The organism is Plantactinospora mayteni (genome assembly GCF_016862935.1).
GTDB lineage: Bacteria > Actinomycetota > Actinomycetes > Mycobacteriales > Micromonosporaceae > Plantactinospora > Plantactinospora mayteni.
Genome location: NZ_BONX01000003.1, coordinates 173015 through 230685, shown reverse-complemented (window position 1 = coordinate 230685; position 57671 = coordinate 173015). Strand labels below are relative to the sequence as shown.

The window sequence follows — 57671 nt, the reverse complement described above, 5'->3', positions numbered from 1 at the left end:
CCTTCGACGGCGACGACGGCGGCGGCGACGAGGAGTGACCTCGGCGTACTGACGAGAAAGGGCCGCGGTCCCCGCCGACTTCCGGCGGGGACCGCGACCCCCCGTGGCAAGGTCGCCACTGCTCGGGACTCCGGTACACCTCACGTCCGCAGGGACTGCGCCCTACCGCTCAGGCGTCCGGAGCATCGTTACCGTCGACCGTGTCGCCAGGAGCTACCCAGCTTCGCCAGACCACGGCTACCCAGGTACGCGATGGTCATCAGGGTGATGAAGAACCAGGCGTGCTGCGCCCGGAACGTGTCGACACCGGCGGCATTCTTGCCGACCAGATCCGCAGCCAGCAAGGTGAAGCCGACTGCCGCCAGATAGACGTAGAACTCGGTACTCAGCCAGGCGGGCTTGGTCTCGTTACCAGCATTCCGCCGCAACGGCTCGTCCATCCGGCGCTGCATCTCCGACAGAGTCTGCTGAATCTGCTGGTTGGAGATGTTCTGGGCACCCATCTCCCGGGTCGGTGCCGACTGCATGTCCGTCACCTGCTGGCCCATCGGCTGCCTGGACGGGGTCTGCGTGCTCATCTTTTCCTCCTCGGATTCGATGAGATCTCTTCCGACCGCCCCCGGTCACGGCACCGCCGCACCGGTGGCACCGCTTGGCTACCCGACCGGCCCTGCCACAAACAGCCGCTGACCAGCCAACTACCGGTCCCCGCCCGGTCGTGCGGGCCGGCGGTGCCGCTCGGGTGAGCTGGTGGCGTTTGCCGACCCGGGCACCGGGGACACCCCGGACAACGACAACTCGGTGAGGTGGTGGACGTGCGCGGCGAGGACGAACTGCGGGAGTCGGCACGGCGGACCGAAGACCGGATCGGGCGCGGCAAGTACGGCCCCGGCGCGGTGGAGGAGGTCAGCCTGCCGGTCGACGAGGGACGCGAGGCGCACGAACGCGACATCGAGGACCCGGCGGACCGGGCGCGGGATCCGGACGTACTCCGCAACGGCGGTCCGACCCGGAACCGGGGGGTGAGCACCACCACCGGTACGGACCGGCGGGCCGGCTCGGCGAACGTGCGCCGGCAACCCCGCCGACCGGGCCGAAAGGTGGCACCCACCACCACCGGGGACGCGACCACCGGCGGGATCAACCCGTCGGCGGCCGGGTCCACCAGCGACGCCTCCGGACAGGCGGGGCAGATCGGCAACTTCACTGACAAATAGCCTGAGAGACCTCGTAGGGCAACTGGCCTGCATCACCCGTTGGATCACCCGTCCTTATTGGATACATGGTGGGCACAGCACGTCGGAACACGTCATCGACCGGATGTGGTAGCGCCTACCTGCACAGAGGGCATGTCACCCTGGCTGGGTCGGTTGTCGTTCCCTCCGTCGGCGAGAGTTTGCTGAGCGGCTCGTTGGAGTCCGTCCGGTTTTCCCGGGCCTGACTCGGTGCACCACCACCTGGGTTCTTCCTTCGTCAGTCCATGCCGGTGATCCGGCGTAGTTCTTCGTCCGTGGGGGTCGCCGATCGCATCAGGATTGCCACGACGCCCCGGGCACAAGTCACGGACCGTCGCTCTGTGGGCGGATGGTTGGTGCCGGCCGGGCCGCCCAACTGGGGAGGACCGGCCCGACCGGCCGGAGCGCTGGCCTGGTTGTACACCCGATCAGCGTCCCTGCACGTAGCGTCATCCCTGGTCGTGGCCCGGTCCAGGAGGCGTCCGTCAGCAAACGCGTCTGCTGACGGCGGCTTACAGGCCGAGTCGGCATCTTCGGCGTCTTCGCAGGCCTCGCCGCCGCCCTCGCTGCTGCCGCTCTCTTCATGTTCGAGCGGCGTCGCGCTCAGGTTGCAGAGCAGCAGCTTGCCGATGATCGGGCAGACGCCGAGATGAATACCCCGAGGGCGGTCGTTGTCCCTGAGAGCTGCGTTCGGCGGCAACACAGGACAGCCGGCATACGTTCGTGATGTTGCGGTCGGCGTCCACAACTACAGCTCGCACCCGATCCGTCAAGTCATTGCAGTTGTATCGCTGGCAGAGGGGCCCGAGTTCATCCTTTCGCCCCAAACGATCATTCCCCCGGGGGAGAACTCTGTCTTGCGGCAGAAGTATTCGCAGCCCATTGCGCTGTCGTCGGACGCTGTGTTCAAAGACAGGGCTCCGGCGGTGGCTGGTCATCCTCCACATCGAGCACAACCGAACCACCTGAAACCGACACTACATTGATGGCCCACCACCCGGGCAGGTCGATAGACAGCCACTACAGCAGGGCCGCGAGATCCCAGACCCGTATTGCGCTATCGAGAATGCCGCTGCTCAGGACGACCGGACGGCCCTGAAGCATGGTGGTCGCCACGGAGGTGACCCGGTTGCCGTTGTGGGCGACCAGCGGGCCGCCGACCATGGCACGTTCGGCCAGATCCCAGATCCGCATGGTCGTGTCCCTTGACCCGGTCACCGCCAGGGACCGCTCTCCCACAGTGATCGTGTCCATGGCAACGATCTGATCCTCGTGACCGGGGATCGGACCATACAAGGGCTCCACGGGGTCCTCCCGCTCGTCTAGCGGTCGCCGCAGATCGTCGGCGTCCAACGCCCACACCCACAGTTCGCCGTCGTCGGTCCCGCCAACCACGATGGGCCGATCGTCGAGCCTGGACCACGAGACGGTCCAGGGAACTCCGGTGGATTCAAGCCGCAGGTCCTCGCCGGGTCTGGCCAGATCCCACACCACCACGTCCTGGTCAGCTCCCGCGACCAGCGATCGGCCGTGGACCCATGTCGTCGCCAGGTTCGACGCTAGGGAGTAGTCCGCGAGCAGTACCGGGGGCTCGTCGAACGGCATCTGCCAAACCTGAACCTCATCGGCGTTCTGCGTCGAGGTCACAAACCGCACCGGCCCCGGGCCGTCCACGGCGGCCACTCCCGCAAGATACGCCCCACAGGACGGCACAGCGTGCAGCAGCCGGCCGCTGTCCAAGTCCCAGAAGGCGGGCTCCTGCTCGTCGTCGCCAGCGGCGAGCACGATCCGCCCGCCAGAAACGGCTGCGGCCACCGAGTCAATCTGGTTATCGGCGTCGGGATACTCGGCGAAGACAGGATCCCCGGCATGAGCAAACGCCAACGGCCGCTCCCGCCACTCATCCCGAACCGGATTCCAGGTCCACACAGCGCTGTCGGCCACGCAAACCACTACCGTCGCACCGTCCACATCGACGACGGCGACGTCATCGATATGCCTGCCGGACGGTACGGAGCTGCTCAGCAGCAACGGAACACCAATCACGCGAGGGATCCTCACACAACCATCGCGCCCGGCGGGTGAACCACGCCGGACCTCCCTCGACTCCACCTATTCACTGAACCAAGACTCGCAGGTGCACCCGGCCGGCGCACGAAGTCCCCGCCGACCGCGCAGCGCCGGTCTGACCGGCGCACACGCAACCTCAGCCATGTCCATGGAAAGAACGGCGCACTCGCACTCGAACTCCCCTACATCGGGCACGACCCCAAGACGAAGAGTCAGTCCGCGCTGTTGCCGCAGGGTGCGTAGCAAACTCGGAAAAGCGTGGATCAACCATCCGGAGCATGGCTGCTGGCCTTCCCAGGTCACGGCTGGGGGCGGCGGCCCGGGCCGTAACCCCGGGCCGCCACTTCGGACGGTACTCGCCCAGGGCCGGCCGGTTCTGTCGCACTCGCCACTCGATCGGCCCGAAGTCGTCCGTCAGCAATGCCTGGATTCCCCGGGTCGAATCTCAGCCGGTACGGAGGATGCCGAGCCGCTGGGTTGCCCGGGTGAGCGCGACGTAGAGGTCGCTGCGCCCACGCGGCGACTCGGCCACGATCCGGTCCGGGTCGACCACCAGTACCGAGTCGAACTCCAGCCCCTTGGCCTGGGCGACGGTCAGCAGCACCACCCGGCTGGTCAGCTCGGGATCGTCGCCGAGCGCCACCTCGGGTTCCGCCTCGGTGGCCGCCCGGCCCAACTCGTCGACCAGTCCGGCCGGGACGATCACCCCGACCCGGCCCGCGCCGACGCCGGCCGCCTCGGCCCGGATCGCCTCGACCAGCCGTCCGGCCAGTTCCCCGGTACCGACCTGGGCATCCCAGGGCTGCTCGCCGGTGTCGCGTACCGCCCGGGGTGGGGTGAGCGCCGGGTCGATCTCCGCCAGTACCTTGGCGGCGACCGCCAGGATCTCCGACGGCGTACGGTAGCTCACCGTCAGCTCCTCCAGCCGCCACCGGTCACCGACGTACGGCTCCAGCACCGGCCACCAGGACGACGCGCCGGCCAGCGCCCCGGTCTGGGCCACGTCGCCGACCAGCGTCATCGAGCGGCTCGGGCAGCGGCGCATCAGCACCCGCCAGGCCATCGGGGAGAGTTCCTGCGCCTCGTCCACGATCACGTGCCCGAAGGCCCAGCTCCGATCCGCCGCCGCCCGCTCGGCGGTACTCAACTGCTCCCCGTCGGCCTGCCGCTCGGCCAGCCGGTCGGCGACGAGCAGGTCGGTGACGTCCAGCATCCCGTCCTCGGCGTCGGCCTCGTCCTCGAAGTCGATCGACTTGGAACCGGCGGCGATTTCGAGCACGCCCTCGGCGTACTCGATCTCGGCCCGGCGTTGCCGCGCGGCCCTGGCCTGGGCCGCGCGGTCGTCCTCACCTAGCAGCTCCGCCGCCTCGTCCAGCAGTGGTACGTCGGCCGGGCTCCAGCCACCCCACGGCTCGCGCCGCAGCGCTGCCCGCTCCGCCTCGCCGAGGCTGGCCGCCGCCACGTCGAGCCGCTGCTCCGAGGCGAACAGCCCGGCCACCACCTGCTGCGGGGTGAGTATCGGCCAGAGCCAGTCCAGCACGGCCTGCACCTCGGGCTCGCCGCGCAGCTCGCGCCGGAACTCGGCGAGGTCGGCCTCGTCGAGCAGGTTCTCCCCGCCCAGCGGGTCGGCACCGAGCCGCTCGGCGAGCTGGTCGGCGAGAGCGTGGACGATCTCGACATCGAAGAGCGGCCGGGCCAGGTTGTGCGGCCGGTCGGTGCGGCGGACCCGGTCTCGGGCGGCGGCGACGGTGGCCGGATCCAGCACCAGGCTGTCCCGCTCGATGGTGATCTCGATCGGCTCGTCCGGCACCCGCTGCCGGTCCCGGATCGCCGCCGCCAGCACCTCGACCATGTCGAGCCGGCCCTTGAGTTCGGCGACCTCGGCCGGCTCGGCCCGGGTCGCGGTGATCCCGGGGAAGAGTTCACCGACGGTACGCAGCAGCACGCCGGTCTCGGCCAGCGTCGGCAGCACCTGCGAGATGTAGCGCAGGAAGGTCGCGTTCGGGCCGACCAGCAGCACACCCCGGGTGGAGAGGATCTGCCGGTGCGTGTAGAGCAGGTACGCCGCCCGGTGCAGCGCCACCGCCGTCTTCCCGGTGCCGGGGCCGCCCTGCACCACGAGTACCCCGTCCAGGTCGGCCCGGATCACCCGGTCCTGTTCGGCCTGGATGGTCCGGACGATGTCGGTCATCCGGCCGGTACGGCTGGCGGTCACCGCCGCCAGCAGCGCCGCCTCGCCGGTCAGCCCGCCCCGGTCGCCGGCCTGCCCGGCGCTGTTCAGGTCCAGCACCTCGTCGTCGAGGCCGACCACCTCGCGGTCCCGGGTCCGGATGTGCCGGCGCCGGCGTACCCCGTCCGGGGCGGCGGCGGTGGCGAGATAGAACGGTCGGGCCGCCGGAGCACGCCAGTCCAGCAGCACCGGTTCGTATTCGCCGACGCTGTCGAATATGCCGATCCGGCCGACGTAGCGGCGGGTACCGTCGTCCAGGTCCAACCGGCCGAAACAGAGGCCCTGCTCGACCGCGCCGAGCCGGTCGATCTGCTCGGCGTACATCCGTACCGTGCCGTCGCGTTGCGAGCGCTCCTGCTGGGTGCCGCCGGCGTTGTGCAGCGCGCCGCGCAGTCGCCGGGTGGCCTGGGTACGCAGGTCGTCGAGGCGCCCGTAGAGCATGGCGACGTACCGCTGCTCGCCGGGGATGTCGTCCACGGTCGGGCCGGTGGGCCGGGGTTGCCCGTCCGGCCCGGAGCCGTCGGCGGCGGAGGGTGCGGCACGTCCGATCGGTTCGTCGACCGGCTCGTCGAAACGCTGGTCGGGCGAAGCACCGGATTGCTTTGACAAACCGTCTCCCCATGGTTAGACTTTGCGCAGAACGGCATTCTGCCGTTCTTTTTTATTTCCGAACTGAGAAACGATAGCGCGTTTCTTTGCCGGCATCCATCGGCCACCCGACTCGGTGGCGACACCGGTCTGCGACGCCTCAGGCGGTCAGGCGGTCAGGTGCCCGGCGTCGGCGTCAGTTGCTCACGTCCCGGCCGCCGAACCTGGCCCAGGCGGCGGTGAGGAACACCACCCCGTAGGCGAGCGCCGAGAGCAGGCCGGGGCGGAGCGCGTCGAGCGCGACCGGATCCCGGAGCAGCTCGACAAAGGCCGACCAGTAGTGGGTCAGCAGGTACGGGTGCAGCCAGTCGAGCTGCGGGATGCTGTCCAGCACGAAACTGGTCACCGAGAGCATGGTGGTGGCGATCGTCGCACCCATCGGCTGCTCGGTCAGGGTGGAGACGAAGAGCCCGACCGCGCCCAGCGCGCAGAGCCCGACCGTCAGATAGGCGCAGACGCCGAGCAGTCGCAGCAGCCCCTCCGCCAGGCTCACCTGCGCGCCGGAGAGCAGCGTCACCGGCCCGCCACCGAACAGCAGCAGCCCGGCCGCCAGCCCGACCGCCGCGACCAGCAGGGTCACGGTGGCCGAGAAGACGACGACGGCGCCGTACTTGACCGCGAGCAGCCGGGTACGCCCGACCGGCACGGTCAGCAGATAGCGCAGGGTGCCGAGGTTGGCCTCGCCGGCCACGCTGTCCCCGGAGATCGCCGCCACCGCGATCGGCAGGAAGAGTCCGAGTTCCGCGCCGAGGGCGGCCAGTGCCACGAAGAACCCGTTTCCGCTGATCGCCGAGAAGAACCCCGGGTCCTGTCCGGTTTCCGTCGGCCCCTCGGTGACCCGCACCGCGATGGCGATGATCACCGGTACGGCGGCCAGCGCCGCCATCCCGGCCTGGTTGCGCCGACGCCCGAAGACCAGCTTCAGTTCGGAGCGGAAGAACCGCAGTTCGGAGCGGAAGAACCTGGCCCGGCCCGGCCGGCCGGAACGCACCGACGCCTCGGGCAGCCTCGGCGCGTCAACCGCTGACATCGAAGCCCTCCCCGGTCAGCGAGACGAAGAGTTCCTCCAGGTCCGGGGCGTCCACCGCGAAGCCGCGTACCGGTACGGCGGCGTGCACCAGGGCGGCCACCACCTTCTCCGGCGGCACCGGCCCGAGTACGGCGCTGACCTCCCGGGGCGCCTCGGTGATCTCGGTGAGGCCCAGTTCGCGCAGCACCTGGGCGGCGGCGACCGGACGGTCGGTCGTCACCCGGGCCCGGGGCGTGGCCGCCGCCCGCAGCTCGGCCAGCGGCGCCTGGGCGACCAGCCGCCCCTGGTGCATCACCCCGACGTCGGTGCAGACCTGCTCCACCTCGGCGAGCAGGTGGGTGGAGAGCAGCACCGTCGCGCCCTCGGCGGCGAGCGTGCCGACCAGCGCCCGGACCTCCCTGGTGCCCTGCGGGTCGAGCCCGTTGGTCGGCTCGTCCAGGACCAACAGGTCCCGGGGGACCAGCAGGGTCGCGGCCAGCGCCAACCGCTGCCGCATGCCCAGCGAGTACGCCCGGTAGCGCTTGCCGGCCGCCGCGGTCAGCCCGACCCGGTCCAGTGCGCCGCCGATCCGCGCCGTGCAGGTGCCCGGATCGGCGGTCCGGTCCGCCGCGTCCAGCCGGCGCAGGTTCTCCGCCCCCGACAGGTACGGGTGGAAGGCCGGTCCCTCCACCAGCGCCCCGATCCGGGGCAGTACCTCCGCCGCCCGGTCCGGCATCCGCCTGCCGAGCAGCGTGTGGCCGCCCGAGGTGGGCCGGACCAGACCGAGCAGCATCCGGATGGTGGTGGTCTTGCCGGAGCCGTTCGGGCCGAGGAAGCCGTAGACGGCCCCACGCGGAACCGCCAGGTCGACGGCGTCCACCGCGACCTGGCGGCCGAACCGCTTGGACAGTCCCTGGCTCTGGACGGCTAACTCCGGCACCGCCCGGCCCCTCCGCTCCGGGTCAGCACGGCGCCGCACGAGCGCCCCGCCACCGCCGTCACGGCGCCGGGCGAGCGCCCCGCCAGCGTCGCCACTGCGAGCGTGCCGGGCGAGCGCCCTGCCACCACCGTGGTGCTGCTGGACGAGGGCGCCACCCGGAAGCCGCTCACCTGTTGCTCTGCGCGACTTCGTAGAGCCGTTCCGGCTTGACCGCGCCGACGAACACCTTGCCGTCGTCGGTGAGCAGGGCGGTGAAGAGCTTGCCGGTGACGAGTCGACCGCTGCCCCACTCGCCGTTCACCTCGGGCAGCCCGCCCAGCAGGCCCCGGAGCAGGTTGGCCTCCGCGCCGTCGGTCTCCGCGTTCGTGGTTCCGGCGAGCTGCGGCACCTTCGCCGCCAGTACGCTGGTCCACCCGCTGCCGACCACCGTCGGCTGCTCCACCCCGGTCGGCAGCGCGGGCCGGCCCTCCGGTCGGGTCCCCTCGGTCACCACCGCGCCGGGCGGCGGGTTGAAGGCGAACTGGGCCGGGTCCGGGCGCTCGAAGTCGACCCGGGTGAACGCCACCTCGAAGGCCGGCTTGCTGGTGCCCTGCGGCACGACCTGGAAGCGCAGCGGTACGTGCTCGACGGCGTCGATCGCGATCGTGATCTGGCCCACCAGCGAGGTGGCGTCGCGGGGTTCGAGCACCAGTTCGTACACGTCCCGCCCGGCGACCGAGGCCGACCGTCCGACCCTGACCTCGGTACTCGGGTCCACCGCCGCCAACGCCTGCTCGGCGGCCTCCTGCGGAGTGGTCGGCAGGTGGTCGGGCCGGCCGGTCGGGCCGGACTCGTCCAGGGTGGTGTGCTGGGCCTTGTTGGCCTGGCTGTCCCAGATCCAGACGTCCTTGCCGTTGCGGATGACGTCGGTCTCGCCGAGCGTGCCGAGCAGCGCGACCCGGGTCTGGTCCGGGCCGGCGTGCCAGACCCGCAGGGTGTGCGTACCGGAGACCAGCGAGGTGAGTTCGGCACTGCCTCGTCCGCCGATGCCGGGCAGGCTCGGCAGTCCGAGGTCGGCGCGCTTGATCACCGTGCCGGAGAGGCCGTCCAGATGGGCTGTCTGCAAGTCGACGAGGAGTTGTGCGGCACTGCGCTCGGGCAGGTTCGGCTCGGCGGCCGAGGCGAAGGTGCCGACCGCCGCACCTCCGCCGATAATCGCCAGGGCCGCCCCGGTCGGGACCAGCCACCGCAGCGCGGGCCGGGATTGCAAAACCGACATGTTCGTACCTCCTGGTGCCCATCTTGCGCCTGCTGCCCTGTGAAACCACTGAGAACCGCTGTCGGCTCACTCAGCCGGGTGTGGCTGCCCGGGGTCGGGGATGGCACGCTTGTCCGGTGCGGTTGCTGGTGGTAGAGGACGAGGCCCGACTGGCCACGGCGTTGCAGCGCGGCCTCCAGGCCGAGGGCTTCGTCGTCGACGTGGCCGGTAGCGGGCCGGAGGGGCTCGACCTGGCCCGGCACGGCGGATACGACGCGATGATCCTGGACGTGATGCTGCCGGGGCTCTCCGGCTATCGGGTGGTGCGGCAGTTGCGGGCCGAGAAGCACTGGCTGCCGGTGCTGATGCTCTCCGCCAAGGACGGCGAGTACGACCAGGCCGACGGGCTGGACTGCGGTGCCGACGACTACCTGACCAAACCCTTCTCGTACGTGGTACTGCTGGCCCGGCTGCGCGCCCTGCTGCGCCGGGGTGCGCCGCGCCGCCCGGTGGTGCTGGTCGCCGGTGACCTGAGCCTGGATCCGGCCCGTCGCCGGGTCACTCGGGACGGGGCCGAGGTGGACCTCACCGCCCGGGAGTACGCCCTGCTGGAATACCTGCTTCGCCGGGCCGGTGAGGTGGTCTCCAAGACCGAGCTGCTGGACCACGTCTGGGACGCGAGCCTGCGTACCGCGCCGAACGCCGTCGAGGTCTACGTCGGCTACCTGCGCCGCAAGATCGGCCGGGACCGGCTGGAGACGATCCGGGGGGCCGGCTACCGGCTCGTGACATGAGCCGGGCGGAGCGAGGTCACCGGACGGCCGGGACAGCGGCGGCCGAGGCGGTGGCGGTGGCGGTGCGGCAGCCCGCAGCGGTCGGGTCGTCATACCGGCCGGCGTGGGGAGCGGCCGGTACCGGGGAGCGACGATGATCCACCTCCCGGGCCGGTTCGGCCCGCGCGGCTGGCGACGGCCGTGGCTGAGGCTGAGCCTGCGGGCCCGACTCACCGTCATCAGCGCGGCGGGTCTCGCCGTGGGCCTCGCCGTCGGCGGCCTGGTACTGCTCGGCGCGCTCGGCTACGCGCTCCAGCGCACCGTCGACACCGAGGCGCTGAAGACCGCCGAGGCGGTGGCCCGGCTCGCCGGCCAGAACGCGCTGCCGGACCCGCTCCCGGTCGCCGGCGGTCAGGTACGGGTACAGGTGCTCGACGGGCAGGGCCGGATCCGGGCCGCGTCGATCGACGCCGACCGGCTGGTCCCGATGCTCTACCCGGACGAACTGCGGCGGTTCCAGTCCGGGGACCGGGACCGGTTCTACCTGCCCGGTCGGCGGCTCGGCCTGGACGGCCCGATCCGGGTCGTGGCGGTACCCGCCGGACCGGCCGCCGATCCGCAGACGGTGCTGGTGGCCAAGTCCACGGCGGACGTACGGCACAGCGTGACCGTGGTCCGTACCATCCTGCTGGTCAGCTTTCCGCTGCTCCTGCTGGGGCTGGCGGCGGTGGCCTGGCGGGTGATCGGTGCCACCCTGCGGCCGGTCGAGACGTTGCGGGCCGGCGCCGAGGAGATCACCGGTGGGGCCCGGCCGGGCAGGTTGCCGCTGCCCGCCTCGCACGACGAGATCCACCGGTTGGCGGTGACCCTGAACGGGATGCTGGGCCGGCTGGAGTCGGCCCGGGCCCGGCAGCGCGCCTTCGTGGCCGACGCCGCGCACGAGCTGCGCAGCCCGCTGGCCAACATGCGGACCCAGCTCGAGGTCGCGCAGCGGCTCGGTCCGGCGACGGAGTGGCCGGCGGTCGCCGACGACCTGCTCGCCGACACCCAGCGGCTCAGCCGGCTCGTCGACGACCTGCTGCTGCTCGCCCGCTTCGACGAGGGAACCGCCCGGCCGCCCCGGGCCGCCGAGCCGGTCGAGCTGGGGGAGTTGCTGACCGAGGTCGCCGAGCGGTATCCGGCGGCGCCACTGCGGGTGGTGGCACCGAGGTTTCCGCTCTGGGTGCTGGCCGAGCCGGACGCGCTGGCCCGGATCCTGGGCAACCTGCTGGACAACGCGGTCCGGCACACCACCAGTGAGGTGGCGCTGGAGGCCGGGCCCGGCGGCTGGACCGGTCCGGCGTACCACCTGGTGACGGTGACCGACGACGGGCCCGGCATCCCGGCCGGGGACCGGGACCGGGTCTTCGACCGGTTCACCCGGCTGGACGACGCCCGGGCCCGGGACGCGGGCGGCGCCGGCCTCGGCCTGGCCATCGTCCGGGAACTGGTACGCCGCCAGGGCGGCACGGTGACCCTCGGCGACGCCGGACCCGGACTACGGGTCGAGGTACGCCTGCCGGCCGAGCGGCCCGCCCCGGACGGCCCCGACGAGCGGGTGCCGACCCAGCCGGTGAGCGGAGTTCAGCCTGCGGAGGGCGACCTGCCGGGCCGGTCGGTGCAGACCGGATCGGCCTCGCCGACGAGGCTCTCCGAATAGACGACGGCGACGGAGAAGCAGTAGTTGCCCTGCGTCTCCAGGCCGTAGACCACATAGCCGGTGGAGCCGGCCGGCAGTTCCTCGAACGGCCGGAGTTCCTGGCCGTCCCGCCCGCCGGCCAGCACCACCGGGCCCCTGGCGCCGTTCGGATAGCTCCAGCCGAGCGTCACGCTGCTTCGGTTGTCGGCCAGGGTCACCGAGCCGGGCGGGATACCGGGGGAGGCCGGCGGCGGCGTGCTCGGCGGTGCGGCCGGGGCGCTGGTCGCCGACCCGGGAGCCGATGTCCCGGGCTCCGACGGCTCCGGCTCGTCGTCCCCGGTCAGCCCGAACCCCAGCACCACGGCGACCGTACCGAGCAGGACCAGTACCACCAGGCCGGCGACGACCACCGTCGGCAGCCGGCGGCCCGCGGGTTGCGGCCGGTGGATCCGTACCGGCAACCGGGACGAGCGCCGCGCAGGCAGGTGCCGGACCTCGGGTACGCCTCCGGTGCCTGCGGCGTCGCCGAGGTCGACGGCGTGACCGCCCGGGAGTTCCCGGTGCGCCCGCTCGGCGACCGGGAGGGACCCGGAACGGCTCGGCGGCCGCCACGGCTCGGCGGAGGTCGCCGGCACGTGCCGCCCGGCCTCCGGATCGTCCTCGCCGTCCCGGGTGCGGCGGGCCACGTCCGGTGGCCACCAGCCGTGCTCCGGATCGTCGTCCGCGTCGTCGGCCAGCCCCGCACCGACGGCGGATCCCGGCCCGGACCGGTTCGCCGCGTTCCGGGGTGGCGGGACCGGTGGCCCGGCCGGCGGCGGGGTGGCCCACCGGGGCGGTGGTTCGACGGGCGGTGCGGCTGGCAGCCGGGGCGGCGGCACCTGCGGGGCGTCGGTGCCGGTTCCGGCGGACCGGGGCGGCATTGGTGGCGGAAAGCGCAGCAGTGGCAACTCGTCGCGGGGCGGCAGTTCGGCGTCCGGCGGATGCTCCCCGCCGTCCGGAAACCCGGCCGACGCCCCGTCCTGGTACGGCCGGTCGTGCTCTCCGGGCCGCTGCCCAGGCGCGGCCGGGTACGACGACGCCGGTGGTGCGAAGTGCGCCGATCCCGGCTCGGCCTGCTGCGACGGCGCCGCCGAGTACGAGGGTGCGGTCGGGTATGAGGGTGCTGCCGGATACGACGATGCCGTGTGCGGCGGCGTGCTGCCGTGCTGCGGCGGGTCACCGTGCTGCGGGTGGTACGCGTGCTGCGGGTACCCGGCGTGCTCCGCGCGCTCCGCGTACGGTGCCGGCTCCGCGTACGGTGCCGGCTCGGCGTGCCGGGGTTCGGGGCGCCACGGCTCGGCGTACTCCGGGGCGCCGGTCGGACCGGTCGGCGCGTGTGGGGCGTGCGGGTCGTGTGGCGGCTCCGGCCCGGGGTCGGTGCAGACGTGCTCGGGATTGGCCGCCGCCCGGGCAACGGCCGCGACCTGGGCCGCCAGCGGATGGTCGGCCGGCAGGTGCTCCCGGCACAACTCCCGGGCCAGGGCCAGGTGCTCGTGCGCCTGGGTGAAGAGTCCACAGTCGCGCTGCATCGCACCGAGCCGGGCGAGCATCCGGATCCCGCCCGGGTGCCCGTCGCCGTAGACCTCCCGGTGCAGCTCCCAGGCGTCCTCCAGCCGGTTGCGGGCCAGCGTGCACTCACCCTGGGCGTACTCGACGGTGGCCAGGTCGGCGTGCGCGGCGAGTACCCGCAGCGACTCCGGGCCGTCGTTCGCGGTGAGTTCGATGATCACGTCCCGGTACAGCCGGGCGGCCCGGGCGTGACTGCCGACCCGGTGCAGTACAGCGGCGAGGGTGGCCGCGGTCGCCACGGTTCGCTGGTCGGCGGCGCCGCAGAGCCGGGTGGTCGCGGAGTAGGCGAACGCGGCCCAGCCCCGGGCGGCGTGCGGGTCGCCGAGCGCCACCAGTACCCGGGCCTGAAGGCCGGCCGCCTCGGCCAACTCGGCGGAGGCGTGTCCGGGGCTCGGGTCGGCGGCGTCCAGCGGCGGGCCGAGCAGATTCCGGGCCCCGGCCAGGTCACCGGCCGCCACGAGCGCGTTCGCCTGCTGGGTGAGTTCACCGAAGCCGGAAGCCACGCCCCATCGTGCTCGCCCGGCGACGTTCAGTACAAGAGGGCAGGTGGAGGCAGTTTCGTCGTCATGTCGGGCAGCCACGGCGGCGACTACCGTGGAGCCATGGCGATCCACCGGCTCAACCACGCCGTACTCTTCGTTCGCGACCTCACCCGCAGCGTCGCCTTCTACCGGGACGTCCTCGGCTTCCGTCAGGTGCCGATGACGCCCGAGGGGTTCGACGGCGCCGCCTTCCTCCAGGCGCCCGGCTCCACCAACGACCACGACCTCGGCCTCTTCGAGGTCGGTTCCGCCGCCGGCCCGTCCGGCGCCGGGCGGACCACGGTCGGGCTCTACCACCTGGCCTGGGAGGTGGACACCCTCGACGAACTGTCGGTGATCGCCGGCCGGCTCTCCGAGGCGGGCGCGCTGGCCGGCAGCTCCGACCACGGCAGCACCAAGAGTCTCTACGGCAAGGACCCGGACGGGCTGGAGTTCGAGGTGGTCTGGCTGGTGCCGGCCGACCGGCTCGACGAGCAGGCCCTCGCCGCGCGCCGACGGATCTCGCGACTCGATCTCGACCGGGAGAAGCAGCGGTACGGCGGGCAGACCCGGGGCGGCGTCGGCGTCTCCGTCCCGTCCTGACCCGGAGCCGGCGGTGGCCGGGGTGGCGACCGCCGAGATGACAGGGACGGGCCGGACACGGTAGAACCGCAGCATGTCCACGGATCCGATCGGCGTCGTCAAACGGGAACTGCTGGTACGCCAGCTCGACTCCTGGACGCCGGCCGCGCTGCACCGGTCCCGGCGGGCCACCTTCGCCCAGGCGTACGCCGGAGGGGACGGCGGGGCCGCGGACGCCGCGCTGCGGGTCTTCGTCGAGTTCGCCGACCTGCTGCGCGGGCGGCGGACGACGGCGCTGACCCTCGGCCGGGGCGACGACCAGGATCTGGCGGCGCGCCACGCGGCGGTGCAGTCGGAGCTGCCCGCCGGGCTGACCGCGCACCTGATGCCGGGCGGGGTCGACCGGTTGCCGGTGGCGCTCAAGGCCGCCGCCGCGAACGGCGCTCCGGTCTTCGCCTACCTGGACGGCACCGGCGGTCCGGAGCCGGCCGCCGAGGTCCTCGCGGCGGTGGCCGGTGGCCGGCCCGCCGAGCTGTTGCTGGTGCTCGATCCGCCGGTCTGGTCCGGGGCGGAGCCGGGCACACACGGTGGTCCTGAGCCCGCAACAGGGGCGCCGACGGTCTCGTCGGGCTACCGGCGCAGGCTGACCGAGGCCGGGCTGCCGCTGGTGACCGAGGTGGAGTTGGTCGCGGAGGACCGGGCCGAGGTGCTGGTCTTCGCCACCGCCGCCGGCAAGCGGCTGGACGCCTTCAAGAACGCGCTGTGGGCGGTCGACGAGTACGCCGGGGTGCGCTACCGGGACCCCGGCGATCCGGAGGGGCACCTGCTGGACATCTCGCTGAACCCGCATCCGGGGCCGCTGCGGCGGGAACTCCTGGCCCGGCTGGCGACGGTCGGCGCCGCCTCCGTCACCGAGCTGCGCCAGTTCACCGCCGAGCGGACCGTCTACCGTCCGGCGGACACCAACCGGGTGCTGACCGCCTTGCTGGCCGCCGGGCTGGTGAGCCGGGAACCCGAGGCGGGCCGGCTGGCCGGCGACGTGACCATCACCGGCACGCCGGCATCCTGAACGGCACCCGCCGTCATCCTCGTTCTGTTCCTCAGGACCGTGACTTGTTCTGTTCCTCAGGACCGTGACTTGTTCTGTTCCTCAGGACCGTGACTTGTTCTGCTTCCAGGAGAGCGGGCCGGGCAGGTCGACCCGGTGCGCGCGGGCCCGGGAGTTCCACGACCAGCGTCCTATCTTGATACTCCAGGACGAGAAACCGTTCTCGGTGAAGTGGAGGATCAACGGGCCGAACCTCTTGCGCTTACGGAACATCAGACCCACGGCCATGCTCCCTTCGGGACAACTGCTCTCTTCCGGGGGTGACCAGGAAGTGCCCCGTAGCGGTGGTCGGCAAACGTGCGCCGGACCGGGCGGCAGCCGCCGACGTTCCGCAAGGGACGGTCCGGGGTCAGCCGGTTGGTGCTCGCCGTTCAGCGCGGCTGCCAGGCGTCCGGCCGGGTGGTCAACTTGCGTACGTGCGCCGGCATCCGGCCGCTGATCAGCTCGGCGAGGCTCACCTCGTCGACCACGTCCCGTACCGCCGCGCGGACGGCCACCCAGAGCCGGGGCAGGTTCTCGGCCGCGCCGTCGTACCGGGTCTGCTCGGGACGCAGTCCGCGGATCCCGGCGAGCGGGCCGTCCACGGCGCGCAGGATCATGCCGACGGAGACCTCCCGGGGTGCCCGGGCCAGGGTGTAGCCGCCCTCGGCGCCCCGCTGGGCCTTGACGATTCCGGCCCGGCGCAGGTCGGCGAGGACCGCCTCCAGGAACTTCCGGGGCAGGTCCTGCTCGGCGGCGAGCGCCTGGGCGGACATCAGCGCCGGGTAGGCCGCCGCGAGACTGAGGCCGGCCCGTACCGCGTAGTCACCGCGCGCCGAGATCTGCACGACTTCATCATCCATGATCGGGGTGGCCGGCCGGCGGCGGCGGGCCGATGCCGGGTGGGTGCAGACTGGTCAACCCCGCACGGCGGTGGTCCGGCCGGGCAGTCCGGCCCGGAAGGCGCCGGGACTGTGCCCGACCTCCCGCTGGAAGAACCGGCCGAAGTTGGTCGGCTCCGAAAAGCCGAGCCGGCGGCCGACCTCGGCCACCGACAGGTCGGTCGCGGCGAGCAGTCGGCGGGCCTCCAGCGCCACCCGCTCGTCGATCACCTGCTTGGCGCTGCGGCCGGTGGCGGCCAGACAGGCCCGGGTCAGGGTACGCACCGAGCAGTCCAGCCGGCCGGCGTAGTCCTCGACCCGCCGGGTCTGCCCGTACGAGCGCTCGACCTCGTGCCGCAGCCGCCAGAAGGTGCCGGTCGGGTCCGTACCGTCCGGGGCGCCGCCGTTCGCCGGGTCCCGGGCGGGCGGGGCCGTACCGAGGGGCAGGGCGCCGGGGTCGGCCGGGTCGCGCGGCAACAGGGCCAGCCGGAGCAGCAGTACGGCGAGCTGGTGCCGCAGCAGGTCGGTGCCGAGGTTGCCGCCACCGTGCCGCTGGCAGTCCACCACCAGTTGGCTGACCTCGTTGATCACCGCGTCCTCGTCCTCACCGGCGAGCTGCCAGTAGCCGGCGGCGAACGGTGGGCCGATCGGCGAGACGTCCAGCTCGCGCATGGTCTCCGGGGTCCAGCAGACCAGCACCGCGTCGAGCCCGCTCTGCCCGCCGTGCCGGAAGACCTGGCCGGGCCGCACCCAGAGCAGCGACCCCGGCCGACACGGGTACACCCGGAAGTCGATCTCCTGCGTGCCGTGTCCGACGGTGACCAGGATGAGCAGATGGCGATCGACCAGCAGCGGTCCCCGGCGGGCCGGGTCGAGGAAGTAGTCGCGCAGGGTGAAGGTGCGGATGCCGGCCCAGCCGGGCGGGGCCGGCACCTCGCCCGGATCATCGGCAAGCTGACCGAATCGGACCATCACCTGCGACGTTAGCCGTCGGTGGCAAGCCGCGCACCCCTCGGGCAGTCGGCGTCCGCCGCCGACCGCGCGGCCGACGGCGCAGGTGGCGGCGGTGGCCGGGCCGACGGGCCGGGCCGGGTCGGTCGGTCAGACATCGACGTACGCCGTTGACCCTGGGGTCGGTCGATCGGTAACCTGACCCCGGTCCGGGCTACGACCACCGCGCGCGGGACAGCGACGGGTGCACGCGAGACACACCGAACCCGCCCGTCCGCCCTTCGGGCCGGACATCCGAGAGTTCCGGAGATCCCGCATGCGTCGTAGATCCATCCTGTCCATCGCCGCCAGCACGCTGCTCGTCGCCACCGGTACGGCGGTCGTCGTCGCCCCGCCACCAGCGCTCGCCGAGCCCGGGCCGGCCCTCGAAGTCGACGTCACCGCCGACCGGCATCCGATCAGCCCGCACATCTACGGGATGAACTTCACCGACGAGGCCCTGGCCGAGGAGTTGGCCCTGCCGGTACGCCGCTGGGGCGGCAACGCCACCACCCGCTACCACTACCGCTACGACACCACCAACCGCGCCTCGGACTGGTTCTTCGAGAACATCGCCGAGGAGAACGCCGACCCCGGGGCGCTGCCGGACGGTTCGTCCACCGACCGCTTCGTCGAGCAGGACCGGCGTACCGGCACCGACAGTGTGCTGACGGTGCCGCTGATCGGGTGGGCGCCGAAGGCCCGGGACGGCTCGTGCGGCTTCTCGGTCGCCAAGTACGGCCCGCAGCAGCGTACCGACGAGTGGCGCCCGGACTGCGGCAACGGCGTACGGCCGGACGGCACGCTGGTGACCGGCAACGACCCGCGCGACACCAGTGTGCAGGCCGGCCCGGAGTACGTCCGGGAGTGGCTCGGCCACCTCACCGCCAAGTACGGCACCGCGGCCGAGGGCGGGGTGAAGTTCTACAACCTGGACAACGAGCCGGACATCTGGCACTCCACCCATCGGGACGTGCACCCGACCGGGGCGAACTCGGCGGAGCTGCGCGACCAGGCGTACGCGATCGGTGCGGCGATCAAGGAGGTCGACCCGTCGGCGGCGACGCTCGGCCCGGTCGGCTGGGGTTGGACCTCCTGGGACTACTCCGGGCTCGACCAGGAGGAGTGCGGGCGTACCGGCTGCTGGGCGAACCCGCCGGACCGGCCGGCCCGGGACGGGCTGCCCTTCACCACCTGGTATCTCCAGCAGATGCGTGACTACGAGGAGCAGCACGGGCAGCGGGTGCTCGACTACTTCGACATGCACTTCTATCCGCAGGCTTCCGGGGTGGCGTTCGGCAACGGCACCGACCCGGCCACCAACGCGCTGCGGCTGCGCTCCACCCGGGCGCTCTGGGACCCGACCTACACCGACGAGAGCTGGATCAACACCCAGGTCCGGCTGGTGCCCCGGATGAAGGAGCTGGTGGCGGCGAACTATCCGGGGACGAAGACGGCGGTCACCGAGTACAACTGGGGGGCGCTGGACCACGTCAACGGGGCGCTGACCCAGGCCGACGTACTCGGGATCTTCGGTCGGGAGGGGTTGGACCTGGCCACCCTCTGGGCGCCGCCGGCCGCGACCCAGCCGGGCGCGTACGCCTTCCGGATGTACCGCAACTACGACGGCGCCGGCGGCCGGTTCGGCGACGTCGGGGTCCGGGCGACCTCCGCCGACCAGGACCAGCTCTCGGTGTACGCGGCCGAGCGCGGCTCGGACGGCGCGCTCACCGTGATGGTGGTGAACAAGAGCGGGGTGGAGCGGAGCAGTTCGCTGGCGCTGCGCGGCCGGACCGCGCCGAGCACCCAGGTCTACCGGTATGGCGCCGGCAACCTCGGCGCGATCGTCCGGGAGGCGGACCAGCGGATCCTGGTGCCGCCGCCGGTGGTCGGGGCGCCGAACGGCATCCTCCCGCACACCTTCCCGGCCGACTCGGTGACCCTCTTCGTGATCGGCCCGCCGAGCGCCCCGCCGCCGCTGACGGTGCTGCACCGCAACCTGGACCGGTTGCCGACCGACGGCCAGATCCGCCCGGCGATCGACCTGGACAACCCCGGCCGGGTGCCGGTCGACCTGTCCCGGGTGACCGTGCGGTACTGGTTCACCCGGGACGGCGGTCGCGGCGCGGTGCAGGCGACCTGCGTGCAGGCCACGATCGGGTGCGCGAACGTCAGACAGTCGGTGCTGGCGCTGCCGAGACCCCGGCGCGGCGCGGACGGCTATCTGGAGGTCGGTTTCACCCCCGGCGCGGGGACGTTGCCGGCGGCCGGGAAGACCGGCCCGGTCGAGTTGCGGTTGACCAAGGCGGACCGGTCCCGGTTCGTCGAGACCGACGACCACAGTTGGCGTCCGGCGGCCCCGGGCTACGCGGCGAGCACCCGGATCACCGTCTACCTGGACGGAGTACGCATCGCCGGCACCGAACCGTGACCGCCGGGACCGAACCGTGGTCACCGGGACCGGACCGTAGCGGCGTCGTACCGGCCGGAGTTGTCCGGTCGGGACGGTAAGGATTAAGTTACCGAATAGTACGCGAACCGGGTCGGTCGGCATCCCGGTGCCGACCGACCCCACGACCTTCAGGGGTGTGCATGCCAGGGCTGTTCTCGGTCGAGGACAAGGCGGTGCTGGTCACCGGTGGCACCCGGGGGATCGGTCTGATGATCGCTCGCGGATTTGTCGAGGCGGGCGCCCAGGTGATCATCTCGTCCCGCAAGGCGGACGTCTGTGCCGAGGTCGCCGAGCGACTCGCCGGGTCCGGCCGCTGCGAGGCGATCCCGGCGGACCTCTCCAGTCCGGCCGGGGCGGCCCGGCTCGCCGAGCAGGTCCTCCAGCGGGTGCCGGCCCTGGACGTACTGGTCAACAACGCCGGTGCGACCTGGGGAGCGCCACTGGAGGCGTACCCGGAGAGCGCCTTCGACAAGCTCTGGGCGGTCAACGTCAAGGCGGTCTTCCAGTTGACCACCGCCCTGCTGCCCGCGCTGCGCGCCTCGGCCAGCGCCGACGAACCGGCCCGGGTGATCAACATCGGCTCGATCGACGGCATCCGGGTCCCCTGGATGGAGGTGTACGCCTACTCGGCCACCAAGGCGGCGGTGCACATGCTGACCCGCAGCCTGGCGCATCAGCTCGCCCCGGAGCACATCACGGTGAACGCGATCGCGCCCGGCCCGTTCGAGAGCAAGATGATGGCGTTCGCACTGGACGACCCGGCGACCCGGGCGACGATCGAGCACCAGGTACCGCTCGGCCGGATCGGTCGACCCGACGACATGGCCGGGGCCGCGATCTATCTCGCCTCGCGGGCCGGGGCCTACCTCACCGGAGCGGTCATTCCGGTCGACGGCGGCATCACCACGCACGGCTGACCGGACCGGCATTACCTGACCAGACCGGGATCACTACGCATGGTGGCCAGGCCGACGCCGGGACGCAGGGGTGGCCAGGCCGGCGTCCGGGACGCAGGGCTGACCAAGAGCGGTGTCGGGCCGAACCGTGCAGACCGCCGCGCGGACCTCGGCAGGGTCCGCGCGGCGTGGCGTTCCAGCGGCGTGACGTCCCCCGCGAGGCAGTCGCGGGGGACCGGTCAGCGACCGGCCAGCAGTCGGTTGACCGCCGTGTCGACGTCGAGGTGGTCTCCTTCCCGGCCCCGGGGGACCACCACGTACGTCCGGCGCAGGAACCTGACCAGGACGCTACGTGGCACCTCGAACAGTGCGTTACCGTCCGGTGACGAGAGCGCGAGCGCGACGAAGTCCCCCCGGGGTGTGGCCCAGGGCCAGACCCGGACATCGCCGATCCCGGCCGGCTCGTCGAGGCCGGTGACGAGCAGTTCCCGCGCGAAGGACCAGCTGACCGCTTCGCCTCCGGCGGATTCCGCGTGGAACAGGACATGGACCGCATACGGGTCGGCTGGGTCGTAGCGCAGACTGGCACGCACGGGCAGAGCCGTGGCGTCAGGTGCAACGAGCCTTAACGACGTCTCGACCTCGACCGTGGTCGGTCGGATGACACTCATGGACGTTCTCCCCCCGGCACCGCTGCGGGACGTATGTGTCCCGCCTTTCCCATCCTCAGGTGCTACTCACGGTTACGCTCCGCCATACGCTGATATCACCCAGTAGTGGGAAGAGGCTTCCTAGTCGCCGATCGAAATCGAATCTTTATGTAGGATGTCCAGTTCTGCCCAGGTACTCGATCCCACCCGACGCCGGATGGTTCAGCCGTCGACTCACTCCGGTAACGTCCAGTCGTCCTGTTGAGTGACGGGCCGGGCCACACTGGGGGTTGAAATGGCTACGAATCCATCCTCAATGGAGAAAGCCGCTCCGTCGGATGCGTCGAGGGTGAACGGGGCCGGCGCCGGGGTCCGCTCCGGCGTCGCGGGGGCGGTCGAAGAGCGGAGGTACGACGTGCCGGAGGACGAGCGCGTCCCACGGGGGGACCGGTCCGGACCTGCGACGGAGTCACCGGCGGGGGCCGGCGCCGAGGTGCCGCTCGAACCGTTCGTGACGCAGACCCGGCGGCAACGGGTACGCCGGACGCTGGAGATCATCCGAGCCAATCCGACCGGTCGGATCGCGTTGAAGGTCTTCGTGGCGGTCGCCGGTGCGATCGTCGTCACAATCGGTCTCGCGTTGATTCCGCTGCCCGGGCCCGGCTGGCTGATCGTCATCGGCGGGCTGGGCATCTGGGCGGTGGAGTTCCTGTGGGCCAAACGGCTGCTCAACTTCACCCGTCGGCACGTACAGAGCTGGGCGCGTTGGGTACGTGAACAATCCCTCTTGGTCCGGATCGTCCTCGGTTCGGTCGGGCTGGTCTTCGTGGCGGTAGTGGTCTGGCTGTCGGTACGGGCGAGCCTCGGCATCGACCTGATCGCCAGGTTCATGCACTACATCGCGACGCACTGACCCCGAAGTCGCGCGGACTCCGGCCGATCAGGTACAGTCGTCCGCGCTGAGGGCGATTAGCTCAGCGGGAGAGCGCTTCGTTCACACCGAAGAGGTCACTGGTTCGATCCCAGTATCGCCCACCGCCTATATGGCCAGTTCGCACGGCTCGTTACCGAATGTTTGGTAACGAGCCGTTCTGATTCTGCTCCTTACGGTGGGAGCGGATTGGGAGCAGGGCGATCCCCGCCGGGGTTTCCGGCCGGGTGCTGCCTTCGGGTTGTGGGCTCGGCCCCCGGGGGCTGGCGGCAGCTGTTGACGGGCTCCGACCGTCGGACCGTGGCCGGCTCCACTCGGGAGGGACGCCGTGGTGGGCGGGTAGGTTCCCCGACACGGAGCGTAGGACGCTGGCCCGGCTTGGCGGAGTGGGGGGACTGGGTACGTGTTGCTGGCCGTGGCGGGCCAACCGGGCCGGGGACGAGATGGTCGGAGTCGGAAGCGGCAGCCCGGTGTACTCCCACGATCGGCTGGCCGCCTGAGGCGGGAACCGTGGCGTCTGGCGAGGTGCCTCATCTACCGCAACGCGGGTCCCGGCCGAACGGCCGGGACCCGCGTGGGGACACGGGGTCGTCACGTGTGGATGCGTGAGGCCCGTGGGGTTCGGAGGTCAACGCCTCTGAGTGTTGCCTAACGCGCGATGAGTTTGGCGTGCTCATCAGTGGCTCGCCACGACTCTGCTGCGCTGATGGATTGTCGCACCGAACGAACTCGTGTACGCCCTGGTCGGCCTGGGCCAGCACCTTGCCGCCCCAGCCGGCCCCGGCGGCCAGTGACCGGTGAAGGGAGCGCGCGAGAGGACGCTGTCAGCGCCGCGCGGCGCCGATGGCCGTCAGACCTCGAACCGCAGCGATGACGTTGACGACTGTGCCGGTGTAGCCGTCGTCGCCGAGTTCGACGCAGACCATGGCCGGGGCTTCGTACCGTACCCACCTGCGCATGAGGGTCCCTTGTGTCGTCCTCGACGGTTGTCGACCCTGGGTCACGACGTCGATCAGCCGCGCAACCTGGCCGAGTCGGTCACGGTGGAGTGAGCCGACCGGGCGCCGACCGGTCGGTGCGGCTCACCTCACCGCGGCGGAGGCGGTGGCCAACAGTTCGGGCAGCGAACCCGGGAACTCCGGGAGCAACCGGATGGCCAGCACCCACGCGTCCGGGGCGTCGTCCAGATGCCGGCTCACCAGGGTCTGGATGTCGATCCGGACGTCGGCGGGGTAGCCATCCAGCCCCGACAGCGCACTCCGGGCCGGGGTGATCGTCGACCACGCCGTGCGGGCGCCCACGTCTCCCGCCGCCGCCCTGGGCGCGGGCGGCTTGGGTGCGGCTCCGGCCGGACTCGGCGCCCAGTGCGGCCCGAGGGCGCCGAGGATCTCCCGTTTCGACGTGGGCCTGGCGGCTCGGGCCGCTCCCGGCCGGCCCGGCGTCCTGGCAGCGGTCCGAGGCTCCGGCTTCGGCGCCGGATACAGCTCGGCCAGCCGTTGGCTCGCGCGCGCAGCGGTTGGGGGAAGGGTGCGGCGCAGGTCGTCGGGGCAGTCCGGCAGCGTGCACAACTCCGCCAGCACCTCCGCCGGGAGCGCCTTGCGCCGGTGCTCGTCGACCATGACCTGCCAGTCCCAGCGGTAGCCCTCGGCCAGCAGCCAGTCCAGGTCCCGGCCGCTGGTGCGGAGCCGGCGGACGAGATTGCCCGGTGACACCTCGGTGTAGACGGCTTCCCGCAACCGGCTGAGCGCATGGTCGGGATCGTCGGCGGCCAGCAGGTCGCCGACGAAGGTACGCACGCTCTCCTGGAACCAGCGCGGCATCAGCTTTCCGGCCGCGTCCCGCCCGCTGTGCTCCCAGACACCGAGCAGCAGGCGCAGTTGCAGGCTCCGCGACCTGAGCGGGATGTTGTCGAAGAAGTGGGCGACGAGTTCCGGGTCACCACAGCCCACCAGCGGGGCGAGGCGGTTCTTCTTCAGTGTCGTCCTGGCTCCGGCCCGCCCCCACACCCCCGCCGTGCCGGTGACGTCGAGCAGGCTCGCCCGGAACGCCGGGTCGAGCGGCAACCGTCCGGTGGCGGACCCGAGCGGCGTCCCGGCTAGGAGTGCGTACCGCTGGTCCCAGGTCGCGAGTCGTTGGTAGAACAGGCCGGCGTTGACGGCGGGGTCGTCCAGTTCGGCCAGGGCCTGGATGCGGTCCGCCGGCAGGCTCGGCCGTCGGGCGAGCAGCCTCCGCTCCCGCTCCGGCCCGTCCGGCGCCGCGAACGCCGCCCACTCCGGGCGCCACTCGCCGTACGCCAGCAGGTCGTACGCGGTCCGCTCGTCCAGGTATGGCAGCAGCGCCCGCTGGACGTCGTACGGGGCCGCGTCCAAGACGGCGACGAAGGCCATCCGGGTCGCCTCCCGCTTGGGTACAACCCCGGGTGGCGGGCAGTCGGCGGCACCCGGCCACGGACCACCATCGGCCGCGGGGTCCGTGGGCTCTGCGGCGCCGGCCGCCGCCTCGGCCAGAACCTCGGCCACCGTCCCCCTCGCCCTGGGAAGGCGCCTGCGGAGTTCTCGCCAGGCGTGCGGATCGGCGCCGATCGTCGCCGCCACCAGGTCGGCGAGCCGGTGACGGAATGCCGACCAGCCGGCCAGCGTCGGGGGATCCTCGACCGCCGATCCGGGACGGCCGCCGGCGTGTGCCAGGTCGAGGACCTGCCCGGCCGGCCGAATGCGGTACAGCATCTCCTCGGCGAAGCGGTCCGGCCCGGGCTGCCCGGCGGGTCGGGGCGGGGAGTCGCCCGGCAGGCCCCGGACGGCACGGCGCTTCGTCGGACGGGCGTTCGGCGCAGGGGCGGCGCGTTGGCTCAGCGCGTTCAGCATCTCTTCTGGACAGTCGGGACGGTCGGCCAGCGCGTCGGCCGCCGCGGCCGGGAACGGATCCGCCTCGTGGGCCGATCGCAACGCCGTCCAGTCCAGCTCGGTACGCAGGGAGAGGATCTCCGCCGCCCGACCCGGGTCGCGGTACAACTCGTCGACCGCACCGGCGGTGGACTCCGCCGCGGCGACGGCGGACCGCAGCCGCGCCAGGCCGCCCCGGCGGGTGGTCGCCTCGGCGGCCACCTCGCCGACGTCGGGCCGGAGCCGACGCCGCACCGCGGCCTTTCGCAACGCCTTGGCCAGTTCGTCCGAAACGCCGTACGAGTGCAGCGAGAGCAGGGCCCGGAGCTGTTCGGCTCGGGTCAGTTCCGGGGCCGCCTCCAGCGCGCGGAGCACCAGGGGCGGGAATGGACTCACCACCAGTGACCGCAGCAGCCCACTGTCGGTCGAGCGGCGCAGGCTCCCGGCCACGTCACCGCCCGGCCCGTCGACCCAGCCGCCGTCGGTCAGGGGATCGGCGGCGGCCAGCAGGGCGCGGCGGTCCGGCAGGGTCCACCGGGCCGTCGCGGACTTGGCCGGTACGAGCACGATCGGCGCCAGCACCGCCCGACCGGTGGCAGCCACCCGGCGCCGCAGTACGGGGTCCTCCTCCAGTGCGGTCACGTTGCCGGCCAGCGTGGCCAGCCACTGGTCCCCGGCCGCGAACATGGCGTCGACGAGGTACCCGGGCAGCGTCGTCGCGGTGGCGACCACAGGCCGGAACAGGACGCTCGCGCGGTCGAGCACGTGGGCCAGGTCTGCCGTCCGCGCGAATTCGCAGAGCGCGAGCTCTTGTGCCTTCGTCAGGGCTGATGTCACGAGCTTTCCTTAACTGGATCAGTCGTCGATCATGGCAGGAGCCGGCGCATCGCGGCGGGCCAACGCACTAGACGAGTAAGTCCGAAGTCGTTGCGGGCTGCGGCATGGAGGAAGGGTGTTGAAGATCGGTTTGTGAAGACTGACCTCAACACCCTTCTGACCGCACTGTACGTGAACATCGACGACTGGCTCGGCCGCCCTCGTAGGATCGGCCGGCCGCCGAGGCTCTCCGACGCCGAGTTGCTGACGCTAGTCTTAGCTACTGCTGTGTGGCGATCTCAACGACGAGGTCCAGGTCGCGACCACACAGATACTGCTGGGCCCGCCAGGTTCCGAGTTCGGCACCGTGGGCGCGGACCGGCCGGACAAGGGCGACAACCACTCAGATCTGAAGCTCTCCTGACCGACGCCGGGCCGGCGCGTCGGGCGGCCTCGCCCGCAGGAGGTGTACGCCGCCGCTGTTCGGGTCGCCCGGGCGCAAGTCGGGGGCGGGGATCGGGGTCGGCCGGCGGTTCGGCAGGTTCCGCCCGCGAGCAGAAATATGTCGGGGGAGGTCGAAGTGCGCCCGGCCGTACCTCAGGGGCGTCGGCTCAGCCCTGGGCAGCGGCCTGCTGGCGCAAGGTGTCGATCTTGCGCCAGGACTCGGCGGCCCGCCGGTAGTTGCCGTCCGCCTCGTAGCGCTCTGCCGCTTTGCGCTGCCACTCGATGGCTTCGTCGATGCGGCCGACCCGCTGCAGCGCGTCGCTCAGCCCGGCGAGTGCCATCACCGTCTCGCTGCCGTTGACCGGCTGGGGCCGGTCGAGCAACTCGGTGTAGATCCTGGCCGCCTCGGCCGGGTTGCCGACGGTGAGTTCGTAGTGCGCCCGCTCGCGCTGCGCCGCCAGCCGGTCCGACTCGAGCCCGGCCAGCCGCGCGTTCAGCTCGGCCGAGTCGATCCAGTCGCGGGCCTTTTCGAGGTCGTGCCCACCCTCCAGCAGGACCGACGCGGTGAACCGGGAGAACCGGAGCCAGTCGTGCAGGGTCATGGTGCCGAAGACCAGGGTCCGATGTGCCGCCAGGAGGTGCTCGTACGCCGGGGCCGGGCGGCCCATCCGGGAGTAGGCCATGCTGGCGATCCAGTGCGTCCGGCCGAGGACGCCGGCGTACCCGCCGTCGTTCGCCAGCCGGATCATTTCCTCGATCGTGCGCTCGGCGGCATCGAAGGCGTTGGTCTCGACCTCGATCGAGGCGAGGATGCCGAGCAGTTGGACGTGCTCGCTGCTGCCGCTCAGCTCGCCCTTGCTGACCAGCTCCACCGCCTCCTGGGCGGCCTTCTGTGCGCTGGCCAACCGGCCCATCTCGCGCAGGATCGACGCGTTGTGTGCGGCCAGCACGACCTGGATGGCGGGGGAGCGGTCCACGCTGGGGATCCGGCGCAGCTCGTCGACCAGGGCGAGTCGTTCCTCCTGGTCGCCGGCATCGGTCAGCACCTTGAGCAGTTCGATGCCGTACGCCAGACCTGCCTCGTCGTTGCCGGTGAGGCGCGCGCCGGCGAGCTTCTCCTCGATCAGCTTGCGGGCACCGGCGAGGTCACCCATCTCGGCGAGACGGCGCATCTCGACCTGGGCGACGAGTTCGGACGGTTCCCGGCCACGGCCGCCGCCGAGTCCTTCCACCTCGTAACCGAGCAGCTCCTGTGGGGTGATGTCGAGCAGCCGGGCCAGCCGGATCACGACCTCGAGGCTGGGTACCCGGCTGCCGTTCTCCAGCAGCGAGATGTAGCTCGGCGTCATGTTGTCGCCGGCCAGGGCCTTCTGTGACAGGCCCATCTCGATGCGGCGGTTACGCAGACGGTTACCAAACTCCGGTTGACCCACCACGAGCTCTTTCATCGGTGTTGTCGACTCCAGTCACTAAGTCCGATGTTTACCACTGTATCGCTATACCGCTCTGTTGAGGTACTCGAACCACCCGTCCTCGACGAAATCTAGGTGTTGACGGCAGTAGATTACTGGAGTCATCATAGCTTGACTGGAGTTGAGGAGGTGATGGGGATGTCCGGACGCACCGGGGACGGTCCATCGGTGGTGGCGCTGTGGAGCGCGCCGCGGTCACGATCGACCGCCTTCCTGCGCATGATCGCCGAGCGCGGCGACCACGTGGTGTTGCACGAGCCGTTCTCGCAGCTCACCGATTTCGGGGTGTACGACGTGGCCGGGCAGACCGTGCGCTGCGAGGCCGAGCTGATCGCGCGGATCGAACGGCTGGCAGCGGACGGGCCTGTCTTCTTCAAGGACACCACCGACTTCCGCTACCCGGGCCTGCTGGCCGACCGCGGTTTCCTGCGCCGGGTCAGTCACATCTTCCTGATCCGTGACCCGGCGGCCGCCATCGCCTCGCATTTCGCCCTCAACCCGCGGCTGACCAGCCCGGAGGTCGGGTTCGAGCGACTGGCCGAGATCCACGACGCGGTCACGACGGCGGGCGGCGCGGCCGTGGTGGTCGACTCCGACGATCTCGTCACCGATCCGCCGGCCACCGTCGCGGCGGTCTGCGCCGCCGTCGGCTGGGACTTCCGCCCGAACACGCTGTCCTGGTCACCGGGTCTGCTGCCGCAGTGGCAGCGCACCAGCCGGTGGCACGTACGCACCGGCGCCACCGACGGCTTCCGCCCGGTACCGGCCGAATATCCGGACACCGTGGCCAACCATTCCGTGCTCGCCGCCTTCGACGCCCATCACCGGCCGTTCTACCAGCGGCTGCGGGACCGGCGGATCGCCATCGAGAGGAACAGCAGTGTCCGTTGAGATCGAAGCCCCGCCCGGCCGTATCGGCCTGTGGCACGGGATCACTCCGCTCGCCGTGTCTGCCGAACTGCTCGACGAGGACGCCCAGCAGGTCAGCGGCGCCGGCGTCTGGGTGACCGACCGGGCCGGCCGCACGTTCCTGGACGCGCGGGCCGGGATGTGGAACGTGGCTCTCGGCTACCGTCACCCCACGGTGATCGACGCCGTCACCGCGCAACTGCGGACCCTCCCGGCCGGCGTCACCATCCGCTTCGAACGGCCGCCGCAGATCACCATGGACTACGCGGAGCGGCTGCTGGACCGGGTCGGCGGTGACTACGCCACGGTGAAGCTGTACCAGTCCGGCGCCCAGGCGGTCGAGGGCGCGGTGCTGCTCAGCCGGTACCTGAGCCGGATCGAGGGGACGCCCGGTCGGGACCGGATCATCGCGCTGAAGAGCAGCTGGCACGGCGCTGGCGTGGCGGCCGGCGCGGTCACCGGCGAGCCGCACGTGCACGGCGCCTGCGGACCGCTGATGGCCGGGGTCAGTCACGTCGACCCGCCCGGCCCGGACGACACCGGCGCCGGATGCGCCGCCGTCGCCGCGGAGTTCGACCGGCTCGGCCCGCACCGCGTCGCCGCGGTGATCGTCGAGCCGGTTCTCGGCACCAACGTGCGGCCGCTACCGGACGGCTACCTGGCCGACCTGGCCGCACTCTGCCGTCGCCGGGGCGCGCTGCTCGTCGTGGACGAGATCACCACCGGCTTCGGTCGCACCGGGGCGCTGTCCCGCTCGCTGGCCGACGGGGTGCACGCCGACCTGCTGCTGCTCGGCAAGGGCATCACCGGCGGCTACCTGCCGATGTCGGCAATGCTGGTCGGCTCCGCACTGGCCGCCCGGCTGCTCGGCAGCCCCACCCGGGAGGGCTTCCCGCACGGCTCGACCAGCGACGGGTACCCGCTCGGCGCCGCAGCCGGCATGGCGGTGCTCGACGTCTTCGACGCCGGCCTGCTGGACCACGTCGCGGTCGTCGGCGCGTACCTGCGGGATCGGCTGGAGACGCTGCGCGAGCGGCATTCGTCGATTGTGGACATCCGCGGTCGCGGCCTGATGCTCGGCATCGAACTGGCCACCGGCGGGGTGCCGTGGCCGGCCGCCCGGTGCGAGTCGCTCCGCTTCGCCTGCGAGGAGCACGGCCTGCTGATCCACACCGGCAACAACGTCGTCGACCTGATGCCGCCGCTGATCGTGACAGCGGCCGAGTGCGACGAGATCTGCGCGCGGTTCAGCCGCGCCCTGAGCGGGGCGGAGGCGGGCTGGTGACTGGCGCGGGGAAGGCCTTCCGGCACTTCGACGTGGCGGTCGTGGGCGGCGGTAGCGCCGGCGCGGTCGTCGCCGCCCGGATGGTGGCGGCGGGCGCCTCGGTGTGCCTGATCGAGGCGGGGCCGGACTACGGCCCGTTCGACGCCGGTCGGTGGCCCGCCGACCTGCTCGACCCGCGGATCCTGCCCACCTCGCACGACTGGGACGCGCACGGGGAGATCACCACCTCCCGGGCCCGGGTGCTGGGCGGCTGTTCGGCGCACAACGGCTGCTGGTGCGTCCGGCCCACCCCGCTCGACGTCGTCGCCTGGGTTGCCGGCAGCGGTGGGGCCTGGACCCCGGCCGAGGTCGGAGCGGCCGTTGCCCGCGCCGAGGCGGTGTTGGCCCCGCAGCAGGTGCGGGCGGACGCCCTCGCCCCGGTGGCCCGCGCCGCACTGGCCGGCGCGGAACGGCTCGGCGTGGCGATGCTGGGCGACGTCAACGACGCCGCCGCGATCGACGGGGCCGGGCTGCCGCCGGTCAACATCCACGAGTCGGTGCGCTGGAACACGGCCTTCGGGTATCTGGACCGCCTGCGCGGGCTGCCCGGTCTCACCATCGAGGCCGAGCTACCGGTCGACCGGCTGCTCTTCACCGGCACCCGGGCGACCGGCGTGCTCGGCCATCGCCACGGTGCGCCGGTCACGGTGCCGGCCGACCGGGTCGTGCTGACCGCGGGCGCGTACGGCACCCCGGCGGCCCTGCTGCGCAGCGGCGTCGGACCCGCCGACGAGCTGGCCCGACACGGGATCCCGCCGGTCCAGATCCTGCCCGGCGTCGGCGCGAACCTGGCCGACCACGTCGGTTCCGGGCTCACCTTCGCCGCCTCCGACGACCTGATCGCGGCCACCGGCGCGTTCGCGGCCGACCACGACTTCTTCCCCAGCCAGGTGCTGTGGAAGGCTCGCAGCCCGCACTGCGACCCGGGTGGCTGGGACGAGTTCATCCTGCCGATCCCGCAGTACGACCCCGCACGTCCCGGCCGCGCCGCGTACCACGTCCAGCTTCAGGCCTTCTGCATGACCCCGCGCTCGCGTGGCCGGGTCCGGCTGCGCAGCCGCGACCCGCAGACGCCGCCCGAGATCGACCTGCGGTTCCTGACCGACCCGGAGGGTCACGACCTCGCGGTGATCCTGGACGGGCTGGAGCGGGCCCGCGAGCTGGCCGCGACCCCGGAGCTGGCCGGGCTGCTGGCCGCCGAGCTGCTGCCCGGCGCGGACGCGACCGACCGGGACGAGCTGGTCGAGCACGTCGAGGACACGGTCCGCGGCTACTGGCACCCCACCGGGACCGCCGCGATGCTGCCCGACGCCGACCCGATGTCGGTGACCGGCCCGGACGGGCTGGTCCGGGGCCTGGACAACGTGCACGTCGCGGACGCCTCGGTCATCCCGGTGTCGCCACGCGGCAACACCAACCTGCCGGTCGTCGCGGTGGCCGAGGTGATCGCGGCCCGGCTGGCCGGCGCGACCACCGCCGCCCGGGAACCCTCACTGGGCCTGGTCGCCTGACTGTCCCGGACGCCACGACGCCGAAAGGAGCATCACCGATGCGGGAGCAGGTCCCGATCGAGCTGGCCGCACACCTCAACAACGCGGGCATCACCCCGGCCAGCGACACCGGCCGCGGCCGATTCAACGTCTGGCGCAACTCGCTGCCCGGCGAGGAGCTGCCACTGGGCCGCCCGTTCACCGCCGGCGGCGTCCGCTTCGCGTTCCCCGCCGCCGGGCCCGGCCGGCCCGACAACGTGCGCTGCGAGGGGCAGCTCGTGACGGTACCGCCCGGCCGGTACGACTGGTGCTGCCTGCTCGCCGCAGGGGAGCGGCGGGTCGAGGACGAGGTGGCCCTGCACTTCGCCGACGGCAGCGTGGACTTCGAGCCGGTGCGCGTCTCCGACTTCTGGGCCGCCTCGGCCGTGTTCGGCGAGGAGGAGGCCGTCGCCACGTCGGTCATGCACTACCCGCAGCATGTCCAGCCCGGGGTCACCGCGCACATCTGGTGCCAGCGCGTGCCGGTGACCCGCCGGGCCGAGCTGCGCCGGCTGCGCCTGCCACACAACGTCGCGCTGCACGTCTTCGCGGCCACGCTGTGCCCGTCCCGGGAGGAGGTGAACGCGGGATGACCTGCGTCCGGAGCGTCACCCAGTGGTACCGCGACCCAATCAGCTGCCTCCAGTCCACCCTGGCCACCCTGCTGCTGGAAGCCGGCCACGATCCGCTTGAGGTGCTCGGGCTGAGCTGGGAGTTCCGGTACCACCCCGGCGACGTGCGGCCGGAGGAGTACTACTGGCCCTGCCGCCGCCCCGGCGACCTGGCCGGGAGCCTGCTGCCGCTGCACGACGTCACCTCGCGCTGGCGGGCGATCGACCGGGCCGACCCGCTCGGCGAGTGGCGCGACGCGCTCGCCGGTGGGCGGCTGCCGGTGGTCGCGGTCGACAACTACCACCTGCCGTTCCGGCCCGCGTACCACGACGTGCACGCCGCCCACCTCCTGGTGGTGTACGACGTGGACGAGACGGCCGGCACCGTTTCGGTGTCCGACGCCATGCCCCCGGACTTCGCCGGCCCGTTACCCGCCGAGGTGCTGCTGCGCAGTTGCGCCGCCGCCGGGGTGGACGACGAGCAGGACGTCTTCTTCAGCGGCCCGGTCACCAGCGGTGGCCGCTGGCTCGACGTCCGCCTGCCGGCCACGATCCCGGCCCTCGACCCGGGTCGCCTGGGACTCGTCCTGGACGCCAACGCCGCCGCGTTCGCCGCGCCGTCCGAGCAGGCCTGGACCGGCGCCGACGGGCTCCGCCGGTACTGCGCGCAGACGGACACGGCGGCCACGCCGGAGCTGCTCGCCGAGGCGTACACGTTTGGCTGGGGCATGCAGGCCCAGGCGTCCCTGCACGGCGAGCTGCTGCGCGCCCTCGGCGCCCGCTGGGACCGGCCCGCCCTGGCCGAGGCCGGTCGTCGGGTCGAGCAGGTGGCGCACCGCTGGACCGCGGTCCGCGTGACGGCCGCGCACGGCCGCGACGACCCGGCCGCCTGCGCCGGCCCGCTGCGGGACCACCTCGGCCGCCTGCAGCGGGCGTACCAGGAGGCGCACACCGCCCTCGGCCGGGCCGCCGCCGACCTCCGATGACCACGACCGCGAAGGAGACCACCGTGACCGCCCTGTCCGTTCCGGTCCGCCAGCGTGCCGCGGACGTGCTCGCCGCCTTCGGGGGCGCCCCGGCCGTGCCCCGGGCGTTGCGCAACCTGCCCTGGCCGGTCATCAGCGACGCCGACCGGGCCGCCGTCACCGCCGTGCTGGACGACCATCTGGTGTCCAACGCGGATGGCGAGACCGCGGTCAGCCGGCTGGAGAACCGCTGGGCCGAGCTCTGCGGCACGCCCGCCTGTGTCGCCGTGTCGAACGGCACCACGGCGCTGTCCCTCGCCCTGGCCGCGCTTGGCATCGGGCCGGGCGACGAGGTGGTGGTGCCGGCGCTCAGCTTCGTCGCGTCCGCCCTCGCACCGCTGCACCAGCTCGCGGTGCCGGTCTTCGCCGACATCGACCCGGCCAGCTTCACCCTGGACCCGGACTCCGTCTCGGCGGCGATCACCCCGCGGACCGCCGCGATTCTGCCGGTCCACCTGCACGGCCAGCCGGCCGACATGGACCGGCTGGGCGCGCTGGCCGCCCGGCACGGCCTCGCCGTGGTGGAGGACGCCGCGCAGGCCCACGCCGCCACCTGGCGCGGCCGGCCGGTCGGGCAGCTGGGCGACGCGGGCTCGTTCAGCCTGCAGGCGACAAAGAACCTGCCCACCTGCGGCGAGGGTGGCCTGGTCACCTTTACCGACGCCGCGGTGGGCGCGCGGGCCCGCACCGTTCGGCAGTTCGGCGAGGTGATCGAGCCCGGCCGCGACCGGGACTACCTGTCCCACCGGCTCGGCTGGAACCACAAGATGAGCTCCGTCCAGGCCGCGTTCACGCTGTCCCAGCTCGATCGGTTCCCGGCGTACGAGGCGGCCCGGCAGCGCCACGTGGCAGCCTTCCTCGACCGGTTGCGGTCGCTGCCCGGGCTGATACCGCCGAGCGTCGTGCCCGGCAGCACCCACGCCTGGCACATCCTGCGGTTCCGGCTCGACCCGGACGCCGCCGGCCTGCCCGGCGTCACACCCGGTGCCCTGCGCCGGACCGTACACCGCCTGCTGCACGCCGAGGGAGTCCCCATGTCGCGATACCAGATCCGGCCGCTCCCCGAGCAGCCCGTCTTCACCGACCGCGTCGGCTTCGGCGGTGGCGTGCCCTGGTCGTACGCCGTGCCTGCGCCGGCACTGCCCACCCCGGTCACCAGCGCGGTGATCGACGACTCGCTGACCCTGCAGAAGCGGCACCTGCACCCGGACGCCGGACCGGCGCTGGAGCGGTACGCGGACGCGTTCGAGAAGGTCTGGGCGAACCTGTCGACCGTGGCGAGCATGGCGAGGGCACGATGACCGTCCTCGCCGTACCAGCCACCGGCCGCACCACCGCGACCGAGGCCGAGGCAGCCGCCGCCCGGATCCGGCACCACGTCGTCGACATGTGCGCCGGTGGCGAGGGCGGCCATCTCGGCGGCTCGATGTCCTGTGTGGACATCTTGAGCGTGCTGTACTTCGACGTCCTGCGGGTCGACCCGGATCAGCCGCACGACCCCGGGCGCGACATCTTCATGTTGAGCAAGGGGCACGCGGCCATCGCCCTGTACGCCACCCTGGCCGAGCGCGGTTTCCTGGACCCCGCGGAGCTGGCCGGGTACGGCCGGCGGGGCAGTCGCCTGCTCGGCCATCCGACCCGGGCGGTCCCCGGCGTGGAGCTGCCGACCGGATCCCTGGGCCATGGGCTCGCCCTCGGCCTGGGCCTGGCCCTGTCCGCGCGGCTGCGCGAGGCGGGCCGCCGGTTCGGGCCGCGGCGGCGCACCTACGTCCTGCTCGGCGACGGCGAGCTGCAGGAGGGCTCGTGCTGGGAGTCGGTGATGGCGGCTGCCTCGACCCGGGCGGACCACCTGGTCGCGGTGGTCGACCGCAATGGCCTGCAACTCGGGTCGCCGACCGAGCGGATCTGCCCGATGGAGCCGCTGGGCGAGCGCTTCCGCAGCTTCGGCTGGGACGTCCGGGAGGTGGACGGGCACGACCACGACGAGCTGCGCGCGGTGCTGGGCACCGCGCCGTGGACCGCGGGCCAGCCCGGCGTGGTTATCGCCCGGACGGTGAAGGGCAACGGCGTACCGGCCGCGGAGAACCGGATCGGCGCTCACTACACCACCCTGTCGGCCCGGGTCGCCGCCCGCGCCCATCGGGACCTCAGCCTCCGGAAGGCGTCGTGACCGCCCCGGTCGCGGCGCCGGTCGCCACCCGGCACGCGTACCGCGACTGGCTGATCGCCCGGATGCGGAACGACCCCCGGGTGATCTGCCTGGACTCCGACACCGGCCTGTTCACCGGCGCCGACTTCGGTACCGCCGCAGACCGTTACCTGGACCTGGGCATCGCCGAGCAGAACCTGTTCGGGGTGGCGGCCGGACTGGCCCATGACGGGTGGCTGCCGTACGTGAACACGATGGCCGCGTTCGCCGCGAGCCGCGCCGCCGAGGCGGTGAAGATCGACATCGCGTACAACCGCCTCCCGGTCCGGATCGCCGCGACCCACGGCGGCCTGGCTGCCGGGCATCTCGGACCGACCCACCACGCGCTGGAGGACCTGGCCGTCATGCGCGCGATGCCGTCGATGACGGTTCTGGTCCCCGGCGACGCGGCCGACGCCGTCGCCCTGCTCGACCAGGCGCACGATTACGACGGTCCGGTCTACCTACGGCTCGGCCGCAAGCCGACTCCGGACCTCCCGCCGGCGCCACCACCCCGGATCGGCGTACCGCAGGTGCGGCGCGACGGGACCGAGGTGTGCCTGCTGGCCTGCGGCCCGCTGCCGACGCTGCGGGTGCTGGCCGCGGCCGAGGCACTGGCGGCGACCGAAGGGGTGAACGCGCGCGTGGTCCAGGTGCACACGCTGAAACCGCTGGACGACGCGGCGATCGCGGGCGTCGTCCGGGGATGCACGGCGGTCGTGACCGTCGAGGAGCACTGGCGCGAGGGCGGCCTCGGCTCGGCGGTGGCTGAGCTCCTGGCCTCCCAGCCGGGCCCTCGGCTGGTCCGGATGGGCGTCGGCGACATGTACGTGTCGGCGGTCGGCAGCCAGGAGGAGCTGCTCGACGCGCTCGGCATCACGGCGGCCGGGATCGCCCGCGCCGCCCGCTCGGCGCTGCGGCCCGGGCTCGACTCCCCACTGTTCGCGACGTTCTGACCACTGACTCCCCACTGTTCGCGAAGTTCTGACCGTTGAGGAGGACCGAAGTGACGACCACCTGCCCCGAATGCTTCGAGACCGTGACCGCGCCGGCCGAGCCGGTGCTGCATGAGATCCTCGAGTGCGCCGAGTGTCGCGGCGAGCTCGAGGTGGTCAGCACCGCACCGCTGCTGGTGGCCCTCGCGCCCGAGGTCGCCGAGGACTGGGGAGAGTGAGCGCCCGCGCTGGCCGCGACCCGGTGCTGGTGCTGGCCTCCCGGGTCGGGCCGGACGAGAAGTGCCTGCTGACCGCCCTGCGGCGGGGCGGGCACGCGGCGGAGGTGCTGGACATCAACGCGCTGCACCGCGCGGCGTCCGACCCGGCCGGCCCGGGCGGGCTCGTGCTCAACCGGGAGATCGGCCAGGTCCGGGCCCGCTACGCGGCCACCATGCTGGAGGCGGCCGGGATGACCGTGGTCAACTCGGCCGCCGCCGTGCAGACCTGTGGCGACAAGTGGCTGACCAGCCTGGCGCTGGCCCGGGCGGGTCTGCCGGCGCCGCGCACCGTGCTGGCCGCCTCGCCGGCCGCGGCCGGCGAGGCAGCCGCGGAGCTGGGCTTCCCGGTGGTCCTCAAGCCGCTCATCGGATCCTGGGGACGGCTCGTCACCCGGGTCCGCGACGCCGAGGAGGCGGCCACCGTACTGGAGCACGTCGCGGCCCAGCCATCGCCACAGGCCCAGGTCGTCTATCTCCAGGAGTACGTCGACAAGCCCGGTCACGACCTGCGCGCGCTGGTGGTCCGGGGCGAGGTGGTCGCGGCGATGCGCCGGTACGCCGACGACTGGCGTACCAACGTCTCCCGTGGCGGTCGTACCGAGCCGTGCGTGCTCGACCCGGACACCGAGAAGCTGGCCGTTCGGGCCGCCGAGGCCACCGGCGCCGACATCGCCGGGGTCGATCTGGCCGAGAACCGGGCCGGCGCGGTGCTGGTGCTCGAGGTCAACCACCGGGTCGAGTTCGCCGGGCTGCAGCGGGCGCACGACGGGCTCGACATCGCCGCGACCATCGTGGACCGGATCGTCGGGGGTGCGTCGTGACCACGACCGCGGCGGTGATCGGCGGCTCCGGGTACATCGGTGGCGAACTGGTCCGGCTGCTGCTCGGCCACCCGGAGATCGACCTCACCACCGTGACGTCGGCGCGGCTGGCCGGGCGGCCGGTTGACACGGCCCATCCCAATCTGCGCGGCCGCACCCGGCTGACGTTCACCGATCCGGCGGCGCTGAGCGGTGCGGACGTACTCTTCGTGGCCGCGCCGCACACCGAGACGATGGCTCTGGTGCCCCGCCTGCTGGACCGGGGCAAGGTACTGCTCGACCTCTCCGGCGACTTCCGGCTGCGCGACCCGCTGGTGTACCGGGAGCACTACGGCGTCGAGCACGCCGCGCCGGACCTGCTGGAGTCGTTCACGCCCGGGATCCCCGAGTTGTATCGCGACCGGCTCACCGGCGCTGACCGGATCAGCGTGCCCGGCTGCATGGCCACCGCGGCGATCCTCGCCGTGCATCCGCTGGCCGCCGACGGGCTGATCGACGGCGAGGTCGCGGTGGACGCCCGGACCGGCTCCAGCGGGTCCGGCGCCCGCGGCGGGCCGGGCGACGCGCACGCCGAGCGCAGTGGCGCGATGCGCGTGTTCGCGCCGCTGCGGCACCGGCACCAGGCCGAGATCACGCAGGCCACTGGACATCCGTGCCGGATGACCGCGACCGGCGTCGAGGCGGTACGCGGGGTCCAGGTACTGTGCCGGGCCCGGCTGCGCGACGGTGCCGGGCCACGGGAGGTGCGTGACGCGTACCGGCGGGCGTACGCGGCCGAGCCGTTCGTCCGGATCGTGGCGCAGCGCCGAGGCACGTTCCGGCTGCCCGACCCGAAGATCCTGGCCGGTTCGAACTTCTGCGACGTCGGCCCGGTGGTGGACCGCGGCGACGGGTGGGTCACCGCCGTCGGCGCCCTGGACAACCTGGTCAAGGGCGGTGCCGGCAATGCGGTGCAGTGCCTGAACATCCGGATGGGCTGGCCGGAGGAGTTCGGCCTCGGCTTCACCGGGCTGCATCCGGTCTAGGAGGCGGGTATGGACGTCGTGGTGGTCAAGTGCGGCGGCAACGCCGCGGTGGACGCGGCCGCGGTGTGCGCCGACGTCGCCGCCCTGCACCTCGCGGGCACCCCGGTGGTGCTGGTGCACGGCGGGTCGGCGGAGATCGACCGGCTCGCCGGCCGGTTGGGCGTGCCGCGCCGGGAACTGGTCTCGCCGGACGGCGTGACCACCCGCTACACCGACGCGGCGACGCTGGAGGTCGTCCAGCTCGCCCTGGCCGGAATCGTGAAGCCGCGGCTGGTCGCCGGCCTGGCCCGGCACGGGGTGCCGGCGGCCGGGCTGACCGGCCTGGACGCCGGTCTGCTGCGGGCCCGGCGCAAACGTGCGGTCCGGGCGGTGTCCGGCGGGCGCCGGGTGGTGGTCCACGATCAGCACGCCGGTCGCCTCGACCGCGCCGATCCGGCCGTCCTGCTCGCGATGCTGGGTGCCGGTGTGGTGCCGGTGGTGTCCCCGCCGGCCGCGGACGAGGACGGCGCGCCGGTCAATGTGGACGCCGACCGCGCGGCGGCGGCGATCGCGGCGACTCTCCGGGCCTGCGCGCTGGTGCTGCTCACCGGCGCGCCCGGCGTGCAGACCGACCCGGACGACCCGGGCTCGGTGCTCCCCGCGGTGACCGTCGGAGACACCCTGCCGGCGTACGCGGCCGGCGGCATGGCCCTGAAGCTGGTCGCCGCGCGCGAGGCGCTGGCCGGCGGAGTGCCGCGGGTGGTGGTCGCGGCCGGATCCGGTCCCGAGCCGGTACGCGCGGCGCTGGCCGGCGGCGGCACCCTGGTCGGTGCCCGGTGATCTCCCCCGTCGACCTGCTGACCGACCTGGTGGCGATTCCCTCACCGTCGTACGCCGAGCACGAGGTCGCTGCCTGTCTGGTCGGCCACCTGCACCGGCTGGGGTTCGCCGCGCACCTGGACGCGGCCGGCAACGCGGTCGGCGTCCTGGACCGGGGTCCCGGGCCGTCCGTGCTGCTGCTCGGGCACATCGACACGGTGCCCGGCGGGCCGCCCCTGCGGGTCACCGCCGACGCGGTGCACGGCCGGGGCGCGGTGGACGCCAAGGGGCCGATGGCGGCGCTCACCTGCGGGGCGGCGCGGGCCACCGGCTTCCGGGGGCGGCTGATCGTGGTCGGTGCGGTGGAGGAGGAGACGCCGGGCTCCCGTGGCGCGATGGCGGTCCGGGACAACCTGCCCCGCCCGGACGCCGTGATCGTGGGCGAGCCGAGCGGGTGGTCCGATGTGGTGCTGGGGTACAAGGGCAAGCTCGACCTGCGGGTCCGCGCCGACTGCCCGGGGGCACACCCGAGCGCCCCGTACCCGCGGGCGGTGGAACTGGCCGCCCGGGCCTGGGCGGTGTTGCTGGAGGAGATCGGCGCCGACCCGGCCGACCCGGCGTCGGCGCACCGGAACTTCGCCGACCCGGCGGCGACGCTGACCCTGCTGCGCGGCGACCCGGAGCACGCCGAGGCCGAGATGAGCGTCCGGACCCCGCCGGGATTCGACGTGGGCGCCTGCGTCGCCGCCGTGCGTGCCCGGGTCCCGGCGGCCACCGTGACGGTGCTGAACTCGGTACGCGCCTGCCGGGTGCGGCGTGGAGACCCGGTGGTGCGCGCGCTCAGCGGTGCCATCCGGGCCGAGGGCGGGGAGCCGGGCGCCAAGGTGAAGACCGCCACCTCGGACATGAACACCCTGAGCGAGGTCTGGTCGGTGCCGATGGCCACGTACGGCCCGGGGGACAGCCGGCTCGACCACTCCGACGACGAGCACATCCGCATCGACGACTTCCTGCGCGGCGTCGCCGTCGTCGAGCGCGCCCTCACCTCGCTCTCGCTCTGAGACGTCCCGGCATGACGGGCGGCGGACCCCGATCCGGGATCCGCCGCGCGTCGCCGTCCGGCGCTCACTCGGCGAGCATCGCCTCGACCTCGTCGTCGGAGAGGCCCGCCAGTCCGGCGAGGATGGCATCCAGGTCGCTGCCCGGTCCGGCGGTCGCGGCCGTTTCGACCGTACCGGTGAGCCAGGCCAGCGTCGGCGCGCGGAGGAAGTCGCTCAGCGGGATCTCGGTGCCGAACTCCTCGCGTACCCGGGACAGCAGCCGGATCGCCTGGATGCTGTCCCCGCCCAGCTCGAAGAAGTCGTCGTCCGGGCCGGCGGCGACGGGCCCGAGCACCGGCAGCAGGCAGGTGTCGCGCAACCGCCGCTGGGTCGGGGTCAGCTCGGCCACACCGTCGTCGCCACTGGCCGGCCGGATCCGGCGCAACGCGGCCAGGTCGGTCTTGCCGTTCACCGTCAGCGGGATCGCGTCCACCTCGATGAGCAGGGCCGGAACCATGTGCCGGGGGACCAGCTCGGCCGCCCGGGCGCGGATCGCGGCCAGGTCGGCCGGCGCGGTGATCGGCACGATGTAGGCGACGAGTTGGCCGCCGTCCCCGGTGGTGGCCACGGCCTGCCGTACCCCGTCGGCGCGGACCAGGGCCGACTCGACGTCGCCCAGCTCCACCCGGTGCCCGTGGACCTGCACCTGCCGGTCGTTGCGGCCGAGGAAGACCAGGTCGCCGTCGGCGGTCCACCGGCACAGGTCACCGGTGCGGTACAGCCGGTCGCCCGGGTGGCGGGCCCAGGGGTCCGGGACGAACCGGTCGGCAGTAAGGCCGGGTCGGTTGGCGTACCCGCGGGCCAGGCCGGGACCGCCGATGCAGAGTTCGCCCGGTTCACCCACCGGCACCGGGCGCAGCCGTTCGTCGAGGGCGTACGCGACGTGGTTGTCCATCGCCCGCCCGATCGGCGGCGACGTGGTCCACTCGCCGGTGCACTCCTTGGCCACCACGGTCACCGTGCACTCGGTCGGGCCGTACCCGTTGAGGAATCGGCAGTGCCGCGCCCACCGGGTGGTCAGCTCGCCGGTGAACGCCTCGCCGCCGACGAAGGCCACCCGCAGGTCCGGGAACCCGGCCGGGTCGAGCAGGTTCAGGATGGCCGGTGGCAGGTCCACGACGGTGATCCGTTCCCGGCGCAGCGCGGCAGACAGGGCGGTCACCGACAGCCGCTCGTCGTCGCCGGGGAGGTACAGCGCGGCGCCGGTCAGCAGGGCGGCGAAGATCTCGAACACCGACACGTCGAAGCCCAGCGACGCGTACTGGATGATCCGGTCCTCGGGCGTGAGCCCGAACATCCGCTGGACGGTCTCGATGAAGTGCACCGCGCCGGCGTGCTCGAGCTGCACCGCCTTGGGCACGCCGGTGCTGCCGGAGGTGTAGATGGCGTATGCCAGCCGGTGCGGGTGCCCGGGCGAGGCGGCGAGCGGGGGCGCGGCGGGCCACGGCCGGTCCAGCCGGAACACGGGCGGACCGTCGGGTGGCAGCACCGGTTCGGTGCCGGCGTCGGTCAGGACAAGAACCGGATCGGCGTCGCGCAGCACCGCGGCGATGCGCTCGGCCGGATTGCCCGGGTCGATCGGCACCCAGTACCCGCCGGCCCGCAGCACGGCCAGGATTCCGATGACCGCCCGTGCGTCGCCGCGTCCGGTGAGGACCGCGACCGGGCGCTCCGCGTCCACGCCGCGGGCACGCAGGGCGGCGGCCAGCTGCTCGACCTCGGTGGCCAGCTCGGCGTACGTCCGGCGGCCGGCGCCGTCGACGACCGCGACCCGGCCGGGTTGGCGGACGGCCGTCTCGGCGAACACCTCGCTGATGGTGCGGGGCGTGCGCGGGATCTCCTCGGGCGCCCACTCGCGCATCAGGGTCTCGATGTCGTCCGGTGGCGGCGCCGGCGGCCCGGTGGCCGCCCGCAGTCCGGTGAGGAAGCTCGTCCGCCGGTCGGCCGGGATGCGGCTGAGCCGGCGGAGCAGCTCGCTGTCAACAGTCACCGCTCCTCCTCAGGAAATTGGGTTTACGGGAGTGACAGGGCGAACTTTACTGGAGTAATCTCCGATTCACTAGAGAAAGGAGGCGGCCGTGGACTTCGGATTCGACCCGCACCAGAGCCGGCTGCGCGCCCGGATTCGCGCCGTACTGGCGACGCCCGGTGTCCGCCGCGCCATCGACGACCTCGCGGCGGGCACCGGCGAACCCGACGAACGCCCGCTCTACCGGGCGATCGGCGCCGCCGGCGTCCTCGCCCCCGACTGGCCGGCCGAGTTCGGCGGCCTCGGCGGCGGTCCGATGAGCCTTGCGGTGGTCGCCGAGGAGCTGTCCCGTGCCGGTGTTCCGGACACCCTGCACATCAACACCGTCCAGATCGTCGGGTCGGTGCTGCGCGCCATCGGTGCGGCGGACCAGCAACGACGTTGGCTGCCCCGGTTCGCGGCCGGGGAGCGGTTCGCCTGCGTGCTCTACACCGAGCCGGAGGCCGGGTCCGACCTGGCCGCGCTGACCACCCGGGCCGAGCCGGCGCCGGGCGGGTACCTGGTGAGCGGCACGAAGATCTACAGCCTCAAGGCCGCCCTCTGCGACGTGGCGCTCGCCGCGGTGCGCACCGGCGACCCCGGATCCCGCTATGACGGCATCACCCTCGTCCTGATCGACCTGCACGCGCCCGGCGTCCGCGTGGCGCGGATGCCCAGCCTCGCCGATGAGCATTTCCACCGGGTCGAACTGGACGCGGTGTTCGTCCCGGAGTCCGATGTGCTCGGTGAACCCGGCGCCGGCTGGGCCGCGCTCACCACGGCGCTGGCGATGGAACGCACCGGGCTCGACTACGCGCTCAAGGCGGCCCGCTGGTACGACACCGCCCGCGCCGCACTAACCCCCGGCGACGCCGCCGACAGCCTGGCCGACCTGGGCCGGCACGGCGCCCGCGCCGACGCCGCCCGGCTGCTCGCCTGGGCCGCGCTGGCCCGCCTGGAGGAGGACCGCTTCGACCCGGTGTTCGCGGCAATGGCCAAGCTGCACACCAGCGAGTCCGCCGCTGCGGTGGCCGAGTGGGGCGCCGCACTGCACGGCGCGGCCGCCGCCCCGGCCACCGGCCGCGCCCGCTGCCTCGAATCGGCCTGGCGGGAGGCGCCCGGCCTGACCATCTCGGCCGGCGTCTCCGAGGTGATGCTCGAACTGATCGCCGGGTCCCTGTCCGGGAGCGCGCGATGAGGCCACTGCCCGACGCCCTGCACGACGAGCTGCGTGCGGCGCTGCGCCGGGCGCTGCACGACGTACCGCCGCGCGGCGACGTGCACGACCTGCTCGGCCGGCTCGGTCTGCACGGCCTGGAGATCGCGCCGGCCGCCGGTGGGCTCGGACTCGGGCTGAGCTACGGCGTCGTGGTGGCCGAGGAACTCGGACGGGCAGCGGCGTGCGACACGTACCGGTCCGGGTGCCTGGCCGCGGAGACCGGCCCGACCGCCGCGGCCGATGTCGCCGCGGGCGCGCGCCCACCGGCCGTGGCGCCGCCCCCGGCCGGCGACGCGCTGGTCCGCGCGCGGATCCGTCAGGCCGGCTACCTCGTCGGTCTGGCAGCCGGCGCGCACGAACTGGCGGTCCGGCGCAGCGGTGAGCGACGCCAGTTCGGCCGACCGATCGCCGCCTTCCAGGCCACCGGCTTCACCCTCGCCGCCGACCTGGTCCAAATCGAGGAGGCCCGGTTGCTCACCGCGTACGCCGCCTGGCTGGCCGACCGGGACACCGCCGGCATCCCGGAAGCCGCGGCCGACGAGCCGCGCGGCTGGCCGCCGGCCGACGGCGAACCGGAACTGGCCGCGATCCAGGCCCTCGCCGCCGCCGCCGAGGCAGCCACCGGCGTCACCCGGCGGGCGCTGCACCTGCACGGCACGTACGGGCTCACCGGCGATGCCGCGATCCAGCACTACTACCGGCTGGCCGGGACGGAGGCGACCAGCCTGGGCCGACCGGCCGCGCTGTGGCGGGCCGCCGGACACCGGCGCCTGACGGCGGGCCCCGACACCGAACACACGACCGCGGTCCTTGCCGCCGCGGGGAAGGACGAGCGATGAACCCCTGGTTCCGGATCCACCAGCGAGACCCCGAGGCGCCGATGCGGCTGTACTGCCTGCCGTACGCCGGTGGCAGCGCCTCCCTCTACCGTGGCTGGGGTGCCGGCCTGACCGGTGTCGCCGAGGTTGTCGCGGTGCAGTTGCCGGGACGGGAGAACCGGATCGGCGAACCGTCGGTGGCCGCCATGCCCGTCCTGGTCGATCGGCTCACCCGCGCCATGCTGGCCGAGCCGGCTCGGCCGTACGCGCTGTTCGGCTACAGCATGGGCGCGCGGGTGGCCCACCACGCCGCGCATGTCCTCTCCGCAGCGGGCCGGCCGCCGGAACGGCTGTTCGTCGCCGCCTCGCCCGGCCCGGCCGCGCCACCCGGCCCGGCCGCGCACCACCTGAGCGAACCCGATCTGGTCGCGCACCTGCGCCGGCTCGGCGGTACCCCGGACGAGGTGCTGGACAGCGCCGAACTGCGCCGGCTGGTGCTGCCTGCGGTCCGTGCCGACCTGGCCGTGGTGGAAACCGCGGCCCAGCCGGCCGGCCCGCCGCTGTCCTGCCCGGTGCACGCCTTCGCCGGGCGCACCGACCCGGAGGCGTCACCGGACCGGATGGCCGCCTGGGGCGTGGAGACGTGTGGCGACTTCGTCCTCGACACCTTCGACGCCGGTCACTTCTTCATCCACGCCGACCCGGCCGGGCTGCTCGCGCGGGTCCGGGCCAATCTCGTCCCGGTCGCGGCGCGCCCGGTGGCCGCGCCGGCAGCCGTCGCCGCCTAGGAGGCCGTCATGGGCACCGACGATCCCATCGTCATTCCGCACCCGCCGCGCTGGCCGGTCTACGACCGCGCGGCGGCCGACCGGGCCGCCGAGCTGATCCGGCGCGGCCGCTCCTTCGACTACGACCACGGGCCGGAGATCGCCGGCCTGGAGGCGGCGTTCTCCCGACGGCACGACGGGCGGCACGCGCTCACCCTGAACTCCGGTACCAGTGCCCTGCTGGCCGCGTACTTCGCGCTCGCGCTCGGGCCCGGCGACGAGGTGATCGTGCCGACGTTCACCTTCCTCGCCACCGCCTCGCCGCTGTTCCTGCTCGGCACCGTGCCGGTACTCGCGGACAGCGAGGGCCCGGACGGCACGGTGAGCGCGGCGAGCATCGAGCGGGCGGTAACGCCGCGGACCCGGGCGGTGGCGGTGACCCACCTGTTCGGGCACCCGGCGCCGATGGACGAGATCACCGCCCTGTGCCGGCGGCGCGGGCTCGCCCTCGTCGAGGACTGCTCGCACGCGCACGGGTCCACGTACCGGGGCCGGCCCGTCGGCACCTTCGGCGACCTCGCCGTCTTCAGCATCGGCGGGCTCAAACTCGTCTCCGGCGGGATGGGCGGGGTGCTGCTCGCCCGCGACTCCCGGCACTACGACCTGGCCTGCCTGCTGACCGCCTTCAAGCAGCGCAGCGAACGCACCGTGCACGATCCGCGGCTGCGCCGGCTGGCCGACGTCGGGCTCGGCGGCAACCTGCGGATCAGCCCGCCCGCGGCGGTGCTGGCGCAGAGCCACCTGGACCGGATCGAGGAACTGGTCGCCGCGAAACGCGCCAACGTGTACCGCTTGCTGGAGCCGCTGGTCGCGCACCCCGGGCTGACCGGTCCGGTGATCGCCCCGCACGTGACGATGGGCGGCTGGTACGACGTCGTCGTCACCGTCGACCCCGAGCGGGCCGGGTTCAGCCGGGACGACCTCGTGGCGGCGCTGCGCCAGCAGGGTGTCAAGGCCGACGTGCCGGCCACCCGGCCGCTGCACCTGAGCAGCATCTTCACCGGCGCCGAGCCCGGGCACCGGCGCCCGTACCCGCCCGACGTGCTGGCCCGGCACTTCCGGCACCGTCGCGGTGACCTGCCGGTCGCCGAGGCGCTGCACGACGGCTGGGTCAGCCTGCCCGGGCCGTACTTCAACGACACCGCCGGAGCGCTGGTCGAGCCGTACCGGGCCGCGTTCCGGGCTGCCCTCGACCGGCTGGGGTCGGCCGGCCCGCCGGTCTCGGCCGCTGCCACAGCGGTCGTACCGGGGACCCGTGCGGCCGTGGGAGGAGTCCGATGATCCGTTCCACCGAACCGGCCGCGCACCTGGTCATGCCGGCGAGCGTCGGCATCTGGTTTCCGCATTTCCTCGGCTCCAACGGCACGGACCGCACCCTGGTGCTCGGCGAGGCGCCCGCCGTCGACGTCGGCGTGGTCCGCGACGCCCTGTCCCGGATCGGCTCCCGCCGGGTGGTGCTGCACTCCGGCCACGACACCCTCTACCGGGACCGGACCCTGGCGCAGGCACTCGCCGGATCCGGGTTCCGGCCGATCGCGCAGTCCGGCCGGGCCACCCGGATCGGGCTGGACAAGCGGCTGATGAAGGAGTTCTTCGACGCCCGCGGCTGCCCGGGCCTGCCCTGGACGACCGGCGACCGGCTGCCCGGAGTCGCCGGGGACCCGCTCGTCGTCATCAAGGACCGGCATGGCACGCAGAGCCGCGGGACCGTGCTGGCCCGGCTCAGCGACCGCGCTCCGGCCCCGGACGAGATCGCCGAGCTGTACGCCGACGGCGTCGAGTACTCGATGGTCGTCTTCCGGGACGGCGAGCGGGTGGTGACCCTGCCGCCGATCTGGAAGGGGCCGACCTCGACCGAGCTGGTGCCGCCCTGGCGCCGGTTGCGGCTGTGCCCGTACGAGCCGATCGATCCGGCCCTGGAACGCCGGCTGCGCGACGATGCGCGGGCGCTCGCCGTCTCCGCCGATGCGGTCGGCCTGATCGAGATCGAGTACCTGGTCACCGCCGACGGTGTGGCCCGGGTCCTGGAGATCAACCCGCGCGTCTCCGGCACCATGCGGCTGGCCGCGATGGCCACCGGGCTACCGATCTTCGCGCTCTACGACGACCACACGGTCAGCGGTGACGTCGCCGCCACCGGCCATGCCGCCGAGCTGCCGTACCGGGGCGCCCCGGTCTGCGACCCGGCGGGCGGCGTCTTCGCCACCTCACGGCTCACCGTCGTCGCCGACGACCCCGGCCGTGCCCTCGACAAGCTGCGCCGCTGTGCCGGCGCGCCTGCCGTTGCCGCCGCGGCAGCGGCCTGATCAGTTCGCCAGGAGGTTCACCGATGATCACCGAACTCGCACCCGCGACCACCCCGCCTCCCGAGCCGGCCCCGCCGCGCGACCACTCCAAGCGTGACTTCCGGCTACTCTGGTTCGGGCAGGGCGTGTCCACGATCGGCAGTGAGATCACCGAGATCGCGCTGCCGTTCACCGCCCTGGTCTTCCTGGGGGCGTCGGCCACCGAGATCGGCATCCTCAGCGGCCTGAAGGATCTGGCCGGGCTGGTGCTGACCCTGTTCGCCGGCGTCCTGGTCGACCGGATGCGCCGCCGCCGCCTGATGATCGCGGCCGACCTGGGCCGCTTCCTCGCGCTCGGCATCATTCCGCTACTGGCGCTCGGCGGCATCCTCTCGATGCCGATCCTGTACGTCGCCGCCTTCGTGGTCGGCTGCCTGACCGTCGTGTTCAACCTGGCGTACCCGGCGTTCGTGGGGTCCCTGCTGGAGAACGACCGGCTGATCAACGCGAACAGCAAGCTGGAGGGCACCCAGCAGATCGCCGGTGTCGTCGGCCCCGGTCTCGGCGGCATTCTGGTGCAGGCGCTGCGCGCCCCGTTCGCGATCGCGGTGGACGCGCTCAGCTTCCTGCTGTCCGCGCTGAGCCTCAGCGCGATGCGGCACCGCGAGTCCGAGGACGACCTGATCCGCGGCGAGACCGGCGGGGTCCGCGGTGTCTTCCGGGACATCAAGGAGGGCCTGGTCGCCACCTTCGGGAACCCGCACCTGCGCGCCCTGGCCGCCGAGGCCGCGACGTTCAACCTCTTCTCCCAGATCGTCATGGTGCTGTTCCTGGTGTACGCCAGCCGCGACGTCGGCCTCAGCGCCGGTGTCATCGGGGTGGTCTTCGCCGTCGGCAGCGTCGGCGGCACCCTCGGCGCCCTGGTCACCGGCAAGCTGGTGGACCGGATCGGGGTCGGCCCGGCGCTGGTCTGGTCGACCGCGCTGACCGTCGCCCCGATGGTGGCCCTGCCGTTCATCAGCGGGCCGAAGCCGGTGCAGGCCGTGCTCTTCGGCGTGGTCTACCTGATCGTCGGACTCGGCATCGTGATCTCCGCGATCACCAGCATCACGATGCGCCAGACCATCACGCCGAGCCGGATGCGCGGCCGGGTCAACGCCAGCTTCCGGTTCGTCACCATCGGCGTGATCCCGATCGGCGCGGTCGGCGCCGGCCTGCTCGGCGACTGGATCGGCCTGCACAACGCCCTGTACATCTCGGCCGTCGGCACGCCGCTGGCGCTGCTGTGGCTGATCTTCTCGCCCGTGCCCAAGGTCCGCACCCTGGACGAGATCACTCCGGAGGAGAACCGATGACCGCCGCGATCAGCGACCCGGCCGCCAACGTCGGAGGCTGCGACCACGGGTACGCCCTGACGCCGTGCCTGTGGGGCGTCGAGCCGGAGCCGTACGTCGAAGCGCTGGACCGTCACGTCACGCTGGACGGCGCCCGCGCGCTCGACGCCGGCTGCGGCGAGGGCCGCAACACCGTCTTTCTGGCCCGGGCCGGCGCGACCGTGGACGCGGTCGACATCTCCGAGCTGGCCCTGGAGCACGCCCGCCGGCTCTGGCCGGACGAGCCGCGGATCACCTGGGGGACGGCGGACGTCTCGCTGGCCGTCCCGGGCGGCGGGTACGACGTCGTGGTCTGCGACAGCGTGCTGCACTGGAACTCCAGCCTGGACCAGGCCCGGCGCACCGTCCGGAATCTCCAGGTGGCGACCCGGCCGGGCGGGGTGCACGTGCTCTGCTCGTTCAACGACCGCGCGCAGCAGTTGGACCGGCACGTCAATCCGCCCCGGCTGCTGCCCGCGCACCAGGAGTACCTGCGCATGTACGCCGGCTGGGAACTGCTGCGGGTCGAGGACATCACGATCATCTCGTCGCACGCGGACGTGCCGGAGCCGCACACGCATTCGGTCACCAAGATCCTGGCCGCCCGGCCCCGGTGAGGACGAGGAGGACGTCATGCTCGACTCCCCGACGGTCGCCGCCGGGCCGGTGCCCCTCTCGTACGCCCAGGAGCAGCTCTGGTTCATCGAGAACCTGTCCCCGGCGGCGCGGCTGTACAACGAGCTGTGGCAGCTTCGGCTGGACGGCGACCTCGACGTCGGCCTGCTCGGCCGGGCGCTGGACGCGGTGGCGGAGCGGCACGAGTCGCTGCGTGCCACGTTCCCGACCGAGAACGGCGCGCCGGTGTGCCGGTACCTGACATTCCTGTCGCTGGCCACCGGCCCGGCGCACGACCTGGGCCACCTGCCGGAGGACGAGCGCCGGCCGGCGGCCGAGCGGATCGCCCGCGAGTTCGCCGACCGCCCGTACGACATCGCCGCCGGGCCGCTGACCCGCAGCATGCTGCTACGCCTCGGCGCGCGCGAGCACCTGCTCCTCATCGGGTGCCACCACCTGGTCGCCGACGGGCAGTCGTTGACGCTCATCCGCACCGAGCTGGACGAGCTGATGACGGCCGAGCTGACCGGCCGACCGCCGGCGCTGCCACCACCGGCCGCCCGGTTCGCCGACCACGTGGCGCGGCAGCGGGCGGCGCAGGCCGGCGGGGAGCGCAGCGAGGGGCAGGCGTACTGGCGGGATCGGCTGTTCGGCGCCCCCGCACTGCTCGACCTGCACAAGGGACGGCTCCGGCCCGCGGTGAAGTCCGAGCACGGCGAACGTGCGCGGTTCGACCTGGCTCCGGCCTCCGCCCGCGGTCTGCTCGACTTCGCGATGCGGGAGAGCAGCACCCCGGCCTGCGTGCTGATCGCGGCGTTCGCGGCGGTGGCGCACCGGCACACCGGGGACGACGACCTGATCATCGGCACCGCCGGCGCGGGAAGGAGCCCGGGCGGCTTCGACGACGTGGTCGGGTTCTTCGCCAACACCCTGCCGCTGCGACTGCGTCCGCACCCGGCCTCGTCGTTCCGCAGCCTGCTCGCCGAGACCACGGACGCGGTGCTGGACGCGCTGGAGTTCGAGGAGGTGCCGTTCACCAGCATGGTCGAGGGCCTCACCGGCCGGGACCCGAGCATCCCGCCGCTGGTGCAGGTGATGGTCACCCAGTCGCCGAAGGTGGCCGACGGCGTGCCGTTCGGCCCGGTGCGGGCCACCGAGGAGCAGATTCCGCGCGGCCGTGCCCGCTTCGACCTGCTGATCGAGGCCGAGGTCGGCCCGGGCGACGTGACCCTGTGGGTGGAGTACGACGACGCGCTGTTCGAGGCGGCGTACGTGCGTACCCTGATCCGGCACCTGGAAGCGGTGCTGCGTGCCGGGTGCGCGGACCCGGCGCTCGAACTGGGCCGGTTGCCGATGCTGGGTGCGGGGGAGCGGTCCTGCTCGGAGCGGGAGGTGCTGATCGGCGACTGCGTGGCCCCCGACTTCGCGCTGGGTCGGCTGCACCGCGTCGGACAGGGCGGGCGCATCGACGACGTGCTCGTCCCGCCGGGCCCGGACACCGGCCGGGTCGGGTACCGGCGGCCGGGTGGTGTCGTGGTCGACCTGGGCCCGGCGGACCGGTTCCCGGTCATCGGCGGTATCACCGTGCCGCTGGACGAGGCGGCCGCGCTGCCGCCGGACGCCGTCCCGCGGTACGCCTCCGCCGCCGTCCGGCGGCCGGGTGCCGAGCCGGACGGCGGCGACCCGCCCGGCCTCGACATGGTCCGGCCGGCGCTGCTCACACTGTGGCGCCGGGAGCTCGGCAACCCCGGGTACGGCCCGCACGACGACGTGTTCGAGCACGGCGGCCACTCGATGATGGTGGCCCGGCTGGCCCTGTTGGCCCGGGACGAACTGGGCCTCGAAGCACCGATCCGGGCGATCTTCGAACACCCCACCGTGGACGGTCTGGCCCGGTTGATCTGCCGGGGGCAGCCGGACGCCGTGCAGGCGCTGCAACTGCTGGCCGGGCTCAGCGGCGACGAGCTGGACGCCCTGCTGCCGGCCGCCGCCGAACCGGCCGCCGCCGATCCCGGCCCCGCCCCGCTGACCGGGGCGCAACGGCAGATCTGGGTGATGGAGCAGCTCGCCCCCGGCGGGTCGACGTACAACGTCCCGCTGGAGTTCGACCTGACCGGCACGCTCGATCCGGAGGCGCTCGCGGCGGCGTTCGCCGCGGTGACCGCGCGGCACGACGCGCTGCGGTGCCGGTACGAGTGGACCGCGGATGGCCCGGTGCAGCAGGTCGTGCCCGGCGCCGGCCCGGAGTTGGAGGTGCATGACCTCACCGGCCTCGGCGAGCAGCGGGCCCTGGCGGCCGCCGACCGGATGGCCCGCGAGCAGGCGGCGTCCGGGTTCGACCTGCGCACCGAGCCCTCGGTCCGGGCCCAGTTGGTGCTGGCCGGGCCGACCCGGGCCCGGCTGCTGGTGGTGTTCCACCACATCGGCGTGGACGAGGTCGGCCTGTACACGTTCCGGCGGGATCTGGTGGCCGCGTACCGGGCGGCCCGGAATGGCCGGCCGGCCGCGCTGCCGGCGCCCGCGCTGACCTGGACCGAGTACGCCCGGTGGGAGCACGACTGGCTGGCCGGCCCGGCCGGGGACCGCCAGCGCGACTACTGGGCCGCTGCGCTGCGCGGCGTGCCGGAGCTGCGGCTGCGCACCGACCTGGTGGCGCCGGAGGGCCTGAGCTTCGCCGGTGGCCACTACGACCGGGTGCCGTCGGTGCCGCTGATGAGCGCGGTCAGGATGCTCGGCGCGGAGCTGTCGGCCACGCCGTTCATGGTGTTCGCGGCGGCGTGCGCGGTGCTGCTGTCCCGGCTGTCCGGGCAGCGGGAGTTCGTGGTCGGGGCGCCGGCCGAGAACCGGCAGCGCGCCGACGCGCGGGACCTCGTCGGGTGCTTGGTCAACGTGCTGGCGCTGCGGGTCCGGGTTCCGTCCGGGGCCACGTTCGCGGAGGTCGTCGCCGGAGTCCGGGAGGTGACCATCGACGCGTACGACAACCAGGGCCTGCCGCTGCCGGAGGTGGTCCGGCTGCTCGGCGTGCGGCGCGAGGCGAACCGGCTGCCGCTGGTCCAGGTCACCGTGGCCTGGCAGGACGGCGACGACATCAACCTGGACCTGCCGGACTGCGCGTCGACCTGGCGGTACGTCTCCAGCGGCGCGTCCCGCTACGACATCTCGTACACCGCCGTGCGGCGCGGGGACGAGCTGGAGCTGGGCGCTGAGTACAACACCGCGCGCTGGCACGCCGAGTCGATCGATGTCCAGCTCGCCACGCTGGAGCGGATCCTCGTCGGCGCCGCCGCTGCCCCGGCCACCGCGGTAGCAGAGCTCGGCTGACAGCGCACAGGACGGGGCGGTCATCCACAGTGGATGACCGCCCCTCTTTCCCGCGTCAGACGTCGACCCGGTCGAAGACCGCCCGCACCTGGCGGCACGCCTCCAGCAGCTCGGCCACCCGGCCCGGCGGGTACATCTGGTCACCGTCGCCCGGCCGGTAGAGCCGCTCCGGGCGCAGGAACGACTCCAGCAGGATGCCGTCGGCGCCGAACGCGAAGGCGGCCAGCGCGGCCGGCGCGATCGCGTGCCGGCGTCCGGTGCTGTGGCTCGGGTCGAAGACGACCGGCAGGTCGCACCGCTGCCGGACGGCCAGGATGGCGCCGAAGTCGGGCTGGAAGGCCAGCGAGTCGTCGAAGGTCGCCACCCCGCGGGCGCACAGCACGATCGCCCGGTTGCCGCGGCTGAACACGAACTCGGCGGCGCGCAGCCAGTCCGACACCGACGAGCGCAGCCCGCGCATGAGCAGCACCGGCCGGTCGATGGTGCCCAGTTCGGCCAGCAGCGCCCGGTTGGACATGTTGCGGGTGTCCACCTGCAGGCAGTCGGCCACCTCGGCGACGACCTGCACGTCCCGCGGGTCCAGCACCTCGGTCACCACCGGCAGGCCCACCTCGGCCCGGATCGCCGCCAGGTCGGCCAGCCCGCCGCGCCCCTTGCCCTGGAAGTGGTACGGGCTCGAGCGCGGTTTGAACAGTCCCATCCGCAGCGCCCGGGCGCCCTGGGCGCGCAGCACGTGCGCCGTCTCCAGGGTGTCCGGCACCGACTCCAGGGCGCACGGCCCGGCGGCGCACCACACGTCGCCGTCGCCGACCACGCCCCGGCCGATCCGCACCTGGTCGGGCGCCACCCGGCTCTCCCGGCCGACGAGCCAGTACCCGCGGTCGGTGGTGCTGTGCTCGGCGAGCACCACCTCGGCGGTGGCCGCGTCGAGCGCGGGCACCCGCGACTCGTCGCCGCTCACCACGACGAAGGTGCGGCCGGCCAGGCCGACGGCCCAGGCGGCGACGTCCGGGCAGGCCCGGAGCCGGCCGACCAGCCGTTCGATCACGGAGCCCGGCGTTCCGGGCATCATCTCGTAGAGCACGGTGTCAGGCGCGCAGGCGCCCGGCCAGGGTGGCCGGGGTGGGGTTCTGGAAGATCACGCGCAGCGGCACTCGCTTGCCGAGCAGCGCCCGCAGGCGCTGGGCCAGCCGCGCTCCGGTCAGCGAGTCCCCGCCGAGGTGGAAGAAGTTGTCCTCGGCGCCCACGCCGGTGCGGCCGAGCACCTCGCCGAAGGCGTCCGCGATCCCGGCCTCGAGCGCGTCCCGTGGTTCCCGGTGCTCCCCGCAGCGGGCCATCGACACCCAGTCGGGCGAGGGTAGGGAGGCGCGGTCCACCTTGCCGTTCGGAGTCAGCGGCATCCGGTCCAGGAAGGTCACGGCCGCCGGGACCAGGTAGGCAGGGAGCCGTTCGGCGAGGTACGCGACGATCCGGGCCGCGTCCGGGCGGGGGTCCGCGACGACGTACCCGACGAGCCGCCGGTCGGTGTCCTCGGTCCCGCCCTCGACCGCGACCACCGCGGCGTCCCGGATCCCGGGCAGCTTCAGCAACTCGGCCTCGATCTCGGCCGGCGACACCCGGAACCCGCGGATCTTGATGTCCCGGTCGGTGCGGCCGTGGTGCTCCAGATGCCCGTCCGGGCGCATCCGGCCGAGGTCGCCGGTGCGGTACAACCGGGTGCCGGGCCGCCCGTACGGGTTGGGCACGAACCGGTCCGCGGTCAGGCCGGCCGCGCCGAGGTAGCCGCGGGCCAACTCCGGGCTGTCGACGCAGATCTCGCCGATCGCACCGGCCGGCACGGCGCGCAGCGCGGCGTCCAGCAGGTGCAGGCGCACGTCCGGCCAGGGCCGCCCGACCGGGGGCAGCCCGGCCCGGTCGGCGGCGGTGGCGGTGCGGTTGGTGAGCCGGCCGTCCCACGGGACCAGGCTGCTGGTGACCCCGTTCGCCTCGGCCGAGCCGCACGAGACGGCCACCTCGAACGGCAGCGCGGCGGACGCCCAGCGGCGCACGGTGTCACTGCCGATGGTGACCAGCCGCAGATCGCTGTCGGTCGGCCAGTCCAGGTTGACCATCAGCTCGGCCAGCGGCATCGGCAGGAACGCCTTGGTGACGGCGTACCGCAGCAGCCAGTCGCGCAGGTCCTCCACGTCGGCGACGATGCCGGCGGGCGCGGCGTGCACGCTGGCGCCGGCCGCCAGGTACGGCCAGATCTCGCCGACCACGGCCGAGGAGCCGGGCGGGGAGATCCACGCGGCCCGGTCGTCGGCGGTGATCCGGTGCCCGGCCTGGTGGGTGGCGACGCTGTGCGCGACCGAGCGGTGCAGCACGCCCACCCGTTTGGGCTCGCCGGTCGACCCCGAGGTGTGCACCAGGTACGCGAGGTTGTCCAGGTGCACCGGCACGTTGAGGTCGTCGGGCGCCTGCCGGTCGATCTCCGGTCGGTCGGTGTCGAGTAGCACGGCGGGCAACTCGGGCAGCCGGCGGCGCAGGTACTCCAGGGTGAGTAGCAGCCGCGGCCGGGTCGCGGCGGCCACGGTGCGCAGCCGCTGGTCGGGATGTCCCGGGTCGAGCAGCACCGCGGCGCCGCCGGACTTCAGTACGGCCAGGAAGCCGACCAGCATCTCCAGCGAGCGCTCCATCAGCAGGGCGACCGGCTGCTCCGTACGCACACCGGCGGCGCGCAGGGTGCGGGCCAGCCGGTTGGCCCGGGCGTTGAGGTCGCGGTAGGTCAGCCGCTCGCGGCCGGCGGTAGCGGCCAGCGCGTGCGGGGTGCGCTTGGCCCGTGCCTCGATGAGGCGGTGCACCAAAGTGGTGCCGTCGGCGGGCGGCTCGGCGGACTCCGGGGCGGCCAGGGCGGGCCGGGGGAGTTGAGTGGTGGTCATCCGACGGTCTCCTTTTCTGAGTCGGCGACGAGGCCGGTGACGAACAGGTCGAGCAACGGCGCCGGGGCGTCGAGGAAGGTGTGGTGGCCGCCGTCGAGCAGGGCCCGACGGGCCGGGGTGCCGTACCGTTCCCATCCCTCCGTTCGCCACGGCTCGACCTCGACGTCGCCGGTCCAGGCGATCGCGGTCAACGGAGCGTCCAGCACGGTCCGGGTGTCCGGCCGGTAGCGCCGGTTCACCGCCACGTCGGTGGTGAGCACGTCCAGGCACAGCTCCACCAGGTCGGGCACCGGGGTGCCACCGGTGCGCCGCATCAGCTCGACGACCTCGGTCCGCAGCGCGTCCCGGTCCATGCCGAGGAACCGGCCGTACGGGCCCTCGTCCGGCGCGACCTGGGATGACACGAAGACGTGGGCGGGGCGTGGCGCGCCGGTGCGCTGCAGCTCCACCGCGGTCTGGTACGCGAGCAGTGCCGACCCGCAATGCCCGAAGAACCCGTACGGGCGGTCCAGCTCGGGCCGCAGCGCGGCGGCCACCGCCCCGGCCAGCTCCTCGTACGTCTCCGGAACGGGCTCCCGCATCCGGTTCTCCCGGCCGGGTAGCTGCACCGGGCACAGCTCGATCCCGCCGACGAAACGGGGCCAGGACCGGTACATGCTGGCGCCGCACCCGCTGTAGGGCAGGCAGAACAGCAGTGCCGCGGACTCGGACAGGGGCGCGCGGGTGAGCCACTTGGCTGTCACGACACCACCTCCCGCAGCCGGGCGGTGATGGTGAGGTGCTTGTACCCGGCGATGAAGTTGGAGACCAGCCGCTGCGGCTCGCCCGTCACCTTGTACGACTCGATCCGGTCGAACAGTTCGGCGAACAGCACTCGCAGGGTGGCCCGGGCAACGGTGTGCCCGATGCAGTAGTGCGGCCCGGCGCCGAAGGCGATGTGCCGGTTCGGTTTGCGGCGCACGTCGAACCGGTGCGGCCGGTCGAAGACGCGCTCGTCCCGGTTGGCCGATCCGAGCCAGGCCACCACCGGGTCGCCGGCCCCGATCCGCACCCCGGCGATCTCGGTGTCCCGAGTGGCGTGCCGCATGAAGTGGTTGGCCGGGGAGACCCAGCGCAGTGCTTCCTCGATGCCGGACGCGAGCAGGTCCGGGCGGCGGGCCCAGTCCCGATAGCCGCCGCTGCGGTCGAGTTCGGCGAGCGCGCCGACCGGGACGTGCGGGGTGGTGGTGTTGGCGCCGAGGATCAGGCTGTAGCAGTTGGACACGATCTCGCTCGACCCGAGCGGCCGGCCGTCCACCTCGGTGCCGACGAGCCGGCTGATCAGGTCCTCGCCCGGGGCCCGGCGGCGATCGTGCAGCATGTCCTGGAAGTACGCGAACAGTTCCCGGTGCGCCTCCCGGAGGGTCTCGCCGGGCCCGCCGGGCAGCGCGTACTCGGGATCGTCCGGCGCGATGGCCATCGTGGTGAGCCGGGTCAGCCGGGGCCAGTCGGCGCGTGGCACAGCCATCAGCGTGCCGGTCACGGCCATCGGCAGGTCGGTGAGCAAGGCGGCCACGTCGACCGGGGTGTCGTCGGTGATCGCGGCGAGCAACTGCCGGATCTCCGCCCGGATCATGCCGTCGTGGGTCTCCAGTGACCGCTTGGTCATGGCGCGCTGCAGCCGGTCGCGCATCTGGGAGTGCCGGGGCGGGTCGGTTACCGCGATCTGC

At 73.2% G+C, this 57671-nt stretch carries 49 protein-coding genes, 1 tRNA gene and 1 pseudogene (2 of these 51 running past the window's edge); 32 read left to right on the top strand and 19 right to left on the bottom strand.

Annotation, left to right across the window (positions count from 1 at the left end):
• A protein-coding gene (locus Pma05_RS03060; protein WP_203855700.1) for a sporulation protein crosses the window boundary here: on the top strand, positions 1–38 show its 3' end. The gene continues 931 nt to the left of window position 1, outside the view; only the last 38 of its 969 coding nucleotides appear in the window; its start codon lies off the left edge, out of view; its stop codon occupies positions 36–38.
• A gap of 150 nt (positions 39–188) precedes the next feature.
• On the opposite strand, the gene Pma05_RS03055 is transcribed toward Pma05_RS03060, so the two are convergent.
• Entirely contained in the window at positions 189–578 is a 390-nt protein-coding gene (locus tag Pma05_RS03055) for a hypothetical protein (protein ID WP_239311573.1), read from the bottom strand.
• A 237-nt stretch (positions 579–815) separates the two neighbouring features.
• Between Pma05_RS03055 and Pma05_RS03050 the strand changes: the two genes are divergently transcribed.
• Positions 816–1217, top strand: coding sequence for a hypothetical protein (locus tag Pma05_RS03050; protein WP_203855699.1), 402 nt, complete (start codon positions 816–818; stop codon positions 1215–1217).
• 1038 nt (positions 1218–2255) lie between these two features.
• Here Pma05_RS03050 and Pma05_RS03045 read toward each other — a convergent pair.
• From Pma05_RS03045 to Pma05_RS03025, 5 genes are all read right to left on the bottom strand, one after another.
• Positions 2256–3281, bottom strand: a complete 1026-nt coding sequence (locus tag Pma05_RS03045) for a WD40 repeat domain-containing protein (RefSeq protein WP_203855698.1) — start codon at positions 3279–3281, stop codon at positions 2256–2258.
• A gap of 469 nt (positions 3282–3750) precedes the next feature.
• On the bottom strand, positions 3751–6012 hold the full coding sequence (locus Pma05_RS03040; RefSeq protein ID WP_504960080.1) for a HelD family protein: 2262 nt from the start codon (positions 6010–6012) through the stop codon (positions 3751–3753).
• A 307-nt stretch (positions 6013–6319) separates the two neighbouring features.
• Positions 6320–7213, bottom strand: coding sequence for an ABC transporter permease (locus tag Pma05_RS03035; protein ID WP_203855697.1), 894 nt, complete (start codon positions 7211–7213; stop codon positions 6320–6322).
• Entirely contained in the window at positions 7200–8132 is a 933-nt protein-coding gene (locus Pma05_RS03030; RefSeq protein WP_203855696.1) for an ABC transporter ATP-binding protein, read from the bottom strand. Before Pma05_RS03030 ends, Pma05_RS03035 begins: the two co-directional genes overlap by 14 nt.
• A 166-nt stretch (positions 8133–8298) precedes the next feature.
• Positions 8299–9390: a LolA family protein gene (locus tag Pma05_RS03025; RefSeq protein ID WP_203855695.1), complete on the bottom strand. Its 1092-nt coding sequence runs from the start codon at positions 9388–9390 to the stop codon at positions 8299–8301.
• A gap of 116 nt (positions 9391–9506) precedes the next feature.
• On the opposite strand from Pma05_RS03025, the gene Pma05_RS03020 reads away from it, so the two are divergent.
• Together Pma05_RS03020 and Pma05_RS03015 are read left to right on the top strand one after the other, a co-directional pair.
• Positions 9507–10163, top strand: coding sequence for a response regulator transcription factor (locus Pma05_RS03020; protein ID WP_203855694.1), 657 nt, complete (start codon positions 9507–9509; stop codon positions 10161–10163).
• Positions 10164–10296: 133 nt separating this feature from the next.
• Positions 10297–11841: a sensor histidine kinase gene (locus tag Pma05_RS03015; protein ID WP_203855693.1), complete on the top strand. Its 1545-nt coding sequence runs from the start codon at positions 10297–10299 to the stop codon at positions 11839–11841.
• On the opposite strand, the gene Pma05_RS43890 is transcribed toward Pma05_RS03015, so the two are convergent.
• Complete coding sequence (locus Pma05_RS43890; protein WP_203855692.1) at positions 11766–13931, bottom strand: tetratricopeptide repeat protein; 2166 nt, start codon at positions 13929–13931, stop codon at positions 11766–11768. The genes Pma05_RS03015 and Pma05_RS43890 overlap by 76 nt on opposite strands.
• A 99-nt stretch (positions 13932–14030) precedes the next feature.
• Between Pma05_RS43890 and Pma05_RS03005 the strand changes: the two genes are divergently transcribed.
• Together Pma05_RS03005 and Pma05_RS03000 are read left to right on the top strand one after the other, a co-directional pair.
• Positions 14031–14552, top strand: a complete 522-nt coding sequence (locus Pma05_RS03005) for a VOC family protein (RefSeq protein WP_203855691.1) — start codon at positions 14031–14033, stop codon at positions 14550–14552.
• A gap of 73 nt (positions 14553–14625) precedes the next feature.
• Positions 14626–15600 carry a hypothetical protein gene (locus Pma05_RS03000; RefSeq protein ID WP_203855690.1) on the top strand — a complete coding sequence of 325 codons (975 nt, stop codon included), beginning with the start codon at positions 14626–14628 and terminating at the stop codon, positions 15598–15600.
• An 81-nt stretch (positions 15601–15681) separates the two neighbouring features.
• Here Pma05_RS03000 and Pma05_RS02995 read toward each other — a convergent pair whose 3' ends face one another.
• The 3 genes from Pma05_RS02995 to Pma05_RS02985 form a co-directional block, all read right to left on the bottom strand.
• Complete coding sequence (locus Pma05_RS02995) at positions 15682–15861, bottom strand: DUF4236 domain-containing protein (RefSeq protein WP_203855689.1); 180 nt, start codon at positions 15859–15861, stop codon at positions 15682–15684.
• Between the two features lie 149 nt (positions 15862–16010).
• On the bottom strand, positions 16011–16466 hold the full coding sequence (locus Pma05_RS02990) for an RrF2 family transcriptional regulator (protein ID WP_203855823.1): 456 nt from the start codon (positions 16464–16466) through the stop codon (positions 16011–16013).
• Positions 16467–16535: 69 nt separating this feature from the next.
• Entirely contained in the window at positions 16536–17471 is a 936-nt protein-coding gene (locus Pma05_RS02985) for an AraC family transcriptional regulator (protein ID WP_203855688.1), read from the bottom strand.
• Positions 17472–17766: 295 nt separating this feature from the next.
• On the opposite strand from Pma05_RS02985, the gene Pma05_RS02980 reads away from it, so the two are divergent.
• Entirely contained in the window at positions 17767–19920 is a 2154-nt protein-coding gene (locus tag Pma05_RS02980) for a glycoside hydrolase family 44 protein (RefSeq protein WP_203855687.1), read from the top strand.
• A 161-nt stretch (positions 19921–20081) separates the two neighbouring features.
• The gene (locus tag Pma05_RS02975) at positions 20082–20858 is read left to right on the top strand and encodes a glucose 1-dehydrogenase (RefSeq protein ID WP_203855686.1); all 777 of its coding nucleotides are present in this window, start codon (positions 20082–20084) and stop codon (positions 20856–20858) included.
• 218 nt (positions 20859–21076) lie between these two features.
• Here the strand turns inward: Pma05_RS02975 and Pma05_RS02970 are convergent, their stop codons facing one another.
• On the bottom strand, positions 21077–21508 hold the full coding sequence (locus Pma05_RS02970) for an SsgA family sporulation/cell division regulator (protein WP_101365276.1): 432 nt from the start codon (positions 21506–21508) through the stop codon (positions 21077–21079).
• 274 nt (positions 21509–21782) lie between these two features.
• Between Pma05_RS02970 and Pma05_RS02965 the strand changes: the two genes are divergently transcribed.
• Complete coding sequence (locus Pma05_RS02965) at positions 21783–22400, top strand: TIGR02611 family protein (RefSeq protein WP_372441427.1); 618 nt, start codon at positions 21783–21785, stop codon at positions 22398–22400.
• A gap of 50 nt (positions 22401–22450) precedes the next feature.
• Positions 22451–22522, top strand: a tRNA-Val gene (locus Pma05_RS02960).
• Between the two features lie 720 nt (positions 22523–23242).
• Here the strand turns inward: Pma05_RS02960 and Pma05_RS43370 are convergent.
• Positions 23243–23377: a hypothetical protein gene (locus tag Pma05_RS43370; RefSeq protein WP_275414637.1), complete on the bottom strand. Its 135-nt coding sequence runs from the start codon at positions 23375–23377 to the stop codon at positions 23243–23245.
• Positions 23378–23500: 123 nt separating this feature from the next.
• Complete coding sequence (locus tag Pma05_RS02955) at positions 23501–26137, bottom strand: hypothetical protein (protein WP_203855684.1); 2637 nt, start codon at positions 26135–26137, stop codon at positions 23501–23503.
• Between the two features lie 132 nt (positions 26138–26269).
• On the opposite strand from Pma05_RS02955, the pseudogene Pma05_RS44295 reads away from it, so the two are divergent.
• Positions 26270–26398, top strand: a pseudogene (locus Pma05_RS44295) (IS982 family transposase); the annotation flags it as partial.
• A 329-nt stretch (positions 26399–26727) separates the two neighbouring features.
• Here the strand turns inward: Pma05_RS44295 and Pma05_RS02950 are convergent.
• Positions 26728–27993, bottom strand: a complete 1266-nt coding sequence (locus tag Pma05_RS02950; protein ID WP_203855683.1) for a helix-turn-helix transcriptional regulator — start codon at positions 27991–27993, stop codon at positions 26728–26730.
• Between the two features lie 177 nt (positions 27994–28170).
• On the opposite strand from Pma05_RS02950, the gene Pma05_RS02945 reads away from it, so the two are divergent.
• Genes Pma05_RS02945 through Pma05_RS02885 form a run of 13 tightly spaced genes read left to right on the top strand, consistent with a single transcriptional unit; the run spans position 28171 to position 40536 of the window.
• A complete protein-coding gene (locus tag Pma05_RS02945) occupies positions 28171–28923 on the top strand; it encodes a sulfotransferase-like domain-containing protein (RefSeq protein ID WP_203855682.1) in 753 nt (250 codons plus the stop codon).
• The gene (locus Pma05_RS02940) at positions 28913–30226 is read left to right on the top strand and encodes an aminotransferase family protein (RefSeq protein ID WP_203855681.1); all 1314 of its coding nucleotides are present in this window, start codon (positions 28913–28915) and stop codon (positions 30224–30226) included. The genes Pma05_RS02945 and Pma05_RS02940 overlap by 11 nt, the downstream gene beginning before the upstream one ends.
• Positions 30223–31776, top strand: coding sequence for a GMC family oxidoreductase (locus Pma05_RS02935; protein WP_203855680.1), 1554 nt, complete (start codon positions 30223–30225; stop codon positions 31774–31776). Before Pma05_RS02940 ends, Pma05_RS02935 begins: the two co-directional genes overlap by 4 nt.
• A 38-nt stretch (positions 31777–31814) precedes the next feature.
• Complete coding sequence (locus Pma05_RS02930) at positions 31815–32387, top strand: beta-sandwich domain-containing protein (RefSeq protein ID WP_203855679.1); 573 nt, start codon at positions 31815–31817, stop codon at positions 32385–32387.
• Entirely contained in the window at positions 32384–33391 is a 1008-nt protein-coding gene (locus tag Pma05_RS02925; protein WP_203855678.1) for a BtrH N-terminal domain-containing protein, read from the top strand. Before Pma05_RS02930 ends, Pma05_RS02925 begins: the two co-directional genes overlap by 4 nt.
• Positions 33392–33414: 23 nt before the next feature.
• Positions 33415–34731, top strand: a complete 1317-nt coding sequence (locus Pma05_RS02920) for a DegT/DnrJ/EryC1/StrS family aminotransferase (protein ID WP_203855677.1) — start codon at positions 33415–33417, stop codon at positions 34729–34731.
• Entirely contained in the window at positions 34728–35600 is an 873-nt protein-coding gene (locus tag Pma05_RS02915) for a transketolase (protein WP_203855676.1), read from the top strand. The genes Pma05_RS02920 and Pma05_RS02915 overlap by 4 nt, the downstream gene beginning before the upstream one ends.
• The gene (locus Pma05_RS02910) at positions 35597–36574 is read left to right on the top strand and encodes a transketolase family protein (RefSeq protein WP_239311567.1); all 978 of its coding nucleotides are present in this window, start codon (positions 35597–35599) and stop codon (positions 36572–36574) included. Before Pma05_RS02915 ends, Pma05_RS02910 begins: the two co-directional genes overlap by 4 nt.
• A gap of 50 nt (positions 36575–36624) precedes the next feature.
• Entirely contained in the window at positions 36625–36792 is a 168-nt protein-coding gene (locus tag Pma05_RS02905; RefSeq protein WP_203855675.1) for a lysine biosynthesis protein LysW, read from the top strand.
• Positions 36789–37652 (top strand): RimK family alpha-L-glutamate ligase, encoded by an 864-nt coding sequence (locus Pma05_RS02900; RefSeq protein WP_203855674.1) that lies wholly within the window; start codon positions 36789–36791, stop codon positions 37650–37652. The genes Pma05_RS02905 and Pma05_RS02900 overlap by 4 nt, the downstream gene beginning before the upstream one ends.
• Positions 37649–38677 carry an N-acetyl-gamma-glutamyl-phosphate reductase gene (gene argC / locus Pma05_RS02895; protein ID WP_203855673.1) on the top strand — a complete coding sequence of 343 codons (1029 nt, stop codon included), beginning with the start codon at positions 37649–37651 and terminating at the stop codon, positions 38675–38677. The genes Pma05_RS02900 and argC overlap by 4 nt, the downstream gene beginning before the upstream one ends.
• Positions 38678–38686: 9 nt before the next feature.
• Positions 38687–39496, top strand: coding sequence for a [LysW]-aminoadipate kinase (locus tag Pma05_RS02890; protein ID WP_203855672.1), 810 nt, complete (start codon positions 38687–38689; stop codon positions 39494–39496).
• Positions 39493–40536: a M20/M25/M40 family metallo-hydrolase gene (locus Pma05_RS02885; protein WP_203855671.1), complete on the top strand. Its 1044-nt coding sequence runs from the start codon at positions 39493–39495 to the stop codon at positions 40534–40536. The genes Pma05_RS02890 and Pma05_RS02885 overlap by 4 nt, the downstream gene beginning before the upstream one ends.
• A 64-nt stretch (positions 40537–40600) precedes the next feature.
• On the opposite strand, the gene Pma05_RS02880 is transcribed toward Pma05_RS02885, so the two are convergent.
• Entirely contained in the window at positions 40601–42565 is a 1965-nt protein-coding gene (locus tag Pma05_RS02880; protein WP_203855670.1) for a non-ribosomal peptide synthetase, read from the bottom strand.
• Between the two features lie 88 nt (positions 42566–42653).
• Here Pma05_RS02880 and Pma05_RS02875 point away from each other — a divergent pair, with 88 nt between their 5' ends.
• The 8 genes from Pma05_RS02875 to Pma05_RS02840 are packed head-to-tail and all read left to right on the top strand — an operon-like array spanning position 42654 to position 53041.
• Positions 42654–43781: an acyl-CoA dehydrogenase family protein gene (locus Pma05_RS02875; RefSeq protein WP_203855669.1), complete on the top strand. Its 1128-nt coding sequence runs from the start codon at positions 42654–42656 to the stop codon at positions 43779–43781.
• Positions 43778–44641: an acyl-CoA dehydrogenase family protein gene (locus Pma05_RS02870; protein ID WP_203855668.1), complete on the top strand. Its 864-nt coding sequence runs from the start codon at positions 43778–43780 to the stop codon at positions 44639–44641. Before Pma05_RS02875 ends, Pma05_RS02870 begins: the two co-directional genes overlap by 4 nt.
• Entirely contained in the window at positions 44638–45408 is a 771-nt protein-coding gene (locus Pma05_RS02865; protein WP_203855667.1) for a thioesterase II family protein, read from the top strand. Before Pma05_RS02870 ends, Pma05_RS02865 begins: the two co-directional genes overlap by 4 nt.
• 9 nt (positions 45409–45417) lie before the next feature.
• Positions 45418–46728 carry a DegT/DnrJ/EryC1/StrS family aminotransferase gene (locus Pma05_RS02860; protein WP_203855666.1) on the top strand — a complete coding sequence of 437 codons (1311 nt, stop codon included), beginning with the start codon at positions 45418–45420 and terminating at the stop codon, positions 46726–46728.
• Entirely contained in the window at positions 46725–47753 is a 1029-nt protein-coding gene (locus tag Pma05_RS02855) for an ATP-binding protein (protein WP_203855665.1), read from the top strand. Before Pma05_RS02860 ends, Pma05_RS02855 begins: the two co-directional genes overlap by 4 nt.
• 23 nt (positions 47754–47776) lie before the next feature.
• The gene (locus Pma05_RS02850; protein WP_203855664.1) at positions 47777–49087 is read left to right on the top strand and encodes an MFS transporter; all 1311 of its coding nucleotides are present in this window, start codon (positions 47777–47779) and stop codon (positions 49085–49087) included.
• Positions 49084–49722, top strand: a complete 639-nt coding sequence (locus tag Pma05_RS02845) for a class I SAM-dependent methyltransferase (protein ID WP_203855663.1) — start codon at positions 49084–49086, stop codon at positions 49720–49722. The genes Pma05_RS02850 and Pma05_RS02845 overlap by 4 nt, the downstream gene beginning before the upstream one ends.
• Positions 49723–49738: 16 nt before the next feature.
• Positions 49739–53041 (top strand): condensation domain-containing protein, encoded by a 3303-nt coding sequence (locus tag Pma05_RS02840; protein ID WP_203855662.1) that lies wholly within the window; start codon positions 49739–49741, stop codon positions 53039–53041.
• A gap of 55 nt (positions 53042–53096) precedes the next feature.
• Here the strand turns inward: Pma05_RS02840 and Pma05_RS02835 are convergent, their stop codons facing one another.
• The 4 genes in view from Pma05_RS02835 to Pma05_RS02820 are tightly spaced (at most 16 nt apart) and all read right to left on the bottom strand, a layout consistent with a single transcriptional unit that may run on beyond the window.
• Complete coding sequence (locus Pma05_RS02835; protein WP_203855661.1) at positions 53097–54113, bottom strand: hypothetical protein; 1017 nt, start codon at positions 54111–54113, stop codon at positions 53097–53099.
• Between the two features lie 16 nt (positions 54114–54129).
• Positions 54130–55962, bottom strand: coding sequence for a non-ribosomal peptide synthetase (locus Pma05_RS02830; RefSeq protein ID WP_203855660.1), 1833 nt, complete (start codon positions 55960–55962; stop codon positions 54130–54132).
• Positions 55959–56705: a thioesterase II family protein gene (locus tag Pma05_RS02825; protein WP_203855659.1), complete on the bottom strand. Its 747-nt coding sequence runs from the start codon at positions 56703–56705 to the stop codon at positions 55959–55961. Before Pma05_RS02825 ends, Pma05_RS02830 begins: the two co-directional genes overlap by 4 nt.
• Positions 56702–57671, bottom strand: partial view of a cytochrome P450 gene (locus Pma05_RS02820; protein WP_203855658.1) — the 3' portion only. The gene runs 293 nt beyond the window's last position; 970 of the gene's 1263 nt are visible here — the last part of the coding sequence; its start codon lies beyond the right edge, outside the window — the gene reads right to left on this strand; it ends in the stop codon at positions 56702–56704. The genes Pma05_RS02825 and Pma05_RS02820 overlap by 4 nt, the downstream gene beginning before the upstream one ends.

What these genes read in the sequence shown, in the direction of transcription:
- Pma05_RS03055 (WP_239311573.1), bottom strand. Translation starts at nt 578, where the DNA reads ATGAGCACGCAGACCCCGTCCAGGCAGCCGATGGGCCAGCAGGTGACG.
- Pma05_RS03005 (WP_203855691.1), top strand. Translation starts at nt 14,031, where the DNA reads ATGGCGATCCACCGGCTCAACCACGCCGTACTCTTCGTTCGCGACCTC.
- Pma05_RS02965 (WP_372441427.1), top strand. Translation starts at nt 21,783, where the DNA reads ATGGCTACGAATCCATCCTCAATGGAGAAAGCCGCTCCGTCGGATGCG.
- Pma05_RS02845 (WP_203855663.1), top strand. Translation starts at nt 49,084, where the DNA reads ATGACCGCCGCGATCAGCGACCCGGCCGCCAACGTCGGAGGCTGCGAC.
- Pma05_RS03035 (WP_203855697.1), bottom strand. Translation starts at nt 7,213, where the DNA reads ATGTCAGCGGTTGACGCGCCGAGGCTGCCCGAGGCGTCGGTGCGTTCC.
- Pma05_RS02860 (WP_203855666.1), top strand. Translation starts at nt 45,418, where the DNA reads ATGGGCACCGACGATCCCATCGTCATTCCGCACCCGCCGCGCTGGCCG.
- Pma05_RS02980 (WP_203855687.1), top strand. Translation starts at nt 17,767, where the DNA reads ATGCGTCGTAGATCCATCCTGTCCATCGCCGCCAGCACGCTGCTCGTC.
- Pma05_RS02830 (WP_203855660.1), bottom strand. Translation starts at nt 55,962, where the DNA reads ATGACCACCACTCAACTCCCCCGGCCCGCCCTGGCCGCCCCGGAGTCC.
- Pma05_RS02970 (WP_101365276.1), bottom strand. Translation starts at nt 21,508, where the DNA reads ATGAGTGTCATCCGACCGACCACGGTCGAGGTCGAGACGTCGTTAAGG.
- Pma05_RS02870 (WP_203855668.1), top strand. Translation starts at nt 43,778, where the DNA reads ATGAGGCCACTGCCCGACGCCCTGCACGACGAGCTGCGTGCGGCGCTG.
- Pma05_RS02890 (WP_203855672.1), top strand. Translation starts at nt 38,687, where the DNA reads ATGGACGTCGTGGTGGTCAAGTGCGGCGGCAACGCCGCGGTGGACGCG.
- Pma05_RS02865 (WP_203855667.1), top strand. Translation starts at nt 44,638, where the DNA reads ATGAACCCCTGGTTCCGGATCCACCAGCGAGACCCCGAGGCGCCGATG.
- Pma05_RS02915 (WP_203855676.1), top strand. Translation starts at nt 34,728, where the DNA reads ATGACCGTCCTCGCCGTACCAGCCACCGGCCGCACCACCGCGACCGAG.
- Pma05_RS03000 (WP_203855690.1), top strand. Translation starts at nt 14,626, where the DNA reads ATGTCCACGGATCCGATCGGCGTCGTCAAACGGGAACTGCTGGTACGC.
- Pma05_RS02835 (WP_203855661.1), bottom strand. Translation starts at nt 54,113, where the DNA reads ATGATGCCCGGAACGCCGGGCTCCGTGATCGAACGGCTGGTCGGCCGG.
- Pma05_RS02975 (WP_203855686.1), top strand. Translation starts at nt 20,082, where the DNA reads ATGCCAGGGCTGTTCTCGGTCGAGGACAAGGCGGTGCTGGTCACCGGT.
- Pma05_RS43370 (WP_275414637.1), bottom strand. Translation starts at nt 23,377, where the DNA reads ATGCGCAGGTGGGTACGGTACGAAGCCCCGGCCATGGTCTGCGTCGAA.
- Pma05_RS02945 (WP_203855682.1), top strand. Translation starts at nt 28,171, where the DNA reads ATGTCCGGACGCACCGGGGACGGTCCATCGGTGGTGGCGCTGTGGAGC.
- Pma05_RS02925 (WP_203855678.1), top strand. Translation starts at nt 32,384, where the DNA reads ATGACCTGCGTCCGGAGCGTCACCCAGTGGTACCGCGACCCAATCAGC.
- Pma05_RS02930 (WP_203855679.1), top strand. Translation starts at nt 31,815, where the DNA reads ATGCGGGAGCAGGTCCCGATCGAGCTGGCCGCACACCTCAACAACGCG.
- Pma05_RS02840 (WP_203855662.1), top strand. Translation starts at nt 49,739, where the DNA reads ATGCTCGACTCCCCGACGGTCGCCGCCGGGCCGGTGCCCCTCTCGTAC.
- Pma05_RS02855 (WP_203855665.1), top strand. Translation starts at nt 46,725, where the DNA reads ATGATCCGTTCCACCGAACCGGCCGCGCACCTGGTCATGCCGGCGAGC.
- Pma05_RS02985 (WP_203855688.1), bottom strand. Translation starts at nt 17,471, where the DNA reads ATGGTCCGATTCGGTCAGCTTGCCGATGATCCGGGCGAGGTGCCGGCC.
- Pma05_RS03015 (WP_203855693.1), top strand. Translation starts at nt 10,297, where the DNA reads ATGATCCACCTCCCGGGCCGGTTCGGCCCGCGCGGCTGGCGACGGCCG.
- Pma05_RS03025 (WP_203855695.1), bottom strand. Translation starts at nt 9,390, where the DNA reads ATGTCGGTTTTGCAATCCCGGCCCGCGCTGCGGTGGCTGGTCCCGACC.
- Pma05_RS02850 (WP_203855664.1), top strand. Translation starts at nt 47,777, where the DNA reads ATGATCACCGAACTCGCACCCGCGACCACCCCGCCTCCCGAGCCGGCC.